Genomic DNA, 55840 nt, shown 5'->3' on the forward strand with positions numbered 1-55840 from the left:
GAAGGCGCCCGGCGACCGCGCGCGCAGCAGGGACGTCGCCCGCGCGGTGCTCGTGGTGGACGAGGCCGACAAGCCGCTCGGCGAGCGGTACATGAAGGTGCTGCGCGAGGGCCTGCCCCGCGCGGGCAGCAGCCGCAAGGTGCTGGTCGTGGGCGCGGGCCCGGCGGGGATGCTCGCCGCGTACCTGCTGAAGAAGGCCGGGCACCGCGTCACCGTGCTGGAGGCCAACGGCAACCGGGCGGGGGGACGCGTCAAGACGTTCCGCACCGGCGGGCACGAGGACGCCGCGCCGCCGTTCGCCGACTCCCGCCAGCGCGCCGAGGCGGGCGCGATGCGCATCCCGGGCAGTCATCCGCTGGTGATGGCGCTGATCGAGCAGCTCAAACTGAAGAAGGTCCCGTTCAAGCTCGTCGCCGAGGACGAGAAGGGCAACCGCACCAACGCCACCTGGCTCGTGGTCAACGGCGTCCGGATGCGCCGCGCCGCCTACGAGAAGGATCCCGCGCCGGTCAACCGCTCGTTCGGCGTGCCCGAGAAATATCACGACGTCCCGGCGGGCAAGATCCTGGAGGGCGTGCTGGACCCGATCCGGGACCGGTTCAGCGTCAAGCAGCCCGACGGCACCCGCAAGGACAAGCCGCTGCCCGAGGCGCTGGACGGATGGACCTCGGTCATCGAGGAGTTCGGCGACTACTCGATGTTCCGCTTCCTGACCGAGTACGCCAAGCTCGACGTGCGTACGGTCGACCTGATCGGCACCCTGGAGAACGTCACCTCGCGGCTGCCGCTCGCCTTCCTGCACAGCTTCATCGGGCACGCCCTGATCAGCCCGCACACCAAGTTCTGGGAACTGGACGGCGGCACCGCCGTGCTGGCCGACGCGATGCTCAAGAGGATCCGCGGCGAGGTCCGCTTCGACCGCCGGGTCACCCGCATCGAGTACCGGGACCCGGAACGTCCGGGCGGCGGCGACGTCACCCACGTCGGCGAGAAGGGCCCGGCGGTGTGGATGGACACCGTGTCCGAGGGACGCAAGGGCGAGGTCGTCCGCCAGCAGTTCACGGCCGACTACGCCATCGTGACCGTGCCCTTCTCCGGCCTGCGCCAGGTGCAGATCCGCCCCCAGCCCTCGTACCCCAAGCGGCGCGCGCTGATCGAGCTGCACTACGACGCGGCCACGAAGGTGCTGCTGGAGTTCAGCCGCCGCTGGTGGGAGTTCACCGAGAAGGACTGGAAGGAGCAGCTCACCGCGATCCGGCCCGGGCTCTACGAGGACTACCGGGACGGCAAGGTGCCCGACGACGGGAAGCTCCTCGGCGCCCACCCCTCCGTCCCCGGCAAGCACATCACCGAGGCCCAGCGCACGCACTACGCGGCCAACCGCTGGCTCACCCGGGACCAGCCCGAGGCCGTGCACGCGTACGGCGGCGGCTCGGTCTGCGACAACACCAACCGCTTCATGTTCAACCCCTCGCACCCCGTTCCGGGCAGCCAGGGCGGCGTCGTCCTGGCCTCCTATAGCTGGGCGGACGACGCCGTGCGCTGGGACGCCTTCGACGACGACGCCCGCTATCCGCACGCCCTGCGCGGCATGCAGCAGGTCTACGGGCAGCGCGTCGAGGTCTTCTACACCGGCAAGGGGAAGACCCAGAGCTGGCTGCGCGACCCGTACGCGTACGGGGAGGCGTCGGTGCTGCTGCCCGGCCAGCACACCGAGCTGTTCCCGGACATCGGCACGAAGGAAGGGCCGTTGCACTTCGCGGGCGACCACACCTCGCTGAAGCCCGCCTGGATCGAGGGCGCCCTCGAATCGGCCGTCCGTACCGCGCTGGAGGTGCACGCCGCCGCGAGGTGACGGGCGGACGGACGAACGGCCCGGCCTCCGGCCGTACGCCCCGCGGAACACGGCAGGGCCGCCGCCCGTCGCGCGATACGGGTGGCGGCCCTCGTGCGTGCGCGGTGCGGGGCCCCGCTCACAGCCGCCGGTTGGCGAGGACCGAGACCTTGCGGCGGACCGCCTCGACCTCGTCCACGTCGACGTCGGCGACGAGGAGGCCCGGCTCCGGGCCGAGCGCGTCGCGCACCGTGCCGTCGGGGCCGACCAGGGCGCTGTGGCCGACGCCGACCGGGGCCGTCGTCTCCGGCTCCGAGGGCGCGGGGGCCGCCTGGTCGGCGGCGGCGAGCCAGAGCGTGGCGTCCAGCGCCCGCGCCCGGAGCAGCAGTTGCCACTGCTCGACCTTGCCGGGCCCGGGGCCCCAGGACGCGGGCAGCAGGGAGAGGGCGGCGCCCGCGTCGGCGTGGGCCCGGAACAGCTCGGGGAAGCGGACGTCGTAGCAGGTGGCGAGGCCGATACGGACGCCGTCCACGTCGATCGTCACCACCTCGGAGCCGGGCGCGACGTGCTCGGACTCGGTGCAGCCGAAGGCGTCGTACAGGTGGATCTTGTCGTAGGAGGCGTCGAGGCCGGGGCCCGTGGCCAGCAGCGTGTTCGCGACGCGGCCACCCGGCGCGGGCGTGAACATGCCCACCACGACGACCGTCCCCGTCTCCTCCGCGATGCCGCGCACCGCGCCCGCCCACGGCCCGTCCAGCGGCTCGGCGACCTCGGCGAGCGGCGCGCCGAAGCGGGCCATCGTGGACTCGGGGAAGACGACGAGCCGGGCCCCGGCGTCGGCGGCACGGCGGGCCTGGTCGCGCACCGTGGCGAGGTTACGGTCCGGGTCGAGGCCGGTGGTGATCTGGGCGAGCGCGAGGCGCATGCGGGGTCTCCGTTCTCGGCGATCATCGGTGGGCGGTCACCCGTTCGGCTGTACGTTCCTCACAGCTCCGCGAGGAATCCCCGGACGGCGGCGGCGAAGGCCTCCGGCGCCGTCGCGTGCACGGTGTGGCCCGCCTCCAGCTCCACGAGCCGCGTCCCGGGGCGCCGCCGCGCCATCTGCCGCGCCTGCTCGGCGCCCAGCACCGGGCTGCGGGTGCCGCGGACGAGCAGTGCGGGGCAGGTGGTTGCCAGCCAGTCGTCCCAGTGGTCGCCGTTGAGCTGCCGCTGCGAGGCGACCATGTCCGCCGCGCGGAACGTGAGGCCCCAGCCGTCCGCGAACTCCCGTACGGAGTCGGTGACATACGGGGCCGACTCGCCCAGGCCCGCGAACAGGTCCGCGCGCGTCGGCATCCGCTCGGGCCACTCCAGGCAGAACCCGAGGTCGTCCTCGACCTCGGCGCCCACGTCCTCCACGACCAGGGCGCGGACCAGGCGCGGATGGCGGGCGGCGAGCTGGTAGGCGTTCACGCCGCCGAGCGAGTGGCCGAGGACGACGGCGCCCTCCAGGCCCAGGTGCCGCAGTAGGCCTACCGCGTCCGCCACGTACCCGCGCCGGGAGAAGTCCGGCGGCCGGTCCGAGAGCCCGTGGCCGCGCTGGTCGAGCGCCACCACCCGCCAGTCCGGGGCGAGTCCGGCCGCGAGCGGCGCGAAGGTGCGGGCCTCTCCGAAGTGTCCGTGCAGGGCGAGCAGGGGCCGTCCGGGGCCGCCGTGGTCGAGGTACGACAGGCGCAGACCGCCGACGTCCACCGCGCCCCGGTCGGGTTCGCTGGGGGGAGTCACACAGAGCAGCATGCCACCGCGCCCGCGTCCGCCGGACGTGCGGGACGGCGTGCCGTGGGGTGTACTGATCGGGTTCCCCCCTCCCCGCTCCGTGGGAGACGGCACGCACCGGCGCGTACGTACGCGTGTGTCCGCCGGGCGTTTCAGGACCAGGGAGAGCACCGATGGGCGAGAGCCAGGAGCGCAGTGTCGCCGTGGTGGGCGCCGGTCCGCGGGGCCTCTCCGTCGTCGAGCGGCTGGCGGCCAACGCCGCCGGGGCGCACGGGCGGCGGCTCACGGTCCACGTGATCGACCCGCACCTCGGCACTGGCGGCCGGGTGTGGCGCGGCACGCAGCGGCGGGAGCTGCTGATGAACACGGTGGCGTCGCAGGTCACGATGTTCACCGACCGCAGCGTGCGCTGCGCGGGGCCGATCCGCCCGGGCCCCAGCCTGTACGAGTGGGCGCGCGCGGTCGCGCTGACCGGCGGCGGCCCGTCCGGCGGGCCCGCGGCCGAACTGCCCGACTGGGTACGGGCCGAGGCCGCCCGGCTGGGGCCCGACACCTACCCCTCGCGGGCGTTCTACGGCCACTACCTCGTGTGGGTCCTCGACCATGTGCGGCGCGGCGCGCCCGCCGGGGTCGCCGTGCGCGGGCACCGGCGCGGCGCGGTGCGGCTGGCGGAGGCCGAGGACGCCACGCAGCTCGTCACCCTCGACGACGGCACGGAGCTGCGGGTCGACTGCGTGGTGCTCGCGCAGGGCCACCTCGACATGCTCCCCGCGTGCGGCACGGAGGAGACCGCGCTGGACGCGCACGCGCGGCGCGCCGGGCTCGGCTATCTGCCGCCCGCCAGCCCCGCCGAGGCGGACCTCGCGGGCGTGGCGCCGGGCGAGCCGGTCGCGCTGCGCGGACTGGGGCTGACCTTCTTCGACCACCTGGCGCTGCTGACGTCCGGCCGGGGCGGCGCGTTCCACCGCGAGGACGGGCGGCTGCGCTACCGGCCCTCGGGGCGGGAGCCGCGGCTGTACGCCGGTTCGCGGCGCGGCGTCCCGTACCACGCGCGCGGCGAGAACCAGAAGGGTCCCTTCGGGCGGCACCTGCCCGTGATCCTCACCCCCGAGCGGATCGCCGCGCTGCGCGACCGCCGACTGGCCGGGGAGCGCATCGAGTTCGCGCGGCACGTGTGGCCGCTCATCGACCGCGAGGTCGCGGGCGCCTATCTCTACGCGCTGCTCACCGAGCGCCGTCAGCGCGCCGCGGCCGAGGCGTTCCTGCGGGAGTACGCGCGGCTCCCGGTCGGCGCGCCCGTGGACGAGGACACGCTGAGCCGGTTCGGCATCGGGCGGCACGAACGCTGGGACTGGGAGCGGCTGTCGAGGCCGTACGGCGACCGCGCCTTCCGCGCGCCCGCCGAGTACCGGGGCTGGCTGCTGGGGTATCTGCGCGGGGACCTCGCGGAGGCGCGGCGCGGCAATGTGCGCGGGCCGCTGAAGGCCGCGCTCGATGTGCTGCGGGACCTGCGCAACGAGGTCCGGATGGTCGTCGACCACGCGGGCATCACCGGCGAGTCCTACCGGGGCGAACTCCAGTCCTGGTACACGCCGCTCAACGCCTTCCTGTCCATCGGCCCGCCGCCGGGGCGGATCGAGGAGCTGATCGCGCTGATCGAGGCCGGGACCGTCGAGGTGCTCGGGCCCGGGATGACGGTCGACCCCGTGCCGGGCGGCTTCGCCGTGGACTCCGCCGCCGTGCCCGGCTCCGGGCGCCGCGTCACCACGCTGATCGAGGCCCGGCTGCCCGAGATGGACGTGCGCCGTACAGCCGACCCCCTGGTCCGGGACCTGCTGGAGCGCGGCGCCTGCCGCCCGTACACCATCCCGACCGGCACCGACGGGCATGTGCAGACCGGCGGGCTGGCGGTGACCCCGCGCCCGTGCCGCCTGGTGGACGCGGCGGGCGCCCCGCACCCGTACCGCTTCGCCTTCGGGGTGCCCACCGAGTCGGTGCACTGGGCGACGGCCGCCGGGATACGGCCCGGGGTGGACTCGGTGATCCTCGGCGACGCCGACGCGATAGCCCGCGAGTGCCTGTCGATGACGGTCGGCAGACGCTTCCCGCCCACCGTGGTCACGACGGAGGAGAGGCCCGTCCATGTCTGACGCCCACTCAGTTCCCGCGCCGCACGCGGCGGTACGCCGTGGCGCGGGCACCGACTCCGGTCTGCTCGCGCCCGTATGGGCCGGGAGCGAGGCCGTTCCCGGGCTCTCCGACGAGGCGTGGGTCCGCGCGATGCTGGAGGCCGAGGAGGCGCTGGCCCGCGCGCAGGCGGCGCTGGGGGTGATCCCCGCCCGTTCCGCCGAGGCCGTCGCGAAGGCCGCGCGCTCGGTCCGCCTCGACACCGCGGTGCTCGCCGAGGAGTCCCGGGGCGCCGCCAACCCCGTCGTCGTCCTCGTCCGCCGGCTCACCGCCGCCGTCGCGGAGACGGACCCGGAGGCGGCGGACCATGTGCACCTGGGCTGCACCAGCCAGGACGTGCTGGACTCCGCCGCGATGCTGCTCGCCGCCCGCACGCTGGAGGGGGCCGAGCGCGACCTGTTCCGTACGGCCGACGCGCTCGCTCTCCTCGCGCGCGAGCACCGCACCACGCCCATGGCCGCGCGCACGCTGGCCCAGCACGCGGTGCCGACGACCTTCGGGCTGAAGGCCGCGGGCTGGCTCGACTCCGTGCTGGACGCCGCCGCCCGCGTGCGGGACACGGCGGCCGGGCTCCCCGCGCAGCTCGGCGGCGCCGCGGGCACCCTGGCCGCTTACGAGGAGTACGCGCGGGGGACCGCCGCCGGGAGGACGGGGCACGGGCCGGGGCACGGGCCGGGACACGGGCCGGGGCACGGGCCCGCGCTGGCGGCCCGGTTCGCCGCCGAGCTGGGGCTGCGCGCCCCTTCCGTGCCCTGGCACAGCCTGCGGATGCCGCTGTGCGACCTGGGCGGGACGCTGAGCGCCGTCACCGGGGCGCTGGGCAAGTTCGCGCTGGACGTGCAGGTGCTCTCCCGTACGGAGATCGCGGAGGTCGCCGAACCGGCGGCCGAGGGGCGCGGCGCGTCCTCCGCCATGCCGCAGAAGCGCAACCCCGTACTGGCCACGCTGATCGTCGCGGCGGCCCGTCAGGTGCCCGCGTACGCCTCGGTGCTGGCGCAGAGCATGCTCGCCGAGGACGAACGGGCGCCGGGCGCCTGGCACGCGGAGTGGCAGCCGCTGCGCGAGGCGCTGCGCCTCGCCGCCGGGGCCGCGCGCACTGCGGCGGAGCTGGCCGAGGGCCTGGAGGTCTTCCCGGACACCCTGCGCCGCAACCTGGACCTCACCGGCGGCGCCGTCGTCTCCGAACGGCTCAACGCCGCGCTCGCCGCGCCGCTCGGCAAGGCCCGCGCGAAGCGGCTGCTCGGCGAGTGCGCCCGGCGGGCGGCGGCGGGCGAGGGCACCTTCGGCGAACTCCTGGAGCGGCACGAGGAGTTGGCGGGCGTCCTGCCCGGCGGCACGGAGGTGCGCGCCCTGCTCGACCCCGAGGGCTATCTGGGCGCCGCCGACGAGCTGGTCGGCCGCGTGCTGGCGCGGCACGCGGAGTGCCGGGAGCGGATGTCCGGGCGGGTGTCCGGACCGGTGTCCGGGCGGGTGTCCGGGTGACGGCCTCGTGTCGCCCCCGTATCGCGCCCGAATTCATCCGGTCCTTTGTCACGATAAGCGCGTTATGACACATGACTCCGACGCCACCGTGCGCGCCGTCAGGCTGCTCGCCGGGTTCCAGTACGCGCAGGCCGCGTTCGCCGTCGCCCGGCTCGGCATCGCCGGGCACCTGATGGGCGGGCCGCTGCCCGTGCCCGAGCTGGCCCGGCGCTCCGGCACGGACCCGACGAGGCTCCGCCAGCTCCTCCGGGTGCTCGCCGGGGAGGACGTCTTCACGCTGCTGGGCGACGACCGGGTGGACCTGGGCCCGCTCGGTCCCGCGTTCGCGCCCGACACCGGGTCCTCGGCGTACGAACTGGCGCTGACCTGGGCGGACACCCTCTACGCCCCCTACGCCGAGCTGCACAGGACGCTGCGGGACGGCGTCCCGGCGCCGGAGCACCACTACGGCAAGCCGATGTTCGACTGGTTCGCCGACCACCCTGAGCACGCGGCCCGGTTCAGCGCCGCGATGCGCGAGGGGCTCCGCACCGTGCGCTACGGGGTGCCCGCCTCCCTCGACCTGTGCGGCATCCGCAGCGTGGTCGACGTGGGCGGCGCCGACGGCAGCCTGCTGGTGCGGCTGGCCGGGCTGCACCCGGAGCTGACCGGGGTCGTGTTCGACCTGCCCCATGTCGTCGCCGAGGCGGGCCCCGTGCTGGACGGCCACGGCCTGGGGGCGCGCTTCACCACCGTCGGGGGCGACTTCTTCGTCGCCGACGACCTCCCGTCCGGCGCCGACTGCTACGTGCTCAGCTATGTGCTGCACGACTGGCCCGACGCGGACGCCGAGCGCGTCCTGCGCGCCGTGCGCGCGGCCGGGGGCGACGGCGCCCGGCTGCGCCTCGTCGAACTGGTGCTGCCCGACTGGCCGGAGCATCCGCTCCCGCCGTTCGCCGCGACGATGGAGCTGACCATGCTCGGCATGCTCGCCGCCCGCGAGAGGACCGCGGCGGACTGGGAGCGGATACTCGCCGCGACCGGCTACCGGCTCGACCGGATCGCCCCCACGTCCACCCCCCTCTCCGTGATCGAGGCCACCGCGACGAACGAGGAGACCCGCTCATGATTCTGGTGATCGGCGGCGGCATCGCGGGCTCCGCGGCCGCCCTCGCCCTGCACAAGGCGGGGTTCGAGGTGACCGTCCACGAGGCGCACCCGGAGACGGGCGCGGACATCGGCGCGTTCCTCACCCTCGCGAGCAACGGCATGCACGCGCTCGCCCAGCTCGACGCGGCCGAGGCCGTCAACGCCGTCGGCTTCCCCGTGACCGGCATGCGCGCCCTGGACGCCGCCGGAGGCCGGGCCCCCGCCGTGCCGCTCGGGCACCCCGAACAGGCCCTGACCCGCTACCGCTGCGTGCGCCGCGCCGACCTCGGAGCCGCGCTCCAGCGCGAGGTGCGCCGCCGCGGCATCCCCGTACGGCACGCGGCGCGGCTCGCGACCGTCGCCGAGGACAAGGTCGGCGTGACCGCCGTCTTCGCCGACGGCAGCCGCGCGCGCGGCGACTACCTCGTCGGCGCCGACGGGCTGCGCTCCGCCACCCGCGCCACCCTCGCCCCGGACGTGCGCCCCGGCTACGCCGGGCAGTGCGTCTTCTACGGCTACACCGACCGCGCCGACCCGCCCGACGCCGAGCAGGAGACGCTCACCATGATCCGCGGCAGCCGCGCGGACTTCGGCTATCTCATCTCGCCGGGCGGGGAGACGTACTGGTTCGCGCGCGTCCGGGGGCCCGCCGCCTCCGCCGGGGAGATCGCGGGGAACGCGCCGGGGGACTGGCGGAAGCGGCTGCTGCCGCTGGTGGCTCGCGACCGTACGCCTGCCGCGGACATCGTCGCCGCCACGACGGGCGAGCTGAAGGTCACCAACGCGCTGCACCTGCCGCCCGCGATCCGCTGGCGCGGGCGGCGCACGGTGCTCATCGGCGACGCGGCGCACGCGGCGTCGCCCGCGACCGGGCAGGGCGCGTCGATGGCGCTGGAGGACGCGGTCGTCCTCGCCAAGGCGCTGCGCGACGCGGACTCCTCCGGCCGGGCGCTCGGCCACTACGAGCACCACCGCAGGCCCCGCGTCGAACGGAACATCGCGATGAGCCACATGCGCACCGCGAGCGGCCCCCCGGAACGCCTCACCGCCGGGGGCCCTGCCCTCCCGCAGAGCCCGCAGCGCCTGCTCTCCCAGCTCGACGACGACCTGCACCGCCTCCTCGACTGGCACACCCCGCTGCCGCACGCGGGCGACATCCCCTGAACCGCTACGCTGCCGCTGATCACGAGGGCTGATCACAAGGCTGGTCACAAGGGGGGGAGTCGAATGCCGAACGCGGAGTCCGACGCGCCGTCTGCGCCGCCCATCGACTGGGCGGCTGTCCGGGAGAGAAAGGCCCGGACACGCAGGCGGCGCCGGACAGTCGGGGGAGTCGCCGCGGGTGTGCTGATCGCGGCGGTGGCGGTGGTCGGCGTCCTGATCGGCACGGGGGACGAGGAGGAGCGGCCGAAGAGGTACACGGCCGAACTGCCGCGGGGGTTCGGCCCCTACCGCCTCGCGGGCGAGGGGGAGTCCCTGTGGGCGCGGTTCGGGAAGCGGGACAATCTCGACCCGTCGAAGGGGATCGCGCACGCGTCCTACCTCGGCCGGGAGGGCGGCAGGAAGTCCTTCGCGATCTCCCTGGACCTGCACCCCGTCGCCGACGACTCGGACCCCGTCGAGGACGAGGTCGTCTCCGAACTGCTCGGCACCCGCGTCGAGTCGGGCCGGGCGAAGCGCTACCGCCCGGGGCCCATCGGGGGCAAGCTGCGGTGCGTGGAGTACGAGGTCGCCCGAACGACCAGTTCCCGCTGCGTCTGGGGCGACGGCAGGGCCACCGTCACGGCCCAGCCGGTCGTCACCTCCGGCCCCCGGCCGACCCCGGGGAAGACGGCCGCCGAGGTGCGGGCCTTCCTGGCCGAACTGCGCATACGCGCGGTGAGATGAGCGGGCGGGCCGCGTGATGAGAACGGGGCCGTGTCAGGGCTCCTCGCCGTTCACCCGGCGTCTCGGGCGCCGTGGGTCCCCGGCGTGCCGTACCGCGCGAGCATGGTCCGCACCGCTTGGTCGACCGCGTCGGTGACGGCGGAGTCGTCCGGCTCCCAGTGCGCGAGCAGCATGCGGGGCCAGAACACGTAGTTGGAGATCATCCCGAGGAACTGGGTCGCCGCCGTCTCCGCGTCGTCAAGTCGTGCCGCACCGGCGGCGTTCTCCGCCGCCAGGTAGCGGCGGACCGATTCGAAGTAGGGCATCTTGCCGAGCCGGAACTGGGTCTCGCCCAGTTCCGGGAAGCGGGGCACCTCGGCGATGACGATGCGGAAGAGGGCGGCCATGCCGGGCTGGGTGAGCAGCGCCACGTACCGGCGCCCGATGGTCTCCAGCCCCGCGCGGAGGTTCCCCGGCTCGGGGAGGGGCTCCTCCTCGTCGTCGGTCTTCCAGTATTCGGTGACGATCGCCTCGAACAGGGCGGCCTTGGTGGCGAACTGCTTGAACAGGGTCGCCCTCGACACCCCGGCCGCCTCGGCGATGCGGGCCAGCGAGGTGCCGTCGTAGCCGGAGTCGAGGAACAGCTTCGTCGCCGCCTCGATGATGGACGTCCGCTTCTCCGCTGCCACGCGCCGGTGGTACTCCGATGGCTGTGCCGTCATGCCCCCAGTATGCCTTCCGCTGCAAGGTGAGTCACTTGACTCACCATTGGTCCGCTCTTACCTTGAGGGAAGAGGTGAGTCACTCGGCTCACCATTGGCGTCAGCCGGAAGGAAGCATCATGGGACGCTTTGAGGGCCGGACCGTCCTCGTCACGGGCGGCAGCGGCGGCATGGGCAGCAGCCACGTGCGGGGCTACCACGCCGAGGGGGCGAACGTCGTCATCGCCGGACGCGACGAGGACGCCGGGCGCGACCTCGCCGCTCAACTCGGCCCTCGGGCGCTGTCCGTCCGCCTGGACGTCGCCAGCGAGGACGACTGGGCGGCCGTGGTGAAGGACGTCGAAGGCCACTTCGGGCCCGTCGCCGTCCTGGTGAACAACGCGGGCGTCCAGAACCCGGCGGCCCCCATCGAGCACACCGAACTCCGCACCTGGGAGCAGGCCTTCAGCGTCAACGTCACCGGCCAGTTCCTCGGCATCAGGGCCGTGGCTCCGTCGATGCGCGGGGGTGGTGGCGGAACCATCGTCAACATCGCCTCGACCATGGCCCACGTCGGCACGGCCTACTACGCCCCCTACGCCGCCAGCAAGTGGGCCGTGCGCGGGCTGACCAAGACGGCCGCGCTGGAGCTGGGGCGCGACAACATCCGGGTCAACTCCCTCCACCCCGGCGTCGTCTCCACGCCGCTGGTCAACGAGCCCGCCGTCCCGGGCCAGCCTGCCATCGCCGACGTCTACTCGCCCGAGCCCTTCGCCATCCCCCGCCTCGCCGAACCCTCGGAGGTCACCCGCCTGTTGCTCTTCCTCACCTCCGAGGACGCCTCTTTCGCCACGGGCTCGGAATTCGTCCTCGACGGGGGCCTGCTGCTCGGCCCCGCACTCCGACCCGGAGCCGCCACCGCGGCGTGAGCCGGCCCGGCCCCTCGGGGCCATTACGGGACATCGCTCAGGCCCGTGGTGCCTCCGGGCGCATCAGGCGGGCCCAGGCCTCGATCTCGGCGGGGCCGATGTCGGCGAAGTTCGGGCAGAAGAAACTCTTGAAGCGCTGATTCTCGCGCTCCGCCGAGAAAAGGTCCTCGAAATCCTCCAACGGCCGTACGCAGCCCAGCAGATCCGCGATCCTCTCGTGTTCCTGGACGAGGAAGGACAGGGCCTCGCGGAAAGTGCTGTAGGCGACCGTCTCGAAGGTGATCTCTTTTCCGATCGCGGCCCCGAGGTCGATTTCCACGGGGCCCGTCGGGCGGCTGCGGAGCACGATACGGCCGCCGGGGCGCACGACCCGGATCAGTTCGCCGATCACCGCGGAACCCGGCGTGCTCTCCACCGCGAAATCGTAGGTGTCCGCCGGAATCTCGCTGAGCGACCCGGCGGAGTCGGCGGGTTTCTCCGTTCCGTGGACGTCGAGCGCGTGGAATCCGTACGCCCGCAGAATGTGCGCGGTGAGCCGCGCGAGGCGGTTGCCGCCGTGCACGAGGCCGCGGTCCGGGGGCTTGATGTCCGCCTGCGTCACGGCGAGCGAGGCGCACACGGGCCCGGCGTACGCGCCCTCGCGGAACGTGAGCGCGTCGGGGATGCGGTGCACCACGTGCGCGGGCACGGCCACGAACTCGCTGAACGCGCCGTGCCGCCGCACGCCCAGCAGTTCGGCGTGCGGGCAGCGCTCGGGGGCACCCCCGGCGCAGCGCCCGCACCGCAGACACGGCAGCATCGGCGTCACCGCCACCCGGTCGCCGACGGCGAATCCGCCGACGTCGTCGCCGAGTTCGGCGACGACGCCCGCGAACTCGTGGCCCAGGACCACGGGCTCGGCGCGCGCGGAGGGCCCCGGTGCGGCGTGGACGTCCGTCCGGCACAGGCCCGCGACCATCACCTGGACGAGGATCTCGCCCGGCGCCGGAGCGGGCACCGGCATCCGCCGGAGCCGGACCGAGGCCCCCTGCCTGACGATCGCTCGCATCTCCGCCACGTCCGCCTCCTCCTTCCGGGTCCTACAGGGCCCGCTGCCGCTCGGCGAGGATCCGTTCCAGCTCCCGCCGCTTGATCTTCATGGTGGCCGTCTTCGGGAGTTCCTCCGCGCGCCACTGCACCGGCTCGGCCATCGGCGGCAGGCAGCCCGCGGCCTCGCGCCACGCGGCCACGTCCAGCGGCACGTCGCCTCGGGTGCACACCACGGGCACGGGCGCGCCCGTCCCGTCGCGGACGATGATGACCTCGCAGAGCTGCTCCAGCCTGCCCAGCAGCCGGTCCTCGGCCTCCAGGGTGCTGCAGAAGTCGTCGATCACGTCGACCTCCCGGTCGAGGACGTGCAGACAGCCCCACCGGGTGCGGTAGCCGACGTCGCCCATCCGCCACCAGCCGCCGGGCGCCGCCATCTGCTCGTACCGCTCGTGCTCGCCGAGGTACGTGACGAAGTGGCCGTTCGTGCGGACCTCTATGTTCCCGGGGTCGTCGGCCGAGGGCGTGCGCCCGTTGCGGCTGACGACGCGCACGGCCGTCATGCCGGTGAACGGGAAGCCGACGCAGCGGCCGTCGGCGTGCGGCGAGCGCAGCCGGGTGAACACGCGGCCGACGGCGGGCCCGGACTCGGTCTGGCCGTACATCTGGCCGAAGAGCGGCGCGCGCCGGGACGAGGCGCCCAGCAGCCGCCGTACGGTGCGCGGGTGCAGCGCGTCGAAGGTGCTGCTGAAGAGCCGCACCCCGGCGAAGGGGCGGCGCGGGTGGTCCGCGAGGGCCTCCCAGTCCATGAACGAGTTGGGGTGCGCCTCGACGATGCCGGGCCGGAACCGCGCGAAGTGGTCGGCGACATGCTCGGGGTCCTCGCCGGAGAGCACCAGGACGGGGAAGCCGCGGCGCAGCGCGAGCGACAGCATGCTGATCGTCCGGGAGTGGACGAACGAGATGTGCAGGGCGATCGTCTCGCGTCCGGGCACCAGCGGGGCGAGGGCGCGGGCGTGCAGCAGATAGCGGGCCCGCAGCGTCGCGCCCGTCTGCACCGCGAGCTTGGGGACGCCCGTCGTGCCCGAGGTGTGGGTGATGAGCGCGGGCGCGTCGGGGTCCTCGGCGACGGGCGCGACCCGCTCGGCGCCCGCGAGGTCCGCGAGGCCCACCGCGCCGGGACGGCTCCCGGAGACGAGCAGCACCCGCTCGGCCTCCTCCAGCACGGCGGGCGGCAACTCCCCGTCGAGCTTGGCCCGGTCGGTGACCAGCGTGGGGTTCCCCGCGCGGCGCAGCAGGGCGAGCACCGTGGGCCCGTCGAGCGCGGCGGACAGCAGCACCGGTACGGCGCCGATCCGCGCGACGGCCAGGGCGAGGAGGGTGATGTCGAAGCCGTCGGACTTGTGGACGACCACGCGCTGTCCGGGGCGGACGCCTGCGGCCCACAGGCGGGACGCCAAGTCGGCGACCAGGTCGGCGACTTCGGACACCGTGGCGCGGCGCCCCAGCTCCGGGGCGACGTCGAGGTCGTGGTCGAGGATCAGGACGTTGGCGGGATGCCGGGCCGCTGCCTCGTCGAGCAGGGTCCCGAGCCGGCCGCCGCGGCTCGTGGGGCGCTGAAGCAGCATGGGGTCCACGCTCCTTTTCGCGTTCTCGCGGGCCGCGCACGGATTCGCGCTGGACGGGCGTCGCCGTACTCCGGCCGTGGAAGGGAGGAATGCGCGGAATTCCGGGGCGGAGAGGCTCCGCCTTTTCCCGCGGTTCCGGCGGGCCGGATCCTCTTTCCGGCCGGCCCGCACTCGTACTGTGCCCGCCCCGTCACCGCGTCGCAACCACCGCTCCTTTCCCGGAACTGCCCGGGGAATTCCCGGACGTACGGCGAGAGCGGGGCGCACGGATGAACCGCGGAAATGCGCCGATCGGGTGAGACATCACACGGCGTATTTCCCCTCGCTCACCGCCCGTATCGATCGGCGCGCGGGTGCCGGTGCATCGGTGTAGCTTGTGAAAGGGGTCAGTCAACTCACGCCACTTCCCGTGTTTCCGTGGAAATGAGAGGCGCATGACGATCACCGCCACCCGCAGCACCGAGCTGGACCAGCACCGCGAGCTGAACGCCGACGAGACCGCCGTCAAGAGCGTCCGTGCCCGCATCGCCGAGGCCGGTGTGGAGTACGTCTACTACCAGATCGTGACCCTCACCGGACGGGTCGTCGGCAAGGTCGTGCCCGCGCGGCACCTCCCGCGCAATATCGAGCACGGCATCCAGGCCCACCCGGGCGTCGTCGCGGACCTCCAGGTGGACGGCTCCGGCGCGATGCTGGCGGGCAGCCCCGAGCGCGGGGAGTGCGTCGTGCTGCCCGACCTCGACAGCTTCGGAGTGCTGCCCTGGGACACCAGGACCGGCTTCTTCTTCTGCCGGATGTACGAGCCGGACCACGCGCCCGGCGACGACGGCGGGCGGCCCGTGCCGATCGACGCGCGCGGCAATCTCCGCCGCGTCCACGCGGGGTTCACCGCCCGTACGGGCCTGGAGATGCGCAGCGGCATCGAGCCCGAGGTCACCTGGGAGGTCCCGGGCCTGTCCACGGAGCACGTGCCGGGCACCCCGCACACGATGTACCACCTGGAGCACATGGAGCGGCTGCGGCCGGTCTACCAGAAGGTCATCGAGTACGGCCGGGCCCTGGGCCTCGACATGATCGAGGGCAATTGCGAGGACCCCGGACAGCTCGAACTGAACTGGATGTTCGACCACGCCGACCGCACCGCCGACCGGCTGATCCTGCACCGGCAGATCTGCCGCCGCGTGGCGCGCGAGGCCGGGGCCACGGTGAGCTTCATGCCCAAGCCCGCCGACGACAGGTTCGGCAACGGCTGCCACCACAACATCAGCCTCTGGGACGGCGAGCGGAACGTCTTCGTCGACCCCGACGTGCCCGGCCTCCACCTCACCCAGACCGGCAAGGACGCGCTCGGCGGCATCCTGACCCACGCCGCCGCGTCCACCGCCGTGATGGGGCCGACGGTCAACTCGTACAAGAGGTATCTGCACACCGGGCAGTTCGCGCCCCTGGAGATCAACTGGGGCATGGACAACAAGACCTGCGCGGTGCGGATGCCCGCCAACGGGCGGCTGGAGATCAAGTCGCCCGACTCCATGGTCAATCCGTACCTCTCGCACGCCGTCCTCCTCGCGGCCGTCGAGGACGGGCTGACGCAGGGCATCGACCCGGGGCTGCCCCGCACCACCGGCACCGGCGTGCCCAGCCCCTTCGGCTCGCTGCCGCTGACGCTGAAGGACGCCCTCGACCTGTTCGCCGTGGACCAGGCCGTCGCGCGCGGGCTCGGCTCCGAGCTGGCCGACCTGTTCCTGCGGCTCAAGACGCGGGAGTGGGAGCGCTTCTGCGCCTCCGTCACGGACTGGGAGCGGCGGATGTACGGCGCGGAGGGCTGCTGAGGGACGCGCCGGAGGGCCCGTCGGGGGAGCGGGGCGCGAGCTGGGCGGGGGCCTCGGTGAGGATGTCCTCGAACACCCGCTGGTCGGCCGCGTAGAGCGTGCCGGGCAGCGGCCAGGGCAGCACCACCTCGCCGATCCCCGCCTCCGCGTACCGCCCGGCCAGGTCGACGAAGGCGTCCACCGAGGAGAGCCAGGGGTCCTGGGTGAAGCCGGTGAGGTACGTCCGCCCCAGCTCCCCCGGGTCCCTGCCCTCCTCGGCGCAGGCCCGCGCGAGCCGGCCGAGCTGCGCCCGTACGTCCGCGAGGACCGCGTCGCCGCTCTGCCCTGCGGCACGCCGCCGGTCGCCGAAGGTCGCCCACCCCTGGCCGTACCGGGCCGCGAGCCGCAGCCCGCGCGGCCCCGTGGCCGCCACGGTGAACGGCGGCCGGGGGCGCTGCACGCAGCCCGGACGGTTCGGCGCCTCGACGGCGGAGTAGTACGTGCCGCGGTGCGTCGTCGAGGACGCGGTCAGCAGTCGGTCCAGGAGGGGGAGGAACTCGGCGAACCGGTCGGCCCGTTCGGCGGGCGTCCACGGCTCCTCGCCCAGCACGGTCGTGTCGAACCCGGCGCCCCCGGCCCCGATGCCCACCGTCAGCCTGCCGCCGGACATGTCGTCGAGCGTCATCAGCTCCCGGGCGAGCGTGACCGGGTGGCGGAACGTCGGCGAGGCGACCATCGTGCCCAGCCGCAGGCGCGAGGTCGCCGTCGCCGCCGCGGCGAGCGTCGGCACGGTGCCGTACCAGGGCCCGTCGCGGAACTCGCGCCAGGCCAGATGGTCGAAGACGTACGCCGCGTGCGCCCCCAGCTCCTCGGCACGGCGCCACAGCGCCCGCGCCTCGCGCCAGGGGTGGACGGGCAGGATCGCGGTGCTGAGTCGCACGGGGTCCCCTCGGTGCCTCGGTGCCTCGGTGCTTCGGTGCCTCGGTGCCCCGGTGTCAGGAGCAGGCCAGCAGGGTGCTGCGGGGCGCCCGTTGGTAGGCGGCCCAGAACGCGGCGTCCCACCGCGCGCACGGCGGCGGCGTCCGCGCCGGCTGCTGCCGGACGCGGGTGAAGCCCGCCGCGTACGCCGCCCGTTCGTACTCCTCGGGCTCCCACTGGTAGTACGCGAACGGGACGGGCGGGTCGGTGAGGAACTCCATCCGCATCAGCGGCGCCTCCCCGCCCTCGACGCGCTCCACGAGGCGGGCGTCGACCGCGCCGTGGTCGGCGTCGAGGAACCGGCCCGCGTTGGGCACGAGCGCGAGCAGCACGCCGTCCTCGGCGAGGTTGGCGCGGACCCGCTCGAACATGACGCGCAGCGCGTCGCGCGTCGGCGCGTAGTTGAAGAGGTAGCTCGCGGTGGCCACGCCGAACCGGCCCAGCAGGGGCAGTTCGGCCGCGTCGCCGACGTGGTACTCGATGCCGAGCGGTTCCCGCTCCTCGTACTCGCGGGCGAGGCGGACCATCTCCGCCGAGATGTCGACGCCCACCACGGGGCTCGTGCCGCGCGCCGCCAGCAGCCGGGTGATGTCGCCGTGCCCGCAGGCCACGTCGAGCGCCCCGGCCTCCGGCCCGGCCCCGTGTGCCTCCACCGCGGAGAGCAGGGTGTACCTGTCGGCGGCGCAGAACGCCGAGGTCTCCTTCATCTCGGCGTAGAGCGTGCCGATCCGGTCGTACTGCTGCATGCCTTCACTCCTGTCCGTGCGCGGGCTCCGGTGCCGCTTCCGACCCGTCGGGCGGGAGGGCCTGGAGGGTGGCGGCGGCCTTGAGGACCATCTCGGCGAACTCGTCGCCGGGGTCCGAGTCGAGGAGGATCGCTCCGCCCGCGCCGACCGTGAGGACGCCGTCGTGGACGACGGCCGTACGGATGACGATGCTCAGGTCCGCGGCCCCGGAGGCGGAGAAGTAGCCGAGCGCGCCCGAGTAGACGCCGCGGGGGCGCTGTTCGAGCCCGTCCAGGATCTCCAGGGACCGCAGCTTGGGGGCGCCCGTCATGGAGCCGCCGGGGAAGCACGCCCGTACGCAGGCGACGGCGCCGACCTCCGGGCGCAGCCTGCCGCGGATCGTGGAGACGAGCTGGTGGACCGTCGCGTAGCTCTCGGTCGAGAGGAACGCGGGGACCTCCACCGAGCCGATCTCGCAGACCTGCCCGAGGTCGTTGCGGAGCAGGTCGGCGATCATCAGGTTCTCGGCGCGGGTCTTGGGGTCCGTGGTCAGCGCGCGGGCCAGCTCCGCGTCCCGCGCGGGATCGGCGTCGCGCGGCGCCGTGCCCTTGATGGGCTTGCTCTCGACCACGCGGTCGCGGTCCACCCGCACGAAGCACTCCGGGGACGAGCTGAGCACCCAGGTCGGGCCGAAGCGCAGCAGCGCCCCGTACGGCGCGGGGTTGAGGGCCCGCAGCCGCAGGAAGTACGCGAGCGGGTCGGCCGGGGCGGGGAGCGTCGCGGAATTCGTGAGGCACAGCTCGTAGCTCTCGCCCGCGTGCAGCTCGCGCTGACAGGCGGCGATGTCGGCGAGGTAGGTGGCCTCGGGGCGCGTCAGCGTCTCGGTCGCCATCCGCGCCGTGGCCCCGGCCTCCGGCCGGGTGGGCGCGACGCCGGGGGCCTGCCGCTCCTCCCGGCGCGGGAGTTCGCTGAGCGCCTTGACGGTGGTGGCCAGCCACGCGTCGGTCTCCTGCGGTTCGCCGGGCGCGTCCGTGCGGCACAGCGCGACGGCGTACGTACGGCCCCGCGCGTGGTCGATCGCCAGGAAGCGGTCGCAGAAGAGGAGCTGGGCGTCCGGGGTGGGCGAGCGGTGGCCGTGCGGGGAGCCGCAGTCGGCCCGCAGTTCGTACCCGAGGTAGCCGACGTAGCCGCCGGTGAAGTCGAACGGCAGCTCCGGGCCGGGCGGCGGGCACGGGGTCCGCTCACGCAGCCGCCGCTCCAGGACGTCGAAGACGGTGCCGGGGACGGTGGTGCGGGTGGTGTCGCCGTGCTGCACGGTCACCTGGCCGTCGCCGACGCGGTACTCCAGCAGCTCGCCGAGCGGCCCGGAGGTGTCGCCGAGGAACGAGAACCGGGACAGCCCCTCCTCGACGTGCGCGCTGTCCAGCCAGAACGCGGGGTCGCTGTGCTGGTGCAGCGCCGTGAAGGCGGCCTCGGCGTCGACCTCGTACGGCAGGACGGTGTGCCGCACCTCCAGCGGCGCGGCGGCTTCCACGTCGCGGGGTCCGGTGCGCGGGCCCGTGCGCGGCGGGGGACCGGTCCGGGTGGCGGCGCGTGCCCCGTGCCCGGTGGCGAGGGCGAGCGCGCGGAAGTTCCGTACGAGCGGGCCGCCGTGCTCGGAGGCCACGGACTCCGGGTGGAACTGGACGCCCCACCACGGGCGGGACCGGTGCGCGACGGCCATCACCACGCCGTCCTCGGCCCGCGCCGTCACCCGCAGCTCCTCGGGCAGCGGCTCCGGCAGGCACAGCGAGTGATAGCGCACGGCCGTGAACGACCGGGGGATGCCCTGGAAGAGCGGGTCGCCGTCGTGGGTGACGGTGGTCAGGTGGCCGTGCCGGGGCCTGGGCGCGCCGACGACGCGCCCGCCCGCCTCGGTGCCGAGCCCCTGATGGCCCAGGCACACGCCGAGCACGGGGATCCTCTCGTGCCGAAAGACGTCCCCCGAGCGCCCGAAGTCCCGCTCCTCGTCCGGGCGTCCGGGCCCGGGCGAGATCACGGCGGCCGCGTAGGCGTCGAGGTCGATCCGGCCCCACGCCGGGTCGTCGTGCGTGACGACCTCGGGCTCCTCGCCGTACTCGGCGGCGATGAGCTGGAAGAGGTTGTACGTGTACGAGTCGTAGTTGTCGACGAGGAGGACTCTCACAGCGGTCTCCGCCCTCGGAGCGGCCCAGCGGACGCCCTCATTCATTACGACCGGGGTGCATCGGTGAAACGTTCCTCGCTCGAACGAGTGACCGCAATCACGTCGAAGAGAGAGGTGGAAACGGCGTAAGGGATCGCGTTCTCGCGCCTCTCACCTCGCACAGGACCGCCATGCCGGATGGCGGCCGGGACTTGCGGGAGGACGCCCACCATGAACGGTCGGCTGGACCAGAGCACCGCGTTGCTGCTGCTCGCGGGCGGCGGCGCGACGTACGTCGCCTTCAGACACCCCACGTTCGGCACGGCGCTGCTCGTCGGCGTCGGCGTGGTGACGCTGCTGCACCTGCTGATGAGGGACCGGTGAGCCGCTACGGGACCACCGGGTTACGGCGTCGCCGCGAGGGTGCCCAGCAGGGTGAGGGCCTCGCTGCTGGGGGAGGCGGGTTCGGCGTGGTAGACCACCAGCTCCTGGCCGGGCGCCGAGCGGACGTCGAAGGTCTGCATGGTCAGGGTCAGCGGGCCGACGGCGCGGTGGTCGAAGCGCTTGTGGGCCAGGGACTTGCCACGCGCGTCCTGGCGCCGCCACAGCTCGGCGAACTCCGCGCTCCGGTCGAGGAGTTCGGTCAGCACCTGGCGTACGCGCGGATCGTCGGGCGCCTTGCCGTGGCCGAGGCGGAAACCGGCGACGGAGTTGCGCGCGACCTCGTGCCAGTCCGCGTAGAAGGTCCGCGCGGCCGGGTCGGTGAAGACGACGTGCATGAGGTTGCGCGAGTGCGCCCAGTCGTGGAAGAGCGCGTCGGCGAGGGCGTTCGAGGCGAGGACGTCGTAGGCGCGGTTGTACACGATGGCGGGGTTGCCGGGCCAGGCGTCCATGAGGGCCAAAAGGCTCGGGTCGACCCGGTCGGGCACGGCCGCGGAGCGGGCGCGAGGGCTCAGCCCGGCCAGCCGGAAGAGGTGCTCGCGGCCGTCCTCGTCCAGCCGCAGCGCGACGGCGAGCGCGTCGACGACCTGCGCCGAGGGCGTGCGCTCCCGGCCCTGTTCGAGCCGTACGTAGTAGTCGACGCTGACGCCCGCCAGCAGGGCGACCTCCTCGCGGCGCAGGCCCGGGACCCGCCGGGTCCCGTACGAGGGGAGGTCCACCTCGTCGGGGGTGACCTGGGCGCGGCGCGCGCTGAGATGGGCGCCGAGATCGGAACGTGCCATACGGCCCAGGCTAGACCCGGCCCCGGCGGCGAACGTGGGTGCGCTGCACCCAGGAAGAGTCCGCCCTCCCGCCGTGCCCCGGCCGCCCCCAGGCTCGGTCGCATGCCGACACAGACAGCGGATTCCGCCACTCGCAAGATCGTCCTCGTCACCGGCGCCAGCAGCGGCATCGGGGAGGCCGCCGCGGCGCGCCTCGTCCGGGACGGGCACCACGTGGTCGCCGGGGCCCGGCGCACCGGCCGGCTCACGGCGCTCGCCGAGCGCCTCGCGCCGGAGGCCGCCCGCAGCGGCGGCGGCCTGGACCCCGTACGGCTGGACGTGACCGACCCGGCCGACGTCCGCGCGTACGTCGAGGGCGCCCGCGAGCGGCACGGCCGCGTGGACGTCCTCGTCAGCAACGCCGGGGTGATGCCGCTGTCCCGGCTGGACTCGCTGCTCACCGAGGAGTGGGACCGCATGATCGACGTCAACGTGCGGGGGCTGCTGCACGGGATCGCCGCGGCCCTGCCCGTCTTCACGGCGCAGGGCGGGGGCCACTTCGTGACGGTCGCGAGCGTCGGCGCCCACGAGGTCGTGCCGACGGGTGCCGTGTACTGCGGGACGAAGTTCGCCGCCTGGGCGATCACCGAGGGGCTCCGCCAGGAGTGCGACCCCTCGGTCCGGGTCACGACCCTCTCGCCCGGCGTCGTCACCTCCGAGCTGGCCGACAGCATCACCGACCCCGGCGCCGCCGAGGCCATGCGGAGCTACCGGGCGCACGCGATCGGGCCCGGCGCGGTCGCCGACGCGCTCGCGTACGCCCTCGCGCAGCCGTCCGACGTCGACGTCAACGAGATCGTCGTCCGCCCGGCCCACGGCCGCTGATCCCCCCTACAGAGAGAAGGACCTCATGACTGCCCCGCAGAACCCCGCCCCGCCCGCCGCCTGGGACCTCACCGGACGCGTCGCCGTCGTCACGGGCGCCGCGCGCGGCATCGGCCGCGCCACCGCCGAACTGCTGCGCGCCCGCGGCGCCCGGCTGGTCGTCACCGACCGCTCGGAGGCCGTGGAGGAGTGGGTCTCCGGCGCCCCGGAGGACGTGGCCGCGCTCGTCGGGGACGTCGCCGACGAGGAGGTCGCGCGCGCGACCATGGCCCTGGCCACCGACCGCTTCGGCGGCCTGGACATCCTCGTCAACAACGCCGGGCGCACCCTCAACAAGCCCGTCACCGAGACCACCGCCGAGGAGTTCGACGGCATCCTCCGCGTCAACGCCCGCGGCAACTTCGTCCAGGCGCGCGAGGCGTTCCGCGTCATGGAGGCGGGCGGCGGGGGCGCGCTCGTCTCCGTCGCCTCGGTCTCGTCCGTCGTCGCCTTCGCCACGCAGACGGCCTACGCGGCGTCCAAGGGCGCCCTGGCCCAGCTCACCCGCGTGCTCGCGATCGAGGGCGGACCCCACGGCATCCGCTCGAACGCCGTGCTGCCCGGCGTGATCGACACGGACATCATGGAGGGCGTCGTCGAGAACGGGCGGGAGATGCTCGCCTCGTTCGGGCCCGCGCATCCGCTGGGCCGGATCGGCGGCCCGGAGGAGGTCGCCGAGGCCGTCGCGTTCCTCGCCTCCGACGCCGCGTCGTTCGTCACGGGCGCGCTGCTCGCCGTGGACGGGGGCTGGACGGCGCAGTGACGTCACCTGCGGGCATCAGGGCGCCAGGATGTCCAGCTCGCTCAGCGCGTCCTCGGTGATCGTGCGCATCGTGGACTCGGCCCGCGCGCCGTCCCCCTCGCGGATCGCCTCGGCCACCCGTACGTGCAGGGAGACGGCCTCCTGGCGGGGGTCGCTGAACATGACCTCGTGCTCCGTACGACCCGTCAGCACGGCGGCCACCACGTCGCCGAGGCGCGCGAACATCTCGTTCCCCGAGGCGCGCAGGACCGCGTGGTGGAAGCCGATGTCGTGCACGAGGTAGTTCTCCAACTGCTGGCCCCGCGAGGTGGCCACCATGCCGAGGGCGTGCTCGGTGATGCGCGCGCCGTCCCCGGCGTCCCCCCGCTCGGCCGCGAGGCGCGCGGCCACCGGCTCGACGGCGCCGCGCAGCACGGTCAGCGAGCGGAGCTGCCGGGGGCGGTCGGCCCCGGCGAGGCGCCAGGTGATCACCTGCGGGTCGTACACGTTCCACTCGGTGACCGGCAGCACCGTCACCCCGACCCGGCGCCGGACCTCGACCAGGCGCATCGACTCCAGGACGCGCACGGCCTCCCGGACGACGGTGCGCGAGACCTCGTACCGCTCGGCCAGCTCGTCGGCGCGCAGCACAGTGCCGGGCGGATGGACCCCGGAGGTGATGGCCGGGCCGAGCGCGGCGAGCAGGCGCGCGTGCAGACCGCTACCGGTCCCGTCGCTGGTCAATGGGTCTCCTGATGTCGTTCCCGCCCCTGCGGGCCCAGCCTACGTGGTGAGCGTCGCACTCTTTAAGTATGACTTTTTGATGTCCCTCTCTTGAATACGTGTGACCTATCGGGTTGAGTGTGCTCGGCGCCGAGGTCGATGAGGACAGCGAGGTTGTAGATGAGTGCCAGTGCCGCCAGTGCCGCCACGCGCGTCGTGGTCGTGATGGGGGTGGCCGGGACGGGCAAGTCCACCGTGGGTGAACTGCTCGCCGACGCCCTGGACGTGCCGTACGCCGAGGCCGACGCGTTCCACTCGCCCGCGAACATCGCCAAGATGTCCGCCGGGACCCCGCTGGACGACACCGACCGCCGGCCCTGGCTCGACGCCATCGGCGCCTGGGCGCACTCCCGGGAGGGGCTCGGCGGAGTGGTGAGCTGCTCCGCGCTCAAGCGGGCCTACCGCGACCGGCTGCGCGCCGCCGCGCCCGGCCTCTTCTTCCTCCACCTCACCGGCGACCGCGCCCTGATCGCGGAGCGGATGGCCGCGCGGGAGGGCCACTTCATGCCGACCGCGCTGCAGGACTCGCAGTTCGCCACGCTGGAGCCGCTCCAGGTGGACGAGGACGGCGCCGCCGTCTCCGTCGCGGGCGAACCCGCGGCCGTCGTGGACCACGCCCTCGCCGCGCTGGGCGCCCCCGCCCGCCGCACCCCCGTCCCCCGTACCGCCCCCGTCCCCACCCTCACCACCCCGTAAGAGCCGCACAGTAGGGAACAGCCGTGCTTCATCTCAGTGCCGAGATGCTGGCCGCAGGATCGGACAAGGTCGAGCCGATCACGTCGGCGGGCAGCGCCCAGCTCGGGATCGCCGTCCTCGTAGGGATCGCGGTCCTCGTCCTCCTCATCACCAAGTTCAAGCTGCACGCCTTCCTGGCGCTGACGCTCGGCTCCCTCGTGCTGGGCGCCGTGGCCGCGGCACCGCTCGACAAGGTGATCGAGAGCTTCTCCGCCGGGCTCGGCGACACGGTCTCCGGCGTCGGCGTCCTCATCGCCCTCGGCGCGATCCTCGGCAAGCTGCTCGCCGACTCGGGCGGCGCCGACCAGATCGTCGACACGATCATGGCCCGGGCCACCCACCGCTCCATGCCCTGGGCGATGGCGCTGATCGCGGGCATCATCGGGCTGCCGCTCTTCTTCGAGGTCGGCATCGTGCTGCTGATCCCCGTGGTGCTGCTGGTCGCCAAGCGCGGCAACTTCTCCCTGATGCGCATCGGCATCCCCGCCCTCGCGGGCCTCTCCGTCATGCACGGCCTCGTGCCCCCGCACCCCGGGCCGCTCGCCGCGATCGACTCGATCGACGCCAACCTCGGCGTCACCCTCGCCTTCGGCGTCCTCGTCGGAATCCCCACGCTGATCGTCGCCGGACCGCTCTTCGGCCGGATCGCCGGGCGCTGGGTGGACACCGTGCCGCCCGAGGGCCTCATCCCGCAGCGCCCCTCCGAGGAACTGGACAGGCGGCCGAGCTTCGGCGCGACGCTGGCCACGGTGCTGCTGCCGGTCGTGCTGATGCTGGCCAAGGCCCTCACCGACATCGTCGTCGACGACCCGGACAACCATGTGCAGCGCGTCATGGACGTCGTCGGGGCGCCGATGATCGCGCTGCTCGCGGCCGTCCTCGTCGGGATGTTCACCCTCGGCCGCGCCGCCGGATTCGGCCGGGAGCGCGTGACCAAGACGGTCGAGAAGTCGCTGATGCCGATCGCGGGCATCCTCCTGATCGTCGGCGCGGGCGGCGGCTTCAAGCAGACGCTGATCGACATCGGCGTCGGCCAGATGATCCTCGACTTCTCCGAGGACTGGTCGATCCCGACGCTGCTGCTCGCCTGGCTGATCGCGGTCGCGATCCGGCTCGCGACCGGCTCCGCGACGGTGGCCACCATCTCCGCCGCGGGCCTGGTCGCCCCGCTCGCCGCCGACATGAACACCAGCGAGGCGGCCCTGCTGGTCCTCGCCGTCGGCGCCGGTTCCCTCTTCTTCAGCCACGTCAACGACGCGGGATTCTGGCTGGTGAAGGAGTACTTCGGGATGAACGTCGGGCAGACCGTGAAGACCTGGTCGGTCATGGAGACGATCATCTCCGTGGTCGCCCTGCTCTTCCTGCTGCTGCTCTCGCTGGTCGTCTAGGGGGTGCCAGACACCGCGACGCCGCGGGCATTTGTCAGACACCCCTAGCCCGTCGTCCGGCCGGCCGGCTTCCTCGCCGCCGAGGGCCGGGGTCCGGGGTTCCCCGCCCCGGAGCCCGGCCCTCCGCCGCGCAGCGGGACCTCCCGCACGCGGAGGGCGGCGACGAAGGCGACCGCGCACACCGCGGCGGCCAGCGCGAAGATCTGCTGGACGCCGGAGGCGACCCCGCTCGCGCCCGGTCCGCCGGAGCCGTGCGTGGCGTGGGTGAACAGGGCCCCGAACGCCGCGACGCCGATCGAGCCGCCGACCGTACGGAACAGGGTGACGCTCGCCGAGGCCACGCCCATGTCGCGCATCTCGACGCTGTTCTGCGCGAGAGTCGTGGTCATCTGCATCAGGAACCCGAGCCCGACCCCCACCAGTGCCATGGCCGCGCCGGAGAACGCCCGCGAGGTGCCCGTGTCCACGGTGGCGAGCAGCGCGGACCCGGCGGTCATGAACGCGGCGCCCAGGACGGGAAAGACCTTGTACCGGCCCGTACGCGACATGATCTTGCCCGCGATGTTCGAGACGAGCGCGATCGGCACCATCATCGGCAGGAGCAGCAGCCCCGAGTCGGCCGCCGAGGCGCCCTGGACGCCCTGCTGGAACAGCGGCAGGTACAGCGTCGCGCCGAACATCACCGCGCCCGCCGCGCACACCATCACGCATGCCAGCCGGAAGTTCCCGTCCGAGAAGATCCGCAACGGAAGCACCGGCTCGGGCGCCCGCCGCTGCGAGACGAGGAACAGCGCCAGCCCCACGACCGCGGCACCGGCCAGCCCGAGGATCTGCCAGGACCCCCAGGCGTACTCCGTGCCCGCCCAGGTCGTGCCCAGCACGGTCGCGCTGATCGTGACGGTCATCAGGGCGATGCCGGGCCAGTCGATCCGCACCCGGCCCTCGCGGGCGGCGGGCGCCCTGAGCATGACCGCGCACCAGACGAGGGCGAGCAGCCCGAGCGGAATGTTGAGGTAGAAGGCCCAGCGCCAGCCGAGGTGCCCGGAGACCACGCCCCCGAGCAGCGGCCCGCCGACCGTGCCGAGGGCCATGACGGTGGCGGTCATCCCCTGGTAGCGGCCCCGCTCGCGCGGCGTGACGAGCGTCGCTATCAGGGCGAACGCGAGGGACGCGATGCCGCCCGCGCCCACGCCCTGGAGCGCGCGGAAGCCGATGAGCTGCTCCATCGACCGCGCGGCCCCGGAGAGCACCGAGCCGGCGAGGAAGACGCCGATCGAGACGAGATAGACCCGCTTGCGGCCGAGGAGGTCGCCGAACTTCCCCCAGACCGGGGTCGAGACGGCGGTGGCCAGGGTGTACGCGGTGACCACCCAGGACAGATGGTCGAGGCCGCCCAGGTCGCCGACGATCGTCGGCATCGAGGTCCCGACGATCGCGTTGTCGAGCATGGCCAACAGCATCGCCAGCATGATCCCGAGCATCGTGAACCGGATGCGGCGGGTGGTGGACACCGCGGGCGGCGGCGCCGGGGGCGTGGATGCGGACATGACTGATCACTCCGTTCGCGGAGGAGGGAAGGAGGATCCCCAGAGAAGCACAAGCCGCTGAAAAAGTGCAACCGCTAGCCTAAGCAATCTGCTCGTCTAATCGATCCGCTCGCCTAGGTGAGCCGCTAGCTGACACCGGTACGATGCGGGCATGAGCGAGGAGACGATGGGGCGCCGCGAGCGCAAGAAGGCCCAGACCCGTCAGGCCCTGGCGGACGCGGCGCTGCGGCTCTTCCTGGAGCGCGGATACGAGAACGTGGGCGTCAGGGACGTCGCCGAGGCCGCGGACGTCGCGGTGACGACGCTGTTCAAGCACTTCCCGAGCAAGGAGGCGCTCGTCTTCGACGAGGACGAGGGCCAGGAGGAGGCGCTCGTCTCCTCCGTGCGCGACCGCGCCCCGGGACAGTCCGTGCTGGGCGCCCTCCGGGACCACATCGTCAGCACCCGGGGCACGTTCCCGCACGAGGAGCCCGGCTTCGTCGCGATGCTCGACCTCGTCCGCTCGACCCCGGCCCTGCGGGACTACATGCACCGCATGTGGATGCGCCACGAGGAGGCCCTCGCGGCCGCCCTCACGGAGGCGTTCGGCGTCCCCGAGGGCGACGTCCGGGTGGCCGCGCTGGCCCACTACGTCATGGAGATCCCCCGCCTCGCCCACGACCGCGAGGACCCCCCGGAGGCCATGAACGCCGTCTTCGACATGCTGGAGCGGGGGTGGGGCGGGCTGGAGCCGTGAGCCCGTGCCGTCGGGCCCGGTGTCGGCCCGGTCGTCAGGCCCGGCCGTCGGTCCGGCCCTCGGCCCGGCCGTCGGTCCCTTCGGGGTCCTCCTCCAGTGCCGCCGCCCAGTGCTCCGCCCAGTCGGCCAGCGGGAGGAGCGCCTCGCAGGCCCGCAGGCCGAGCGGGGTCAGCGCGTAACGGGAGCCGGGCTCCTGGGCGACGAGGGCCGCGTCGAGGAGTTCGAGCAGGCGCTGGCGGAGCACGCTGGACGACGCGTTGTCGCAGTGCTCCTGGAGCGCGCGGAAGCCGAGCGGCCCGGCGCGCAGCTCCCACAGGATCCGCAGGCTCCAGCGGCGGCCGAACAGGTCGAGCGCCGCCATCATGGGGCGGCCGGTGGCCGAGCCGCGCACCGGCGTGCCCGGCCGGGGTGTCCGCGCCGTCATGCCCTCGCCCTCCTGCCCTCGCCCGGTCCGGATCGCCGCTTCGGATTCCGGAGAACCTAGCATCCGGCGGGGAAAGGGGAGGGGCATGGACGATCTTGAGGAGGCCCGGCGGCGGGCGGGGGCCGTGACCGCGCTCGCGCGGGAGCTGGTCCGGCGGCCGAGCCGCGGCGGAGTGGACGACTACGGGCCGGTGCTCGCCGTGCTGGAGGAGTGGCTCGCGGGGGAGGGGCTGCCGCACCGCCGCCTGTACGAGGGTGCCGCCCTCGCCGGTCTCGTCGTCGAGATCCCCGGCGGGCGGCCCGGCCCCTGGTGGGTGCTGGACGCGTGCGTGGACACCGCCGGGTTCGGCGACGAGGACGCCTGGAGCTTCCCGCCCACCGCCGGGGACGTGGTCGACGGCTGGCTGCGCGGGCGGGGCAGCGCGGACTCGAAGCTGGCGGCGGCCCTCTTCTGCCAACTCGCCGCGGACGTACGGCCGTTCGCCGGTGAGCTGTGCGGGGGTCTCGCGGTGCTGCTGGACGCCGACGAGCACACCGGCGCCTTCGGCGGCGCCCGCGCCTTTCTCGCCGCCCCCCGCACGGCCCGCCCGGCGGGGGTGATGATCGGATACCCCGGTCCGGACGACGTCGTGGTCGGCGGCCGGGGGCTGTGGCGCGCGCGCCTCGTGGTGCACGCCACCGCCGGGCACTCGGGCGCGCGCCGCCCCGCGCTCGGCGCGGTCTCGCGCGCCGCCCGGCTCGTCCAACTCCTGGACGCCGCGCCGCTGCCGGGGCCCCTGCCGGAGTCGCCGTCGGGGTGGGGGGATGGTTTCCCGCTGCCGCCCCGGCTGACGGTCACCGCCGTCCGGGGCGGCGAGGGCTTCTCCATGACGCCCGACCGGTGCGAGCTGAACGTCGATGTCCGCACCACTCCCGCCTTCGGCGGCGACGACGCCGAGGTGCTCGTACGGCGCGCCGCCGCGGACCTCGACGCCGAGCTGCCCGGCCCCCGGCCGACCGGCGTCCACGCCGTGGCGTGCTGGCCCCCCTACCGGCTCGGCGAGGGCGAGGAGCCCGCCGCCGCGCTGCTCGCCGCCGCCGAGGAGGCCGGGTTCGCGCCCCGCCGCAAGACGGCGGGCCCCTCCAACATCGGCAACCTGCTGGCGGGCGAGGGCATCCCCGCCACCGCCGGGTTCGGCGTGCGCCACGAGGGCGTGCACGGCACCGACGAGCGCGCCTGCCTCGCCGACCTGCCGGGCGTGTACGCCGCGTATCGCCGGGCCGTTCTGCGGCTGATGTCCTGCGCCTGATCGGGGAGGGTCGAGGCGGCGCCGTCGCGGGGAGGGCCGTCGCCGGGGAACGGTTGACGAGTGGGCATGTGCCCACCATAGTGGGCGCATGCCCACTTTCTCCGGCGGCGGTCGCGAACGGACCGGCAAGCCACATGAACAGCGCGCCATGGCCGAGTCGTTCGGCATCGACGCCGCGCGTTACGACAGGACCCGGCCGCGCTACCCCGAGGCGCTCGTCGCACGGATCGCCGCCGAGGCGCCCGGCCCCGACGTGCTCGACGTCGGCACCGGCACCGGCATCGCCGCGCGGCAGCTCCGCGGCGCCGGATGCCGGGTGCTCGGCGTCGAGCCCGACCCGCGGATGGCCGAGGCGGCCCGGCGCTCCGGGATCGAGGCCGAAGTCGCCGTGTTCGAGGAGTGGGACCCCGAGGACCGCGTCTTCGACGCGGTGGTGGCCGGGCAGGCGTGGCACTGGATCGACCCCGTCGCGGGCGCGCGCAAGGCCGCGCGGGCGCTGCGCCCCGGCGGCCTGCTGGCCCCGTTCTGGAATGTCTTCGCCTTCCCGGACGGGCTGGGCGAGGACATCGCCGACATCTGTCAACGGGCCCTGCCCGACGCCCCGTTCGACTTCCGCGGCGTCGTGGCGACGGGCCTGGACACCGACCCGCCGTTCCTCACCACGGTGGCCGACGGGATCCGCGAGGCGGGCGGCTTCGGCGCGACGGAGACCTGGCGGTACGACTGGGAGTGGACGTACAGCCGCGACGCCTGGCTCGACCAGATGCCCACCCAGGGCGCCTTCACCCGCCTCCCGCCGGAGAAGCTGGCCGGGATCCTGCGCGACGTCGGCACCGCCATCGACGCCGGGGGCGGCGACTTCACCATGCGCTACGCCACCCTGGCGGTCACCGCGCGCCGGGACGGCACGGCCTGACCCGGCCTGACCGGCCTGACCCGCTGTGCTCGCGGCGCGCGGTGGGGTGGACTGGGGGCATGGACCTGAGCGAAGACCTGCCGACGTTGACCGACGGGGACGCCCTGCAAGCGGCGTGCCCGCCCGAGGCCGCGATCGGGGCGCTGCGCGGGGCGTTGCGCTCGGGGCTCGACCCCTCGGCGGGGCCGCCGCGCACGCACGTTCCGACGAGCGCCGGGCAGCTCCTGCTGATGCCCGCCGAGCACGGGGCCTACGCGGGGGTGAAGGTCGCCGGGGTCGCCCCCGGCAATCCGGCCCGCGGGCTGCCCCGTATCACCGGGCTCTATCTTCTCCTCGACGCGGCGACACTGCGCCCGCTCGCCCTGCTCGACGGGCCTCGGCTCACCCTCGTCCGTACGTCCGCCGTCTCCGCGCTCGCCGTCGACCACCTCGCGCCGCCGGACGCCGGGCGGATGCTCGTGTTCGGGACCGGTCCGCAGGCCGTGGCGCATGCCGCCGCCGTGCACGCCGTACGGCCGTTGCGGCGGCTCGACGTGGCGGGGAGGCGGCCCGAGGCCGTCGCGGCGTGCGTCCGTTCCTGTGCCGGACTCGGCCTGCCCGCGCGGGCCGCCGCGTCCGCGTCCCCGCGCGGCGCCGACCTCGTCGTGTGCTGTACGTCCGCCACCGAGCCGCTCTTCGACGGCGCGGAGCTGGAGGAGCACGCCACCGTCGTCGCGATGGGCTCGCACACCACGGACGCGCGGGAGACGGACGACGCCACGGTGCGGCGTGCCGCCGTCGTCGTCGAGGACGTGGGCGCGGCGCTGCGCGAGGCCGGGGACGTCGTGATCCCGCACCGTGCGGGGCTGCTGCCCCGCGAGCGGCTCCACACGCTCGCCGACCTCGTCACGGGGCGCCTCGACGTGCCCGCCGGGCCACGGTTCTTCAAGTCGGTCGGCATGGCGTGGCAGGACCTGGCCGTCGCCGCCCGCGTCCACGAACGGACGCGGGCGTAACGGTCATTCGGCCTTCGGGGTCCAGTCGCCGAGCCAGTGCGCCGTGTCCTGCGCGGCGGCCTGCTCGTCCGTCAGATGGGGGCGGTCCTCCGAGGCGGGCCCGGCGCCTTCACCGGTGTTGCCGTACTCGGCGAAGCGGTCGTCCTTCCAGGAGAAGCCGCCCATGTCCGTCCACGGCGCGGACTTCACCGCGCCGCCCAGCGCCGTGTCACGGACCGTGGTCTGCGGGTCGAGGGAGGCGTCGCCGCCCGCGTGCCAGGGGCGGCCGAGGTGGAAGCCGCCGTCGGCGACGTCCCCGGCGATCCGCGAGCGGGTGATCAGGAACCCCGGGCGGCCCGCCGGGGTGCCGGGCGCGGTCACGTACCCCGTCGAGCCGCCGTCCCAGCGCTTCTTGAGGGTGAGCACGGACCTGTCGAGGACGGCGGTGGCGCGGCCGAAGACGAAGTCGACGTTGCCGGTGACGTGGGAGTTCCGCACATAGACCCGGCTCCGCGCCTTCGCGGAGCCGGAGGCCGAGGCCGCGTCCAGCATCAGGGTGTCCTGGTCCCCGGTGACCACGAGGCCGTCCAGGAACACCCGGTCGCCGCCCGTGCGCAGGGCCACGGCCTGCTGGCCCTCCAGGTCCTGGTGGGCCTTCTCGTCGAAGTCGTTGGCGACGGTGAGGTGGCGCATCTGCGTGTCGTCGGCGAGGAGGGCGACGGTCGCGCTGTACGTGCCGTTCTGCCCGCGCGCGTCCATCGAGGCGAAGCCGTCGGCGGTGTCGTCGGCCCAGGACGCGGCGGGGGCCGCCGCCGCCCGGTCGGCCGTGCCCTCGCCGAAGGCGCCGAAGCCGGTGCCGTACGCCAGGGCCGTCGCGGCGACCACGGTCACCGCGAGCGGGACCCCGGCCACGAGGGCGGTCCGGCGACGGCGGTGCCGTGCCCCGCTGTTCGCTGTGCTCCTGGGCGGTCTGCTGTGGGGGGTGTTCATCGGTTTCTTCCACTCCGTACGGGGCCTCGGGCTCCCGCCGGATCGGGGGAGCCGCAAGGCAGTTGCCGCGGAGGGCGAAGAGGTTGCCGGTCGCCGGTCGGCCCCTCAGGCGGTCGGCCCCTCAGGCGGTCGGTGGCGCCAGCTCCGTCAGCAGCCGGGTGAGGACGGGGACCGGGACGCCGTGCCGGTCCGCCGCGCGGCGTACGGCGCCGCCGATGGCGTCCAGCTCCAGTGGGCGGCCCGCCGCCGCGTCGCGCTGCATGGACGACATGGTGGCGGGCGGGAACGCGTCGTAACGGGCCAGGACGTCGGCGGCGTCGGCCGGGGCGCCGCAGGCGCGGCTGACCGCGGCGACCTCCTCGACCAGCGGCGCCAGCACCTCGCGCCGCGCGTCCCGCGCCTCGCCGAGCGGCAGTCCGTAGCGGGTGGTGACCAGCGCGAGCGGGGCGAGGAAGACCAGCTTGGCCCAGAGGACCTCGCTCTCCTCGCCCGCCACCCGCGTCTCGGCCCCGGCGTCCGTGAGCATCGCGGCCAGCGGGCCGAACCCCTCCGGCGGCGCGGACGGGCCCGGTGCCGCGAGGGCGATCCGCGCGAACGGGCTGCCGTGCTCGACGACTCCGGGCGCCGTACGCGTCGACTCGACGGTGATGGTGGCGGGGACGACGCGCCGCGCGCCGTAGCGGGCCCGCAGGGCGTCCGGGTGCTCGACGCCGTTGAGCAGGGGCAGCACGAGGCCGTCGCCGAGCACCTCGGGCGGCACGCGCTCCAGCGCGGCGTCGAGCGCGGTCTGTTTGACGGTGACCAGGACGAGGTCGGCGGGCTCCCGCAGCGCGGTGTCCGCCTCGACGGGGGCGTGGAAGTCGCCGAACACGCCGCTGCGCACCCGGATCCCCTCCTCGCGCAGCACCCGCGCGGTCTTCTCGCCCGCGACGCAGACCACCCGGTGCCCGGCGCGGGAGAGCAGCGCGGCGAGGAGGCCGCCCACGCCTCCGGGGCCGAGCACGGCGACGGTCCAGGGGCGGGGCGCGGAGACGGGCTGGGACACGGCGGACGTCCTTCCGATCAGGGGAGTCCGATCGTCAGCGATCGGCGGAGCCCGGTCAATCCTCGGGTTCGCTCCCCCTGGGCCAAGCCGGGGCTTGGGGCCGAGGACGGGGCCGGTCCCGCGCTCGTCTCCGCGGCTCGGTCCCGTGCTCGTCTCCGCGGCTCGGTCCCGTGCTCGGTTCTGTGGCTCAGTTACGCGGTCCCGTGCCGCCGCGTGCCCGGCCCAGCGCGCGGGCGCACCAGCCGATGACCAGCGCGTTCACCAGCGCTCCGAGGCCCACGGCCACGAAGAACATCGACGCGTGGTCCGGAAGGACGAGCAGCACCAGGCTGACCGGGGCGGTGGCGAAGAGCGGGACCACGCCCGCCATGGACGCGTCGGGGTTGTCGAGGGAGGTGACCACCATCGCCCACACCAGCAGCCCCGCGCAGAGCGCGAGGTACGCGAGAGCGAACACGCTGGTCAGCGCGTGGCGCACGACGTGCGGCAGGGGACGGTCGGTCTCGTTCACGGTCATGTGCTCCCAGAAGTCGGGGGAAGGGCGGGCGGTTCAGAAGCGGGCGTCGGGCGGGTTCACCCGGGCGAGCCCCAGGTCGTACGCGAGGATCGTGGCCTGCACCCGGTCGCGCAGCCCGAGCTTGCGCAGCAGCGCGTTGACATGGGACTTGACGGTGCCGACGGTGATGTCCAGCTCCTCGGCGATCTCCGCGTTGTTCAGCCCCGAGGCGATCAGGGTGAGGACGAAGCGCTCCCGCGCGGTGAGCTGGTCCAGGGCCTGCGCCCCGCCTCCCTCCCCGGTCCCGCCGTGCGGCCCGGCGTGCGGTCCCGAGGCGTAGTGGCCGATGAGGCGGCGGGTCGCGGAGGGCGCGAGGACGCCCTCGCCGGCGGCCACGGTCCGGATGCCGTCCAGCAGTTCGGAGGTCTGGACGTCCTTGAGGAGGAACCCGGACGCCCCCGCGCGCAGCGCGTTGAAGACGTAGGCGTCGAGGTCGAAGGTCGTCAGCACCAGGACGCGCGGCGGGTTCTCGCGCCCCGTGAGGATCCTGGTGGCCGCGATGCCGTCCAGCTCGGGCATCCGTACGTCCATGAGCACCACGTCGGGCTCCAGCCGTTCGGCCAGGCTCACCGCGGCGGCGCCGTCACCTGCCTCGCCGACCACGGTCATGTCCGGCTCGCCGTCGATGATGGCGGCGAAAGCGGAGCGGACGACGCTCTGGTCGTCGACGACCAGCACGGAGAGAGTCACCGGCTCTCCTCCTCGGGGGGCTCGGGCGGCACGGGCGGCCCGGGGGCGGTCAGGGGCAGGCGCAGCAGGACGGAGTCCGGCCGCTCGGCGGTCAGCGTGCCGCCCAGCGCGGCGGCCCGCGCCTCAAGCCTCTCGCGTGCGGAACGGTGCGCCGCACCGGGGACCCCCGTGGCGGTGAGGACCAGCTCGCCGTCCTCGGCGTCGAGGACGAGCGTGACGGGCCCGTCGTGCCCGGCCTCCAGGACCAGCTCGACGGCGCGGTACGCGGCGAGGTCCACCTCCGCCGACAGCCGCTCCGGCACCCGCTCGCCGACCCGTACCTCGATCTCGCGGCCGGTCGCCCGCCACTGGTGGACGAGCAGGTCGAGGGCCTGCAGCGTCGGCTGCGGGCGGAGTTCGGCCCGCTGCTCCCCGTCGCGGACCGTGTCGAGCAGCTCCCGCATCGCGGCCAGCGCCTCGCGGGCCCGCTCCGCCGTCCTGGCCAGCTCCCCGGCCTCGGCGGCCGTGACGACCTCCGCGGTGCGCGCGAGCACGGTGGTCTCCAGGCCCGTGGTGATCCGGCGCCGCTCGGCCCAGGCGTCGCGCACGGCCTCCTCCGTCCACGCCGCGAGCCGCCCCTCGTGCGCGTCGCGCGAGGCCCGCCGCCGGGCTCCGTACCGCGCCCCGAGCCCCCAGGCCGCCCCGGCGGCCACGGTGGCCGCCAGGACGGAGAACCCGCCGACGGCCCACACGGAGCCGGGGCCGTCGGCCGCGGCGAGCACGGAGACGGTCGCGGCCACGGCGTGGACGAGCGCCGCCGCGACGGGCACGGCGAGCGACGGCAGCCCGCGCAGCCCGCTCCGTCCGCCCCGCGCACCACGGCCGCCCGACGCGGGGCCCGTGCGAGCGTGGCCCGTACCCGCGCGGTCCGTACGAGCGCGGCCTGTACCCGCGCGGCCCGTGCCCGCGCGGCCCCCGTGCGCGTGCCCCGCGCCGCCGCCCTCCAGCTCCGCGTCGCGGGCCGCGCGGGCCGCGAGGGCGACACAGGTGGCCAGGGCGCTCAGCGCCGGGGGCAGGGCGGCGGGGCCCGCGTAGTGGCCCGCGGCGACGGCCGCGGGCCAGAGGGCCGCGAGGGCGAGCTGGACGCCGAGCGTGGCGCGCGGGGCCCGGCGGAGCCACAGCAGCGCGACGGCCTGCGCCCCGGCCAGCAGCGTGAAGAGGACACCGGAGGACACGCCGGACCCGGCGGAGACCGGCTCGTCCCGGAGCACGAGCACCGGCAGCAGCGGCTGGAAGCAGAGCCCGGCCGCCGTCACGGCCTGCGCGAGGCGGTACGAGCGCGGCACGGACGCCGCCGGTGCCGCGGCCGTACGCCCCGGGAGCAGCGCCCGGACCTCCCAGCCGCCCTCCGGCGTCGGCCCGGTGGTGAGCGTGCCGCCCGCCTCGCGGGCCCGGCCGCGCAGCAGGTGCTGGCCGCGTCCGCCGCCCAGGCCGGTGCCCGGGGCCCCGGCCTCGGCGGGCCCGTTGCGCACCACGACCTCGGTGTGCGCGTCCCCGTAGGCGCAGCGCACGGTGGTGGTGGCGCCCGAGGCGTACCGCACGACGTTGGTGAGCGCCTCGCGCACGATGCCGTACGCGGCGTCCGCCACCGCCCCGTCCGGCAGCGCGTCGATGTCGCAGGTGACCCGCTGGCCCAGGGAACGGAACCCGGAGACCAGCTCCCGCAGCCGCTCCTCCGGCGCCGGGAGGTCCTCGGCGGAGGGCGCCGGGGCCTTGACCGCGCTCAGCGCGCGGGTCACCTCGCGGCCCGCCGAGGCGGCGAACTCCAGCGCCTGGCCGGCCATCTCGGGCCGCCGGTCGCGCAGCCCGACCGCCGCCTCCACGGTGACGACGACGGCCGTCAGATGGTGGGCGCTGACGTCGTGCAGCTCCCGCTCCATGCGGCGGCGCTCGGCGGCCGGGAGCCGGTGGCGCTCGGCCTCGGCCCGGTGCAGCCGCCGCTCGGCGGCCCGCCGCGCGTCCCTCCGGCGCCGCAGCCAGAGCCCGCCGCCGGTGGCCGCCCCGTACAGCAGCGCGGTCAGTGCCGGGTTGAGGCCCGCGCCGTCGCCGAGCCCGTTCAGGGTCAGGCCGTGCAGGGCCTGCCAGAGGGCGAGCGTGCCCGCGCACAGCAGCGTGGTCGCGGTGTCGCGTTCCAGGGCGACCGTGACCAGGGCCAGGGCGACGCCCGCCGTGCCGAGCACCGCCAGGGCGCCCGGGGGCAGTGGCGCCGCGCCGAGCGCGCACGCGGCGGCGGCCAGCGCGAGGACCGGCACGGGCCGCGTACGGCGGTGGGCGAGCGCGACCGTCACCAGGCCGTAGACCAGGACGCCCGCGAGCAGCTCGGCGGCCGTGGGGGTGTCGCCGCGCAGCAACGCGGCGCCGGGCCACACCACGGCCTGGGCAGCGAGCAGCAGGACCGGGAGGAACCGGTCGTCAGTTCGTTCCATGAGGTGATTCAGGTTAGGCCGCCGCCCGGGGCCCGGTCCTCCCGCCACAGGGCGATCACCGTCTCCAACCAGGGATAGAGACGGGACCGCCCGGCGACAGCGACGGGACCGCCCGGGACAGCGGCGGGACCGCTCTCTCCGCTACCCGCGGCGCGGTGTCACGCGCAGGGGGATGTCGTGCGCGGCCCAGAGCACGAACCGTTCGACCGGGACGACCTCGTGCCCGGGGACGGGCCGGAAGCCGAAACGCTTGAGGAGAACGGCCAGGACCAGCTCCGCCTCGACCATGGCCAGGCTCGCCCCCTCGCAGCTCCGGGGCCCGAGCCCGAACGGGACGTACGCCAGCCGGTGCCGCCCGGCCGCCTCCTCCGGCGTGAACCGCTCGGGCCGGAACCGCTCGGGCTCGGGCCAGTGCGCGGGGTTCATGTGGACCGCCCAGAAGGGGTAGAAGACCGTGGCCCCCGCCGGGATCTCGTAGTCGCCCACCATCAGCGGCTCGGCCGTCTCCCGCGCGCCGTACGGGCCGGGCGGGTAGAGCCGCATCGCCTCCTTGAGGACCATCTCCAGATACGTGAGCCGCCGCAGCTCCGCGTATGTGGGCGCCGCGCGGTCGCCCAGCTCCCGGTCCAGCTCCTCGGCCACGCGCGCGGCGGCCTCGGGGTGGCGGCTGAGCAGGTGCAGCGTCCAGGAGACGGCGACGCCGGTGGTGTGGTGCGCGGCCAGCAGCGTCACCATCACCGTGTCGCGGATCCGCACGGGGCTCTCGCCCGCCGCGACGAGCGCGCCGATCAGATCGCTCCTGTCCGTGCGCCCGCCGGACCGGTGCGCGGCGAGCACGCGGTCGACCGTCGCGCGCAGGTAGGCGAGCGCGCGGTCCGAGCGCTCGGCGCGCTCCTCCGGGGTGCCGGGCAGGGGCACCTGGTAGAGCCGTCCCAGGTACTCGGTGAGGACGTCCTCGAAGGCGGCGATCACCCGCTCCGGGTCCGTGGCGTCGCCGCCGAGCGCGTACTGGCAGATCATCCGCAGCGTGAGCGCCGTCAGGTCCTTCTGCGAGGCGACGGGCCCCTTGTCGGCCTCCGCCGCCCAGCGGTCCGCGAGTTCGGCCGCCAGCTCGGTGAAGCGCGGGAAGTGCCGCTCGTGGGACGGGCGTCCGGCGAGTACGGAGAGCAGCGTGCGGCGCCAGGGGGTGTGCTGCTCGGGGGCGAGCGTCTGGAGGTTCTCGGCCTCGCACAGCGGGGCGAGGAACGCGAACAGTTCGTCGGGCCGCTCGTCCAGGTGCGCCGTCGCCTCCAGCAGCACGGGGTCGGCGACGGACACCGCCGTGTCGGCGCCGGGCAGTTGGAACCGTACGACGGGGCCGTACTCCTCGTGCAGCCGCAACTGGTACGTGTGCAGCCCGCCCGCGGCGGTGACGGCGCCCACGCCGCCGTCCGCGCGGGGTTCGGGACCGGGGATGTGCATGACCACGCCTCCTCGTCGGGGGTGCGGGGGCCGGAAGGCGCCCCGCCCACACCTTGCGCCCGCCGGAGCCGAACGCGCAGCCGTGCGGGACCGGCCGGGGGTTCGAGTGGTCGTTGCGGGGTGTGATTCCCGTGGCAGGGGCGCCACTTGGCGCGGGTTGGGGCGTTGGGGTACCCGAGGTGCGGCGGCAGTGACGGTTCTGCACCGGGGCCGCGGTCCCGGGACGCGGGCGTGGCACCGGGCGTCGTGCCGGACGAGGACGGTGTCACGAGCACGGTATGGAGAGTGGCGAGAGTGTGGACACGCATCGGCGATCCCGAGGCCCCGCCCGCCTCGCAGGGGTGGGAACCTGGCTGGGAGCCCGGCCTGGTCGGCCGCGAGCGGGAGACGGCGGAGCTGCGCGAACTGCTGGCCGGGCGCCGGGTGGTGACCGTGACCGGCGCGGCGGGAGTGGGCAAGAGCCGCCTGGCGGCGACGGTGGTGGCCGCCGCGGGTGACGGGCCCTGGCGGCATCTCGTCCCGGTCCGCTGGCACGGCAGCGGAGCCGGGGGCCACGGCAGCCTGGCCGGAGCGGTCGCCGCGGCCCTGGACGGCACGCGGCACGGCAGGGAACCGGCCGACGCGGAGACCGTGGCCGCCGAACTGCCCTCGGGCGCCCTGCTCTTCCTGGACGACGTGGACCCCGTGCACGGTGAGTGCGTGGGCCTCGTGCAGCGGCTGCTGATGACGGTGCCCGACGTCCGGGTGCTGGTCACCTCGCGGCGGGCCCTGGGCCTGGGCGACGAGCACGTGCTGCGGCTCGCGCCGCTGGCCACCGAGTCCCCGCGCGCGGACGGCCGTACGGCCCCCGCCGTGGAGCTGTTCGTGGAACGGGCGCGGGCCGTGGCGCCCGGCACGTGCGCCGACGAGGCGGAGCTGGCCGCTGCGGCACGCGTCTGCGGCCTGCTGGAGGGCGTGCCGCTGGCCGTCGAGCTGGCCGCGGCGCAGACGGTGTGCCGCCCCGTCGGCGAGCTGGCCGCGCTGCTGGAACGCGACCAGGGCTGGCTCAACAGCCCGCGCCCCGTGCTGCGCCGGCACCGCTCGCTGCGCGAGGCGGTCGGCGCGAGCTACGTCCTGTGCGACCGCGAGGAGCGCATCGTGTGGGCCCGCGCCAGCATCCTGCCCGGCGCCTTCGCCGAGGGCACCGGCGGCTTCGTGTGCGGCGGCAACGGCGTCGCGCCCCGCGAGGTGCCCGCCTGCCTCGCCCAGCTCGCCGCCTGCGGCGTGCTGGAGCCCCTCGGCGACCCCGGCGGGGTGCACGAGCCCCGCTACCGGATGACGCGCGCCGCACGGGACTTCGGTCTCGAACGGCTGCGGGAGGCGGGCGAGTTCCCCGTCGCCGCCGAGCGCCGCAAGAGCCACTGCCGCCGCATGGCCGCCGTCATCGAGAACCTGTGGCACACCGGCAACCAGGACCAGGCCGTCCGCTTCCTCCTCGGCGAGCACGACAACCTCACCGCCACCGTGCGGCACGCCGCCGAGGAACCCGAACACGTCGAGGCGGCGCTGGAGATCGTCGTCGGCCTCTGGTTCTGGTGGGCCGTGCACGACCGCGCCGAGGAGGGCCGCGAGCTGCTGCTCCGGCTGCTGCCGCTGTGCCCGGAGGGCAGCAGGCCCACCGCCCGCGCCCTGTGGCTGACGGCCTGGCTCAGCGCCGCGAGCGACCCCGCCGCCGCCCGCGCGCTGCTCGGCCGCGCCTGGCCCGCTGCCGTCCTGGCCGGGGACGACGCGGCCGTGGGCCGTATCGCCTACGTGGAGGGCGTCCTGGCGCTCCACCGGGACGACCCCCGGGCCGCCGCCGGGCACTTCCAGGAGGCCGCCGCCACCATCCCCGACCACGCGCTGGGCGGCCCCTCGCCCGCCGTCGGCGAGGCCGCGGCGGCCCTCGCCCAGGCCGACTTCGCCCCCGCCGCCGCCCGTGCCAGCGCCCGCCGCGCCCTGGCACGCGCCGGCGTGCGCGACGACGCCTGGACCACGCTCGTCGCCCGGTACGCCCGCGCCGAGGCCGACCGCCGGCTCGGCCGCACGGCCCGCGCCTGGCGCCGCGCCCGCCGGGCCCTGGACTCCCTCGACCCCGTGCTCCCGGTCCCGCGCGGCCACGGCGCGCTCCGCCGCCTCCTCGCCGACCTGGAGACCGGCGCCCCCGTCCGCCCCGCCGCCGCCCGCCACGCCCTCGCCGACCCGCGGCCCCCGGACGGCCGGGAGCCGCACACGGTGCCCCGCAAGAACGAACCGGCCCTGGAAGAGCTGCTCGACGGTCCCGCGGAACGGCTCTAGCACTCGCCCTCAGCGCCGTACGGCGGGCGCTTCAGGACGAGGTCGGCGGCGAGGGTGCGCACCTCCTCGCGGGTGCGGCCCCCGTGCTCGACGGCGAGGAACTGCTCGCCGATCCGCAGGCAGAAGGCGAGCAGGCTGCGGGCCTCGACCTCGTCGGGGTCCGAGCAGAACGTGCCGATCTTCTCCCGCAGCAGGTCCATCCGGCGGCCGTCGACGCGGCGCAGCCGCGCGGCGACCGCCTCGTCGCGGCGTGCCCAGTCGCGCACGGCGAGGTCGATCGGGAGCAGTTCGGGGGAGAGGGTGAGCGCTCCGGCCCGCACGATCTGCGTACGGGCGTCACCGCCCTCGTACGCGACGCGGTCGAGCACCGCGTCGACGCTGTCGCGCTCCCAGGTGTCGAGCATGGCCTCCAGGAGCGCGTCGCGGTCGGCGAAGTAGCCGTAGAAGCCGCCCTTCGTCACGCCCAGCGCCTTGGCGAGTGCCTCGATCCGCACCGCGTCGGGGCCGCCCTCGGCCAGCGCCCGCAGCCCCTCGTCGATCCACTTGCCCCTCGGCGTGCGCGTCGCGCCCAACGGTGTGCCTCCTGTCACGAACCCCCGATGTATACGCTGCCGTATAAACCGGGGTAGCCTGCTGATGTACGCCACCGTATGCCAGGCGGGGAGGCGGCCGCACGGCACGCGTTCCCGCCGCTCGCGCAGGGGAGTCCGCACGTGACGCACGAACCCGAGCACGTATCCGGAGCAGTCGGCGCATCCGGCGCATCCGGCCCGTCCGAGGATTCCGGAGGCACCGTCGTCCAGCGGCACGAGATCCCCGAGCGGATCCTGGCACTCAGCCCCCTCACCGCTCCCGACTACGTCGACGTCTTCACCCTCACCACGCCCGAGCCGACGGACATCCCGCCGGAGCGCTGGGCCCGCGCCGCGTTCGAGGACGTCGCCGGGCTCGGCGGCCAGTTCATCTGGCGGGTGCTCCTCGGCCTCCGGCTCGCACGCCGACGGCGCTCCAGCCCCACGCACATCGCCGGATGGCGCATCGCCGGGCGCGGCGACGACTGGATCCGTGTCGAGGCCCGCTCCTGGATGCTCACCGGCCACCTCGTCGTCCACGTCGCGGCCGCGACGTCTCGCTCGCCACCTTCCTCCGCTACGACCGCCCGATGGCGGCCCGCGTCTGGACCCCGCTGTCGGCCCGGCACCGGAGCCTGGCCCCGGGCCTGCTGCGCGACACGCGCGCGGCGCTGACGTAGCGGCCGTGGGCAGGGCCGCCGCGCTGACGGCGCGGCACCCCGAGAGCACGGCCCCGGGCCGGAGTCGGGCCCGGTCACCTCATCGCGTACGGACCGCGTGGCCGAGCGGCGGCCGGGCCGCGGCGAGGCCGACGCGTACAACGACATCGACGTCCGGCCCGTGGCGCTCGCCGACGCGCCGCCCGGCTTCGCCGCGGACCGGCCCACGCTGTGCGACCGCGTCACCCCGGCCGTGCTGTCCGGACGGATCGGGATCGGCACGACACCCGTGTTCAACGCCCCCCGCGTCCGGCACCGGGCTGCTGCGGCAGACGCTCGTCCGGCTCATGCGGGAGGGCATCGCCGCGCCCATCTGCGCCGCACGCGCGGCCAGGAGCCGGACGAGGAGGGGGGCGCCCCCCCCGGTACGGCCTACGTGCGGGCGATCTCCTCCCGTAGGCGTCGGGTGAAGCGGCGCAGGTGGGCCAGCGTCTCGTGGTGCTCGGCTCTGAGGTCGGCCCGGTCCTCGCTCGGGCGGGACTTCCACACCCGGCGTACGAGCGCGTCGGCGAGGTCCACGGTGTCCTCGGCGCACAGCAGGAAGATCGCCGAACGGGCCTCCTGCATCCGGCCCGCCAACTCGTTCCGCCCGGGGCCGTCCTCGTCGATCCGGGTCTCCCGGAGATGATCGATCAGCTCGACCACGGCGGTGTTGAACGCGACCCCGGCCCTGAGCTTCTGCTCGCGCAGCCACATGCGGTCCTGGCGGCGCGCGGTGAACCAGGAGCCGAACACGACGCCCAGCAGCCCGATCACCGCGCCGACCGCCACGGGTATCAGATTCTCCACGGCCGCCTCAGTCGCACGTCAGGACGACCTTTCCGCGCTTGCCGGGGCCCGCGAGGCGGGCGTACGCCTCGGTGTGGCGGTCGAGGGGGAAGGCCGAGTCCACCGGGACCCGCAGCCTGCCCTCGGCGAGCAGGGGGACGACCGCGGTGCGGACGAGCCCGGCGAGCAGCACCTTCTCCGGGTGGGAGCGGCCCCGGATCGTCGTCCCGGTCAACTGGCCGCGCACCAGCATGAGGTCGAACATCCGCAGCGGGACCGTGGCGCCCGCCTGGACGCCGACGATCAGGATCCTGCCGCGGCTGCGCAGCAGGGAGACCCGGCGCAGGCAGTCCTCCCCGCCGACCAGCTCCACGATCACGTCGTACGGGCCGTGCCGCTCCTCGTCGCCGGGGACGACGACGTCGAGGCGCGCGCCGTCGGGGGCCGACTTCCGTACGTGGTCGTGGAGTTCGGGGCGGCGCACGCTCGCCACGGTGTGGGCTCCGGACACGGCGGCGACCTGCGTCATCGCCGTCCCGACGCCGCCCGCGGCGCCGGTGACCAGGACGCGGGCGCCCGCGTGGACCCCGGCCTGGTCGACCAGGGCGTCCCAGGCGGTGCTGAACGCCTCCGGGAATCCGGCCGCCTCCTCCCAGGACAGCGCGTCCGGCACCGGGAGGAGCAGCGCCGCGGGAACGGCGATGCGTTCCGCGTGGCCGCCGCCCCCGACCAGCGCCATGACCCGGTCCCCGGCGCGGACGTCCGCCACGGCGCTCCCCACGCGTTCGACCTCGCCCGCGACCTCGAGGCCCGGTATGTCGGCGGGCCACCCGGGCGGGGCCGGGTACGCGCCGCGCGCCTGTTGCAGATCGGCCGCGTTGAGGCCCGCGGCGCGCACCCGGACCACCACGTCCTCCGGCCCCGGCTCCGGATCGGGCCGCCGCTCCAGCCGGAACCCTCCCCCGGCGTCGATCACCACAGCACGCATGACGGCACTGTAGGGCCGGGCCCCGCCGCCCCCGCGCCGGGGGCGTGGGCAACCGCCGTGACCTGGAGGCCTTTGCGAGGATGGGGGGTTGTCCCAGCCCCCGTACGACAGGAGTGATCCCTTGGCTTCCCACAGCGTCGCGGACGGACGGGCACCCGGCGGGCCGCTGTACGACCTGATGTACGGCCATATCCACGCCTCGGCCCTGCGCGCCGTCGCGGAGCACGGGATCGCGGACCTGCTCGCCGACGGGCCCCGGAGCGCCGGGGAGCTGGCCGAGCGCTCCGGGACGCGGGCGGAGCCGCTGCGCCGGGTGCTGCGGCTGCTCGCCTCCCGGGGGCTCTTCCGGGAGGAGCGGGGGGAGTTCGTGCTGACGGAGGAGGGCGCGGCGCTGCGCACGGACGTGCCGGGGTCGCAGCGGGCGCCGGTCCTGATGTTCACCGACGAGATGTTCCGCCGGGCCGCCGCCGGGATCCCGGAGACGCTGTGCACGGGCGAGCCGGGCTTCGACGCCGCGTACGGCAGCCCGTTCTTCGCGTATCTGGAGGAGACGCCGGAGAAGAGCCGCCTGTTCGACTCCGCGATGACCTCGCGGGCCGGGACGGTGAACGCGCACGTCACCGAGGTCTGCGCGCTCCCCGCCGGCGGCACGGTCGTCGACGTCGGCGGCGGGCGGGGCGGGCTGCTGCGGCAGGTCCTCACCGAGGCGCCGGGTCTGACCGGCGTCCTCTACGACCGTCCGGAGACGATCGCCGAGAACCTGCTGGACGGTGAGGCGGCGCTCGCGGGCCGCTGGCGGGCCGAGGGCGGCGACTTCTTCGCCTCGGTGCCTGAGGGCGGCGACCTGTATCTGCTCAAGAACATCCTGCACGACTGGCCCGACGAGGACTGCCTGCGCATCCTGCGCGCCGTCCGCCGCGCGACGGTGCCCGGCACCCGGCTCCTGGTCGTCGACGCGGTCCTCCCGGACGACGGCACCGCGCATCCCGCCGTCGCGCTGGACATCGTGATGCTCATGGTGCTGCGCGGACGCGAGCGTACGGCCGACGAGTTCGCCGCCCTGCTCGCGGACGCCGGATTCCGCCTGGTCCGCGTCCTGCCGACTCGTTCGATGTCCTCGGTCGTGGAGGCCGAGGCGGTCTGACCGGGCCCCGGGAGGCCGGGGAACCTCAGTGCGGGCCGGGGGCGGCGGCCGGGGCGATCTCGGCGATGAGCGTCTCGACGCGGGCCTTGATCTCGTCGCGGATGGGGCGCACGGCCGCCACGCCCTGTCCGGCCGGGTCCTCCAGCGTCCAGTCGAGGTAGCGCTTGCCGGGGAAGACGGGGCAGGCGTCGCCGCAGCCCATGGTCACGCACACATCGGACGCCTGGACCGCGTCCACGGTCAGCACCTTGGGCGTCTCGGCGGCGATGTCGACACCCACCTCGCGCATGGCCTCGACCACGGCCGGGTTCACCGCGTCGGCGGGGGCCGAGCCCGCCGAGCGGACCTCGATCCGGTCCCCGGCGAGGCGGGTGAGCCAGGCGGCGGCCATCTGGGAGCGGCCCGCGTTGTGGACGCAGACGAAGAGGACGGAGGGCTTCTTCTGGGGCACGGCGTTCGCCTCTCTCGGATCAGCCCTGGCTGGTGTCAGCCTCGGGTGATGTGACAGTATCAGCGCATGATGATGTCAGCCAAGACTGAGGTGACCCCGGTCCCCCCGGACGGCGCGGAGCTGATCCGGGTGCTCGCGGACCCGTTGCGGTTCGAGGTCGTGACGCTGCTGGCCCGCGAGACGCTGTGCACCACGCACCTCGTCGAGGAGACGGGCGCCCGGCAGACGAACCTGTCCAACCATCTGCGGGTGCTGCGCGAGGCGGGCGTCGTCGACACCGAGCCCTGCGGCCGGTTCACGTACTACAGGCTGCGGCCCGAGGTGCTGACCTCGCTCGCCGGGGCCTTCGCGGAGCTGGCCGAGACCGCCCGCGAGACCGCCGCCACCGACCGGAAGAGGCCCTGCCCGTGAGCGACTCCACCACGGACCAGGCGACCGGCTCCGCGGCCGGTCCGGCGACCGCCCCCGCGGCCGACGGCATCGCCCGGCAGCTCTCCACCCTCGACCGCTATCTCGCCGTGTGGATCCTCGCCGCCATGGCCGTCGGGCTCGGGCTGGGCCGGGCGATCCCGGGGCTGAACGACGTGCTGTCCGAGGTCGAGATCGGCGGCGTCTCGCTGCCCATCGCGCTCGGCCTGCTGATCATGATGTACCCGGTGCTGGCCAAGGTCCGCTACAACAAGCTCGACACGGTCACCGGCGACCGGAAGCTCATGGCGTCCTCGCTGGCCGTCAACTGGCTCATCGGCCCGGCCGTGATGTTCGCGCTGGCCTGGATCTTCCTGCCCGACCTGCCCGAGTACCGCACGGGCCTGATCATCGTCGGGCTCGCCCGCTGCATCGCCATGGTCATCATCTGGAACGACCTCGCGTGCGGCGACCGCGAGGCCGCCGCCGTCCTCGTCGCCCTCAACTCGGTCTTCCAGGTCGTCGCGTTCGGCCTGCTCGGCTGGTTCTACCTGGACCTGCTGCCGGGCTGGATGGGCCTGGGGGAGGGGCAGCACCTGGACATCTCCATGGGGAAGATCGCGCTCAACGTCGTCGTCTTCCTGGGCATCCCGCTCGTCGCCGGGTTCCTCACCCGCCGTATCGGCGAGAAGAGGATGGGCACGGAGGCGTACGAGAACCGCTTCCTGCCCCGCATCGGCCCCTTCGCGCTCTACGGGCTGCTGTTCACGATCGTCGTCCTCTTCGCCCTCCAGGGGAAGACGATCACCTCGCAGCCGCTGGACGTCGCCCGTATCGCGCTGCCGCTGCTGGTCTACTTCGCGCTGATGTGGTTCGGCACCTTCGCCCTCGGCAAGGCGATCGGGCTGGCGTACGACCGTACGGCCACGCTCGCGTTCACCGCCGCGGGCAACAACTTCGAGCTGGCCATCGCGGTGGCCATCGCCACGTTCGGCGTGACCAGCGGCCAGGCGCTCTCCGGCGTCGTCGGCCCGCTGATCGAGGTCCCGGTCCTCATCGCGCTGGTGTACGTCTCGCTGGCCTGGCGACGCCGGTTCGGCGCGGCGCGGGAGCCGGATACCGCTGTACGCGCAGGGTGAGGACGGCGAGCAGGGCGACCTCGCAGCCGAGGAGCAGGCGTTCGGCGAGGCCGATCAGCGCGCGGTCGCCGGGACCGGCCGAGCACGCCATCAGCACGGCCCCGGCCAGCGCGGCGTACGACAGGAAGCGCAGCCGCCGCGCGGTCGTACGGTCGGCGGCCGGGCCCGTGCCGAACCGGCGGGCGAGCAGCAGCCCGGCGGCGGGGAGCGCGGCGAACGCCGCGACGGAGGCGTACCGGTGGACCTGGGCCGCGCCGCTCAGTTCCGTGGCCAGCGGGTCGGTCGGCACCACGGCGGCGAGGACGAGACCCAGGCCCCAGACCGCCAGCAGGACGGTCGGCAGTCCGCGTACCGGCACCCGCCGCAGCCGCGCCCCCGCCGGCAGCGCCAGCGAGGCCAGGCCCAGCAGCGCCATGGTGGTCTCGATCGGGCCGCCCCGGTCCAGGGCCGCGAAGTCGCTGACGGTCAGGGCGAACGGGCTCAGCCCGGGGTCGGTGTCCAGCGGGGACCACAGGGCCGCGTTCACGGCCAGGGTGAGCGAGACGAGGACCGCCGGGGCGAGATAGCGGAGGAGCGGACGGGGTACCGGAGGGGGCATGGCGTGCATGGCGTCATCCTGGGCTCCGCGACGGCGCGGCAGTACCGGGGGTGACCCGGACACGGCCCTGATTCCGCCCCCGGGGACGGCCCTGATCCCGGGCTTGATCGCGGGGCCTGGTTCCGGTGCGCGCATGAGTCCGGCGATTCCGGTGATTCCGGCCCCGAGAGCAGAGCGAGGACCACAGATGCGACACCTCACGCCCGCCTTCGCCCTCGGCGCCCTGCGGCGCGGCCGGCAGGTCGAGCAGTTCCTCGGCGTGATCGAGGGCGACGCCGACCGGTACGGCTGTCAGGGGCTCCGCTGGATCGCGCTGAGCCCCGGCCGTACGGGCATCGCCGTCACCGTGTGCGACGTGGAGGACGTGGGCAGCGGGGCGTTCCTGGACATCACCGAGTTCCCGCCGCTGGACCCGGACGAGGACGAGCCGTGGGGGCGGCGGTTCGCCCTCGTGGACACCCCGGAGGAGGCCCTGCGCGTGGCGGAGCGCGACCTCGCCGCCGACCCGGGGCGCTGGGTCAACCAGGGCGTGGTCTGCGACGAGTACCGCGACTTCCGGGCCGCGTTCAGCGCGTGATCGCGCCCATGCGGGCCAGCACGCCGGGGGCCACGCGGTAATAGACCCACGTCCCCCGCCGCTCGGAGAGGACGAGGCCCGCGTCGCGGAGCTTCTTCAGGTGGTGGGAGACGGTGGGCTGGCCGACCCCGAGGTCGCCCAGGTCGCACACGCAGACCTCGCCGTCCGGGTGCGCGGCGACCCGGTTGAAGAGCAGCACCCGGATCGGTTCGCCGAGGGCCTTGAACATCGTGGCCATCGTCCGCGCGTCCTCGGCCGGCAGGTCCGGCGCCGTCAGCGGGGGGCAGCAGGGAGCCACGGCTGCCTCGCGCTCGTCCTCGCCCGTGCTCGTTGCCTTCACCATGAGTCGATATTGACATCTGTCGATGCAGAGTGCCAAGCTCGGAACCACTGAATCGACGAACGTCGAAACAAGACGGAGGGTCTCCCATGTCGTCCACGCCCGAGCAGCAGCGCTCCGCGCTTCCCGTCGCCGTGATCGGAGCCGGGCCCGTCGGCCTGGCCGCCGCCGCGTCCCTGCGGGAACGCGGCATCGAACCGCTGGTCCTGGAGGCCGGTCCGGGCGCGGGCACGGCCGTGCGGGAATGGGGGCACGTGCGGCTCTTCTCCACCTGGGACGAGGTGATCGCCCCCGCCGCCGAGAAGCTCCTCGCCCCGACCGGCTGGCAGCGGCCCGAGGGGCGGACGTACCCCACCGGCGCCGACTGGGCCGACCGGTACCTCCAGCCGCTCGCCGACGCCCTCGGCGGCGAGCGGGTGCGCTACGGCGTCCGTGTCACCGGCGTCGCCCGCGCCGGGCGCGACCGGATCGTGGACGCCGGGCGCGAGGAGCAGCCCTTCGTCCTCCACCTGGCCACCGCCGAGGGCACGGAGGAGCGTGTCCTCGCCCGCGCCGTCCTGGACGCCTCCGGCACCTGGTCCACCCCGGGCCCGCTGGGCGGCGACGGCCTCCCGGCCCCGGGCGAGCGGACGGCGGCCGACCGGATCTCCTACCGCGTCCCGGACCTGAACGACCCGGCTGTACGGGCCCGTTACGCGGGTCGGCGCACCGCCGTCGTCGGCTCCGGCGCCTCCGCCTTCACCGTGCTGGCGGCGCTCGCCGACCTCGCCCGGGACGAACCCGGCACGCACGCCGCGTGGGTGCTGCGGCGCGGCATCGGCAGCGACACCTTCGGCGGCGGCGAGGCCGACCAGTTGCCCGCGCGCGGCGCGCTCGGGCTGCGCGCCAAGGCCGCCGTCGAGGCCGGGCACGCCACCGCCACCACCGGCTTCCGCACCGAGGCCGTCGAGCGCGACGGCGACCGGCTCGTCCTGGTCGCCGAGGACGGCCGCCGCCTCGGACCCGTGGACGAGATCATCGCGCTCACCGGCCTCCGCCCCGACCTGTCCTTCCTGGACGAGCTGCGCCTCGGCCTCGACGCGCGCCTCCAGGCCCCGGTCGCCGTCGCCCCGCTCATCGACCCCAACGTCCACTCCTGCGGCACCGTCTACCCGCACGGTGCGAAGGAGCTGGCCCACCCCGAGCCGGACGTCTATCTGCTCGGCATGAAGAGCTACGGCCGCGCGCCCACGTTCCTCGCCGCGACCGGGTACGAGCAGGCCCGGTCCGTCGCCGCCGCCCTCGACGGGGACCACGAGGCCGCCGCCCGCGTCGAGCTGATCCTCGCCGAGACCGGGGTGTGCGGCGGCTCCGGCCTCTACGACGAGCCCGAGGCCGGGCCGGGCGGCGAAGCCGGCGGCGGGGGCTGCTGCGGGGCGCCGGGGCCGCAGGCCATTAGTCTCACCGGGCATGAGCGCTGACGAGACCTCAGGAGTGGACGTCCGCCCCGCGGGCGAGGAGGACCTCGCGGGGTTCCTCACGCTGGCGGGGCAGGTCGAGCACTGGTTCGGCCCGATGGTGGACGAGCCCGGCTTCCACGAGGCCGTACGGGCGCACATCCGCCGGTCCACCGCGCTCGTCGCGCACGGCCGCCCCGCGGACGGGCGGCAACCGCTGGGCGGACTGCTCTTCGACGCCGGGCCTCCCACGTACCACGTGGACTGGCTCGTCGTCGCGGAGACCGGACGCGGGCGGGGCGTCGGCCGGGCGCTGCTGGGCGAGGCGGTCCGGCGGTTCGTACGGCAGCCCGGCAGCATCGAGGTCGTCACCTTCGGGGCCGACCACCCGGGCGCCGTCGCCAGCGGCGCGCGCCGCTTCTACGAGCGCCTCGGCTTCGCCCCGGCCGAGCCCGCCGCCCCCGGCCCGGAGGGCGGTTCGCGCCAGGTCTACCGCCGGGCCGTCGATGCCGCCGTACCCGTGAGCGAGGCCTGGCGCTACGGTCGTGCCCCGTGACAGACGACCTGACTCGCACCTCCGAGACCCCGACCGCCCTCCGCGCGACGGCCGACGCCTACGACGCCGTCGCCACCCTCTACGCCGACCTCGCCCGCGACGCGCTCGACGGGCTCCCCCTGGACCGCGCCGTGCTCGCCGCGTTCGCGGACTCCGTACGTGACGCCGGGGGCGGGCCCGTGGCGGAGCTGGGGTGCGGGCCCGGGCAGACGACCGCGCATCTGCGGGGCCTGGGCCTGGACGCGTTCGGCGTCGATCTGTCCCCGGTGATGATCGGGCTGGCCCGCGAGGCGTACCCCGAACTGCGCTTCGAGGTCGGCTCGATGGACGCGCTGGACCTGCCCGACGGCACGCTGAGCGGCGTCCTGTCCTGGTACTCGGTCATCCACGCGGCGCCCGAGGACATTCCGGGGTACGTGGCGGAGTTCCGCCGCGTCCTGGCCCCGGGCGGCCATCTGCTGCTCGCCTTCTTCGAGTCGGAGGGCGGCCCGGTGACCCCGTTCGACCACAAGGTGACGACGGCGTACCGCTGGCCCGTGGACGAGATGGCCGGAATCGCGCGCGAGGCCGGGTTCGTGGAGATCGGCCGCATGCTGCGCGAGCCCGGCGAGGACGAGCGGTTCCGGCGCGGCCACCTGCTCCTGCGGCTGGCTCCGCAGGGGTAACCCGGGGGCGTTACGGGCGCCTCCGGATCCGGTTCTCCAGGGTGTCGGCCGCGCCGCGTCCGCTCCCTAGCGTGAGTGCCCCGGGCCACGGCGGGCCGACCGCCGTGGCCGGAGCGCGAGCGCGAGGAGACGCCGATGAGGAGAAGAAGCAGGGGCAGGGGCAGAGGCGGGGGCAGGGGGAGGGCGTGGGCCGTGACGGCCGCCGCGCTCGCGATGGCGGGGAGCCTGTGCGTCCCTTCCGCGCGGGCCGGAGCCGACGAGGGCGAGCGGCCCGGACCGGCCCCCGCCCGGCTCGCCGAGCCCGGCGGGCCGCACGCGGTGGGCCGGTCCACGCTGCACCTGGTGGACCGGGACCGCGCCGATCCCTGGGTGCCGGACGAGCGCCGGGAGCTGATGGTCTCGGTCTGGTACCCGGCGCGGAAGCCGTCCGGGAGGCCCGCCGGAAAGCCCGCGCCGTACATGACGGCCGCGGAGTCCCGGATGTACCTCCAGGCGAACGAGGTCCCGCTGCCGCCGGAGACGCTGAGCCGCGTCCGTACCCACGCGACCGTGGACCCGCCCCCGAAGGGCAGCCGCGCGGGGCGTCCCGTGGTGCTGCTCTCCCCGGGGTACGGCATGCCGCGCGCTACGCTCACCGGGCTCGCGGAGGAACTGGCCAGCCGCGGATACGTCGTCGCCGGGGTCGGGCACAACCATGAGGCCGAGGGCATCACCTTCCCCGACGGGCACACCACCGGCTGCGCGATGTGCGACGACCCCGACCCGTACGCGAAGACCGGGGACACGCGCGCCGCCGACATGTCCCTCGTCCTGGACGCGCTCGCCGACGGCGCCCCCGGGTGGCGCCACCCCGGCCTGGCCGACACCGACCGCGTGGCGATGGCCGGCCACTCGGCCGGGGGCTTCAGCACGATTCCGGCCATGCTGGCGGACCCCCGGATCAAGGCCGGGGTCAACATGGACGGCAACTTCCGCTATCCCAACGACGTACCGCTGAACCGCCCGATGCTGATGCTGGGGCAGACCGGCCATGTGCCCGGCGACCCCGGCGACCCGTCCTGGGACGAGACCTGGGGCGAACTGACCGGCTGGAAGCGGTGGCTGAGCGTCGACGGCACGGAGCACGGCTCCTTCACCGACAACGCGCCGCTGGGCGAGCAGGTCGGGCTTCCGATGCAGGACCTCGACGGCGACCGCTGCGACGCGCTCACCCGCGCCTACGTGACGGCCTTCGCCGACCGCCACCTGCGCGACCGGAACCCGCCCCTCCTGAACGGCCCTTCACCCCACTACCCGGAGGTGCGGTTCCACCGGCCGTAGCCGGACGGATGACGGCGCTTCACCGGGCCGACCAGGCATCTTCTACACTCCTGTAGGTTTTCGCCGTCGGCCCGTCCGTCCCTCGCGCCAGGAAGCACGATGCCCGAACCCGCCGCCCCCGTACCGCCGTTACGCGCGCCGCGCCGCCGCCCCTCACCGCTCGCCGAGCGCTGCCGGGGAATCACCGAGTCGGGCTGGTTCGGCGTGCTCGCGTTCGGGCTCATCCTGGGCAACGCGCTGCTGCTCGGCGTCGAGACCTACGCGGAGGCACGGGGCCGCTGGCACGGCGAGCTGAAGGCCGTCGAGCACCTGTTCCTGGCGGCCTTCACCGCCGAGATCGCGCTGCGCCTCGCGGCCTGCGCGGACCGGCCCAGGGAGTTCTTCCGCGACCCGTGGAACGTCTTCGACCTCGGTGTGGTCCTCGTCGCCTACCTGCCGTTCGCCCGCGAGAACGCCACCGTGCTGCGCCTGTTGCGGCTCGCGCGGGTGCTGCGCGCGGCCCGGTTCCTGCCGCAGTTGCGCATCGTGCTCGTCGCCGTCGGCAAGAGCCTGCCCGGGACGCTGAGCTTCCTGCTCGTCGGCGCGCTGCTGCTGTACGTCTACGCGATGGTGGGCTGGGTCTTCTTCGCCGAGGAGGACCCCGGGCACTTCGGCTCGCTGGGGCGCGCCGGGCTCACGCTCTTCCTGCTGATGACGCTGGACGGGCTCGGCGACGCGGTCCGAACGGGCCTGGAGATCTCCCGCTGGAGCATCGTCTACTTCGCCTCGTACGTCCTGCTCAGCTCCTTCGTCCTGGTCAACCTGCTCATCGGCGTCGTCATCAACTCCCTCGACGAGGCACGGGAGGCCGACCGGGGCGACCGGGGCGACCGGGCCGAGAACCGGGGCGACCGTGACGGCCGGGGCGATCGTGACGAGGTTCCGGGCGCGGATGTCCGGGCCCGGATCGACGCCGCGCGCCGCGCCCTGGACGCGCTGGAGGACGATCTCGCGGCGGCCTCCGCCTCCGCCGCCGTCAGTCCTCGTCCTCCAGCCTCCGCAGACGCTCCGTGTCGCACGTGCGGGGGCAGGTGACGCACGCCTCGGCGGCGGCGAGCGTGTAGTACATGCAGCAGCCGAGGCGGGTGCGGGTGAGGTGGGCGCGGTCGCGCGTGCCCGGGAGGTCGCGGAAGGCGGCGCCGCCGGGGAACGGCGGTACGGGGGAGGGGAGGACGCGCGTCGCCTCCTCCGCGGCGTGCCGCTCCCGGCCGAGGACGCGGCCGACGTGCCAGATCGCGGAGACCAGGTCGTCGGAGGCCATGCCCCACAGGGCGCGCGAGCGCCGCCGTACACGCGGGGCGACGGCTGTGAGCAGGGGGCGCACATGGTCGGCGACGGCGGAACGCAGCTCCGCGCGCAGCGCCTCCTCGTGGGCCACGACGCGGGCGCCGGGCGCGGCGGCCGCCGGGTCGTCGGGGAGGCAGGCGAAGTCCGTGCCGGGGGCGATCTCGAAGACGTCCGCCGCGGGGTCGAGGTCGAGGGCGACCTCGTGCGGGGCGAGGCGCGGGACGCGCCGTTCCAGGTACCAGGGGCCGGCGATCAGCAGGCCGACGGACCAGAGGTAGGTGTGCAGGGTGCGGGAGGCCGCGACGTCGAGGCGGGGCTCGTGCCCGTGGCGGTTCCGGATGCGGGCGGCCTCGGCCTCGATCCAGGCGTCCAGGGCGTCCTCGTCGCGGGCCAGGGCCGCGCCGTCCGGGCGTCCTTCGGGGTGCGCGGGGACGAGCCGCGCGTCGAGCGCCTCGCAGGTGGCGATGATCCGCCCGTACGTGCGGGGGAGGGGTGTGGCGAGGGCGGGTGCGGGGGCCGTGGTCATCGGCGGTCTTCCCCGTGGCGCGCGCGGGGCGCTGAGGCGCGTGGCACTGCGACTCCAAAGGATCAAGTCGGTAAGGTGAGGCTTACCTTAACCCCCTGGGGTGGATGCTCGCGCACGCGGGTATGTCGGCGTGTTCCGGGGCGAGTTGAGGAGTTAGGTTTACCTAACTTAAGCTGCCGCCGCTGCCGTGACCAGGGTGATCGCTCCGGGCCCGGGAGGTCACCCCTGTCGCCGCCGCGCCCTCACCCCTCGACCCGGAAGGGGCCGCCGCCCATGCGGTTGTACCTGCTCGCCCTCAAGCCCACCGACTCGGTGACCGAGGGCTTCCTGCCCGCCGCCGCGCGCCTCGGCCTCGCCGTCACCCTGCTCACCGACCGGCCCGGGGACCACCGCCACGCCGCCCGGCAGGCCGAGGTCCTGGAGTGCGACGTCCGCGACTTCCGCGCCGTCATCAGCCGTATCGCCACGCACCGCGCGCCCGACGCCGTCTTCACCAACAGCGACCACCTCCAGACCCAGGCCGCCCTCGCCGCCGACTACTTCGGGCTCCCCGGCAAGCCCTGGCAGGCCGCGCTGCGCGCCAAGGACAAGGCGCAGATGCGCCGCCACCTCGCCGCGACCGGCGCCGACACCGTCACGGCCGCCGAGCTGACCCCCGGCCAGGACCCCGCCGCGCTCGCCCGCTCCGGCGTCCCGTACCCGTGCGTCGTCAAGCCCCGCGAGGGCGTGGCCAGCGAGGACGTGGTGCTGGCCGAGGGGCCGGAGGAACTGGTGGCGCGCTGCGCGGAGATCCGGGCCCGGCGGCCCGGCGAGGCGCTGGTGGCCGAGGAGTATCTGCCCGGAGAGCTGCGCACCCTGGAGACCCTCGGCGACGGCCGGATCCGCCACGTCCTGGGCGGCTTCCGCACCGA

Annotated in this window: 53 protein-coding genes and 1 pseudogene (1 of these 54 running past the window's edge); 29 read left to right on the forward strand and 25 right to left on the reverse strand. The window is 74.8% G+C overall.

Annotation, left to right across the window (positions count from 1 at the left end):
* Window positions 1-1855 (forward strand): flavin monoamine oxidase family protein (locus tag ABD343_RS33395; RefSeq protein WP_344533666.1); only part of this gene is annotated, 1855 nt, incomplete at its 5' end.
* A 118-nt stretch (window positions 1856-1973) separates the two neighbouring features.
* Here the strand turns inward: ABD343_RS33395 and ABD343_RS33400 are convergent.
* The gene (locus ABD343_RS33400) at window positions 1974-2759 is read right to left on the reverse strand and encodes a carbon-nitrogen hydrolase family protein (RefSeq protein WP_344533668.1); all 786 of its coding nucleotides are present in this window, start codon (window positions 2757-2759) and stop codon (window positions 1974-1976) included.
* A 59-nt stretch (window positions 2760-2818) separates the two neighbouring features.
* The gene (locus tag ABD343_RS33405; RefSeq protein WP_425578334.1) at window positions 2819-3610 is read right to left on the reverse strand and encodes an alpha/beta fold hydrolase; all 792 of its coding nucleotides are present in this window, start codon (window positions 3608-3610) and stop codon (window positions 2819-2821) included.
* A gap of 152 nt (window positions 3611-3762) precedes the next feature.
* On the opposite strand from ABD343_RS33405, the gene ABD343_RS33410 reads away from it, so the two are divergent.
* From ABD343_RS33410 to ABD343_RS33430, 5 genes are all read left to right on the forward strand, one after another.
* Window positions 3763-5739: an FAD/NAD(P)-binding protein gene (locus ABD343_RS33410; RefSeq protein ID WP_344533671.1), complete on the forward strand. Its 1977-nt coding sequence runs from the start codon at window positions 3763-3765 to the stop codon at window positions 5737-5739.
* Window positions 5732-7258: a class-II fumarase/aspartase family protein gene (locus tag ABD343_RS33415; RefSeq protein ID WP_344533673.1), complete on the forward strand. Its 1527-nt coding sequence runs from the start codon at window positions 5732-5734 to the stop codon at window positions 7256-7258. The genes ABD343_RS33410 and ABD343_RS33415 overlap by 8 nt, the downstream gene beginning before the upstream one ends.
* A 64-nt stretch (window positions 7259-7322) precedes the next feature.
* A complete protein-coding gene (locus ABD343_RS33420) occupies window positions 7323-8366 on the forward strand; it encodes a methyltransferase (RefSeq protein WP_344533675.1) in 1044 nt (347 codons plus the stop codon).
* Window positions 8363-9550: an FAD-dependent oxidoreductase gene (locus ABD343_RS33425; protein ID WP_344533677.1), complete on the forward strand. Its 1188-nt coding sequence runs from the start codon at window positions 8363-8365 to the stop codon at window positions 9548-9550. The genes ABD343_RS33420 and ABD343_RS33425 overlap by 4 nt, the downstream gene beginning before the upstream one ends.
* Window positions 9551-9730: 180 nt before the next feature.
* Complete coding sequence (locus tag ABD343_RS33430; protein ID WP_344533679.1) at window positions 9731-10273, forward strand: hypothetical protein; 543 nt, start codon at window positions 9731-9733, stop codon at window positions 10271-10273.
* Window positions 10274-10323: 50 nt separating this feature from the next.
* On the opposite strand, the gene ABD343_RS33435 is transcribed toward ABD343_RS33430, so the two are convergent.
* Window positions 10324-10974, reverse strand: coding sequence for a TetR/AcrR family transcriptional regulator (locus ABD343_RS33435; protein WP_344533681.1), 651 nt, complete (start codon window positions 10972-10974; stop codon window positions 10324-10326).
* A 119-nt stretch (window positions 10975-11093) separates the two neighbouring features.
* Between ABD343_RS33435 and ABD343_RS33440 the strand changes: the two genes are divergently transcribed.
* Window positions 11094-11882, forward strand: coding sequence for an SDR family oxidoreductase (locus tag ABD343_RS33440; protein WP_344533683.1), 789 nt, complete (start codon window positions 11094-11096; stop codon window positions 11880-11882).
* Between the two features lie 37 nt (window positions 11883-11919).
* On the opposite strand, the gene ABD343_RS33445 is transcribed toward ABD343_RS33440, so the two are convergent.
* Window positions 11920-12930 carry a zinc-dependent alcohol dehydrogenase gene (locus ABD343_RS33445; protein WP_344533887.1) on the reverse strand — a complete coding sequence of 337 codons (1011 nt, stop codon included), beginning with the start codon at window positions 12928-12930 and terminating at the stop codon, window positions 11920-11922.
* Between the two features lie 31 nt (window positions 12931-12961).
* A complete protein-coding gene (locus ABD343_RS33450) occupies window positions 12962-14536 on the reverse strand; it encodes a class I adenylate-forming enzyme family protein (protein WP_344533685.1) in 1575 nt (524 codons plus the stop codon).
* A 434-nt stretch (window positions 14537-14970) separates the two neighbouring features.
* Here ABD343_RS33450 and ABD343_RS33455 point away from each other — a divergent pair, with 434 nt between their 5' ends.
* Window positions 14971-16368 (forward strand): glutamine synthetase family protein, encoded by a 1398-nt coding sequence (locus ABD343_RS33455; RefSeq protein ID WP_344533686.1) that lies wholly within the window; start codon window positions 14971-14973, stop codon window positions 16366-16368.
* Here ABD343_RS33455 and ABD343_RS33460 read toward each other — a convergent pair.
* The 3 genes from ABD343_RS33460 to pabB are packed head-to-tail and all read right to left on the reverse strand — an operon-like array spanning window position 16325 to window position 20235.
* Window positions 16325-17287 (reverse strand): LLM class flavin-dependent oxidoreductase, encoded by a 963-nt coding sequence (locus ABD343_RS33460; protein WP_344533687.1) that lies wholly within the window; start codon window positions 17285-17287, stop codon window positions 16325-16327. The two genes, ABD343_RS33455 and ABD343_RS33460, sit on opposite strands and share 44 nt — an antisense overlap.
* A 55-nt stretch (window positions 17288-17342) precedes the next feature.
* Entirely contained in the window at window positions 17343-18071 is a 729-nt protein-coding gene (locus ABD343_RS33465) for a class I SAM-dependent methyltransferase (protein WP_344533689.1), read from the reverse strand.
* A gap of 4 nt (window positions 18072-18075) precedes the next feature.
* Window positions 18076-20235, reverse strand: coding sequence for an aminodeoxychorismate synthase component I (gene pabB, locus ABD343_RS33470; RefSeq protein ID WP_344533691.1), 2160 nt, complete (start codon window positions 20233-20235; stop codon window positions 18076-18078).
* 210 nt (window positions 20236-20445) lie between these two features.
* On the opposite strand from pabB, the gene ABD343_RS33475 reads away from it, so the two are divergent.
* Window positions 20446-20598, forward strand: a complete 153-nt coding sequence (locus ABD343_RS33475) for a hypothetical protein (RefSeq protein WP_344533693.1) — start codon at window positions 20446-20448, stop codon at window positions 20596-20598.
* A gap of 20 nt (window positions 20599-20618) precedes the next feature.
* Here the strand turns inward: ABD343_RS33475 and ABD343_RS33480 are convergent, their stop codons facing one another.
* On the reverse strand, window positions 20619-21446 hold the full coding sequence (locus ABD343_RS33480) for a helix-turn-helix domain-containing protein (RefSeq protein WP_344533889.1): 828 nt from the start codon (window positions 21444-21446) through the stop codon (window positions 20619-20621).
* 93 nt (window positions 21447-21539) lie between these two features.
* Here ABD343_RS33480 and ABD343_RS33485 point away from each other — a divergent pair, with 93 nt between their 5' ends.
* Together ABD343_RS33485 and ABD343_RS33490 are read left to right on the forward strand one after the other, a co-directional pair.
* Window positions 21540-22301, forward strand: a complete 762-nt coding sequence (locus ABD343_RS33485) for an SDR family oxidoreductase (protein WP_344533695.1) — start codon at window positions 21540-21542, stop codon at window positions 22299-22301.
* Window positions 22302-22326: 25 nt separating this feature from the next.
* Window positions 22327-23103 (forward strand): SDR family NAD(P)-dependent oxidoreductase, encoded by a 777-nt coding sequence (locus ABD343_RS33490; protein ID WP_344533697.1) that lies wholly within the window; start codon window positions 22327-22329, stop codon window positions 23101-23103.
* 15 nt (window positions 23104-23118) lie between these two features.
* On the opposite strand, the gene ABD343_RS33495 is transcribed toward ABD343_RS33490, so the two are convergent.
* Window positions 23119-23826 (reverse strand): FadR/GntR family transcriptional regulator, encoded by a 708-nt coding sequence (locus tag ABD343_RS33495; protein WP_344533699.1) that lies wholly within the window; start codon window positions 23824-23826, stop codon window positions 23119-23121.
* Between the two features lie 159 nt (window positions 23827-23985).
* Here ABD343_RS33495 and ABD343_RS33500 point away from each other — a divergent pair, with 159 nt between their 5' ends.
* Together ABD343_RS33500 and ABD343_RS33505 are read left to right on the forward strand one after the other, a co-directional pair.
* Entirely contained in the window at window positions 23986-24561 is a 576-nt protein-coding gene (locus ABD343_RS33500; protein WP_344533700.1) for a gluconokinase, read from the forward strand.
* A 23-nt stretch (window positions 24562-24584) separates the two neighbouring features.
* Window positions 24585-25988, forward strand: a complete 1404-nt coding sequence (locus ABD343_RS33505; protein WP_344533701.1) for a GntP family permease — start codon at window positions 24585-24587, stop codon at window positions 25986-25988.
* Window positions 25989-26032: 44 nt separating this feature from the next.
* Here ABD343_RS33505 and ABD343_RS33510 read toward each other — a convergent pair whose 3' ends face one another.
* A complete protein-coding gene (locus tag ABD343_RS33510) occupies window positions 26033-27535 on the reverse strand; it encodes an MDR family MFS transporter (protein ID WP_344533702.1) in 1503 nt (500 codons plus the stop codon).
* Between the two features lie 151 nt (window positions 27536-27686).
* Here ABD343_RS33510 and ABD343_RS33515 point away from each other — a divergent pair, with 151 nt between their 5' ends.
* Window positions 27687-28271: a TetR/AcrR family transcriptional regulator gene (locus ABD343_RS33515; protein WP_344533704.1), complete on the forward strand. Its 585-nt coding sequence runs from the start codon at window positions 27687-27689 to the stop codon at window positions 28269-28271.
* A 34-nt stretch (window positions 28272-28305) separates the two neighbouring features.
* Here the strand turns inward: ABD343_RS33515 and ABD343_RS33520 are convergent, their stop codons facing one another.
* On the reverse strand, window positions 28306-28695 hold the full coding sequence (locus ABD343_RS33520; protein ID WP_344533705.1) for a winged helix-turn-helix transcriptional regulator: 390 nt from the start codon (window positions 28693-28695) through the stop codon (window positions 28306-28308).
* An 85-nt stretch (window positions 28696-28780) separates the two neighbouring features.
* On the opposite strand from ABD343_RS33520, the gene ABD343_RS33525 reads away from it, so the two are divergent.
* From ABD343_RS33525 to ABD343_RS33535, 3 genes are all read left to right on the forward strand, one after another.
* Window positions 28781-29983, forward strand: coding sequence for a M20 family metallopeptidase (locus ABD343_RS33525; RefSeq protein WP_344533706.1), 1203 nt, complete (start codon window positions 28781-28783; stop codon window positions 29981-29983).
* An 88-nt stretch (window positions 29984-30071) separates the two neighbouring features.
* The gene (locus ABD343_RS33530; protein ID WP_344533708.1) at window positions 30072-30899 is read left to right on the forward strand and encodes a class I SAM-dependent methyltransferase; all 828 of its coding nucleotides are present in this window, start codon (window positions 30072-30074) and stop codon (window positions 30897-30899) included.
* Window positions 30900-30958: 59 nt separating this feature from the next.
* Window positions 30959-31894 (forward strand): ornithine cyclodeaminase family protein, encoded by a 936-nt coding sequence (locus tag ABD343_RS33535; protein ID WP_344533710.1) that lies wholly within the window; start codon window positions 30959-30961, stop codon window positions 31892-31894.
* A 3-nt stretch (window positions 31895-31897) separates the two neighbouring features.
* Here ABD343_RS33535 and ABD343_RS33540 read toward each other — a convergent pair.
* The 6 genes and pseudogenes from ABD343_RS33540 to ABD343_RS33565 form a co-directional block, all read right to left on the reverse strand.
* Window positions 31898-32620 (reverse strand): annotated as a pseudogene (locus tag ABD343_RS33540) (pectinesterase family protein); the annotation flags it as partial.
* 364 nt (window positions 32621-32984) lie between these two features.
* On the reverse strand, window positions 32985-33908 hold the full coding sequence (locus ABD343_RS33545) for a ketopantoate reductase family protein (protein ID WP_344533712.1): 924 nt from the start codon (window positions 33906-33908) through the stop codon (window positions 32985-32987).
* A 187-nt stretch (window positions 33909-34095) separates the two neighbouring features.
* Window positions 34096-34425, reverse strand: coding sequence for an SCO4225 family membrane protein (locus ABD343_RS33550; protein WP_344533714.1), 330 nt, complete (start codon window positions 34423-34425; stop codon window positions 34096-34098).
* Between the two features lie 33 nt (window positions 34426-34458).
* The gene (locus ABD343_RS33555) at window positions 34459-35154 is read right to left on the reverse strand and encodes a response regulator (protein WP_344533716.1); all 696 of its coding nucleotides are present in this window, start codon (window positions 35152-35154) and stop codon (window positions 34459-34461) included.
* Window positions 35151-37619 carry a histidine kinase gene (locus ABD343_RS33560; RefSeq protein ID WP_344533718.1) on the reverse strand — a complete coding sequence of 823 codons (2469 nt, stop codon included), beginning with the start codon at window positions 37617-37619 and terminating at the stop codon, window positions 35151-35153. The genes ABD343_RS33555 and ABD343_RS33560 overlap by 4 nt, the downstream gene beginning before the upstream one ends.
* 141 nt (window positions 37620-37760) lie before the next feature.
* Window positions 37761-39080, reverse strand: a complete 1320-nt coding sequence (locus ABD343_RS33565; RefSeq protein ID WP_344533720.1) for a cytochrome P450 — start codon at window positions 39078-39080, stop codon at window positions 37761-37763.
* A 294-nt stretch (window positions 39081-39374) separates the two neighbouring features.
* On the opposite strand from ABD343_RS33565, the gene ABD343_RS33570 reads away from it, so the two are divergent.
* The gene (locus ABD343_RS33570) at window positions 39375-41396 is read left to right on the forward strand and encodes an ATP-binding protein (protein WP_344533722.1); all 2022 of its coding nucleotides are present in this window, start codon (window positions 39375-39377) and stop codon (window positions 41394-41396) included.
* Here the strand turns inward: ABD343_RS33570 and ABD343_RS33575 are convergent.
* Complete coding sequence (locus ABD343_RS33575) at window positions 41393-41968, reverse strand: TetR/AcrR family transcriptional regulator (protein WP_344533723.1); 576 nt, start codon at window positions 41966-41968, stop codon at window positions 41393-41395. The two genes, ABD343_RS33570 and ABD343_RS33575, sit on opposite strands and share 4 nt — an antisense overlap.
* A 141-nt stretch (window positions 41969-42109) precedes the next feature.
* Here ABD343_RS33575 and ABD343_RS33580 point away from each other — a divergent pair, with 141 nt between their 5' ends.
* Window positions 42110-42643, forward strand: coding sequence for a hypothetical protein (locus ABD343_RS33580; RefSeq protein ID WP_344533725.1), 534 nt, complete (start codon window positions 42110-42112; stop codon window positions 42641-42643).
* Window positions 42644-43059: 416 nt separating this feature from the next.
* Here ABD343_RS33580 and ABD343_RS33585 read toward each other — a convergent pair whose 3' ends face one another.
* Window positions 43060-43476, reverse strand: coding sequence for a hypothetical protein (locus ABD343_RS33585; RefSeq protein WP_344533727.1), 417 nt, complete (start codon window positions 43474-43476; stop codon window positions 43060-43062).
* A gap of 7 nt (window positions 43477-43483) precedes the next feature.
* On the reverse strand, window positions 43484-44443 hold the full coding sequence (locus tag ABD343_RS33590; RefSeq protein WP_344533728.1) for an alcohol dehydrogenase catalytic domain-containing protein: 960 nt from the start codon (window positions 44441-44443) through the stop codon (window positions 43484-43486).
* 121 nt (window positions 44444-44564) lie between these two features.
* Between ABD343_RS33590 and ABD343_RS33595 the strand changes: the two genes are divergently transcribed.
* Window positions 44565-45587 carry a methyltransferase gene (locus tag ABD343_RS33595; protein WP_344533729.1) on the forward strand — a complete coding sequence of 341 codons (1023 nt, stop codon included), beginning with the start codon at window positions 44565-44567 and terminating at the stop codon, window positions 45585-45587.
* Between the two features lie 25 nt (window positions 45588-45612).
* Here ABD343_RS33595 and ABD343_RS33600 read toward each other — a convergent pair whose 3' ends face one another.
* Window positions 45613-46038 carry an arsenate reductase ArsC gene (locus tag ABD343_RS33600; protein ID WP_344533731.1) on the reverse strand — a complete coding sequence of 142 codons (426 nt, stop codon included), beginning with the start codon at window positions 46036-46038 and terminating at the stop codon, window positions 45613-45615.
* 69 nt (window positions 46039-46107) lie between these two features.
* Between ABD343_RS33600 and ABD343_RS33605 the strand changes: the two genes are divergently transcribed.
* Window positions 46108-46449: an ArsR/SmtB family transcription factor gene (locus ABD343_RS33605; RefSeq protein ID WP_425578344.1), complete on the forward strand. Its 342-nt coding sequence runs from the start codon at window positions 46108-46110 to the stop codon at window positions 46447-46449.
* Between the two features lie 68 nt (window positions 46450-46517).
* Complete coding sequence (gene arsB, locus ABD343_RS33610; RefSeq protein ID WP_344533892.1) at window positions 46518-47585, forward strand: ACR3 family arsenite efflux transporter; 1068 nt, start codon at window positions 46518-46520, stop codon at window positions 47583-47585.
* Here the strand turns inward: arsB and ABD343_RS33615 are convergent.
* Entirely contained in the window at window positions 47500-48192 is a 693-nt protein-coding gene (locus tag ABD343_RS33615) for a DUF998 domain-containing protein (RefSeq protein WP_344533733.1), read from the reverse strand. The genes arsB and ABD343_RS33615 overlap by 86 nt on opposite strands.
* A gap of 178 nt (window positions 48193-48370) precedes the next feature.
* On the opposite strand from ABD343_RS33615, the gene ABD343_RS33620 reads away from it, so the two are divergent.
* Window positions 48371-48760, forward strand: coding sequence for a hypothetical protein (locus tag ABD343_RS33620; protein ID WP_344533734.1), 390 nt, complete (start codon window positions 48371-48373; stop codon window positions 48758-48760).
* Here ABD343_RS33620 and ABD343_RS33625 read toward each other — a convergent pair.
* Window positions 48750-49103 (reverse strand): ArsR/SmtB family transcription factor, encoded by a 354-nt coding sequence (locus ABD343_RS33625; RefSeq protein ID WP_344533736.1) that lies wholly within the window; start codon window positions 49101-49103, stop codon window positions 48750-48752. The two genes, ABD343_RS33620 and ABD343_RS33625, sit on opposite strands and share 11 nt — an antisense overlap.
* Before the next feature lie 86 nt (window positions 49104-49189).
* Between ABD343_RS33625 and ABD343_RS33630 the strand changes: the two genes are divergently transcribed.
* The 5 genes from ABD343_RS33630 to ABD343_RS33650 all read left to right on the forward strand — a co-directional run bounded on the left by ABD343_RS33630 (window position 49190) and on the right by ABD343_RS33650 (window position 54151).
* Complete coding sequence (locus tag ABD343_RS33630) at window positions 49190-50560, forward strand: FAD-dependent oxidoreductase (protein WP_344533738.1); 1371 nt, start codon at window positions 49190-49192, stop codon at window positions 50558-50560.
* Window positions 50550-51092, forward strand: a complete 543-nt coding sequence (locus ABD343_RS33635) for a GNAT family N-acetyltransferase (protein ID WP_425578335.1) — start codon at window positions 50550-50552, stop codon at window positions 51090-51092. The genes ABD343_RS33630 and ABD343_RS33635 overlap by 11 nt, the downstream gene beginning before the upstream one ends.
* The gene (locus tag ABD343_RS33640; protein WP_344533739.1) at window positions 51089-51757 is read left to right on the forward strand and encodes a class I SAM-dependent methyltransferase; all 669 of its coding nucleotides are present in this window, start codon (window positions 51089-51091) and stop codon (window positions 51755-51757) included. Before ABD343_RS33635 ends, ABD343_RS33640 begins: the two co-directional genes overlap by 4 nt.
* Before the next feature lie 192 nt (window positions 51758-51949).
* Window positions 51950-53077, forward strand: a complete 1128-nt coding sequence (locus tag ABD343_RS33645; RefSeq protein ID WP_344533740.1) for an alpha/beta hydrolase family protein — start codon at window positions 51950-51952, stop codon at window positions 53075-53077.
* A 99-nt stretch (window positions 53078-53176) separates the two neighbouring features.
* Entirely contained in the window at window positions 53177-54151 is a 975-nt protein-coding gene (locus tag ABD343_RS33650; protein ID WP_344533742.1) for an ion transporter, read from the forward strand.
* Here the strand turns inward: ABD343_RS33650 and ABD343_RS33655 are convergent.
* Window positions 54093-54929, reverse strand: a complete 837-nt coding sequence (locus ABD343_RS33655; RefSeq protein WP_344533743.1) for a (2Fe-2S)-binding protein — start codon at window positions 54927-54929, stop codon at window positions 54093-54095. The two genes, ABD343_RS33650 and ABD343_RS33655, sit on opposite strands and share 59 nt — an antisense overlap.
* A gap of 273 nt (window positions 54930-55202) precedes the next feature.
* On the opposite strand from ABD343_RS33655, the gene ABD343_RS33660 reads away from it, so the two are divergent.
* Window positions 55203-55840 carry the 5' portion of an ATP-grasp domain-containing protein gene (locus ABD343_RS33660; protein WP_344533744.1) on the forward strand. Its footprint extends 556 nt past the window's final position, so only the first 638 of its 1194 coding nucleotides appear in the window; it begins with the start codon at window positions 55203-55205; its stop codon lies beyond the right edge, outside the window.

This window comes from Streptomyces albiaxialis, from assembly GCF_039530985.1.
Lineage (GTDB): Bacteria > Actinomycetota > Actinomycetes > Streptomycetales > Streptomycetaceae > Streptomyces > Streptomyces albiaxialis.

Excerpts from the sequence above, each read along its gene's own strand:
- ABD343_RS33400 (WP_344533668.1), bottom strand. The coding sequence starts at position 2,759 with ATGCGCCTCGCGCTCGCCCAGATCACCACCGGCCTCGACCCGGACCGT.
- ABD343_RS33405 (WP_425578334.1), bottom strand. The coding sequence starts at position 3,610 with ATGCTGCTCTGTGTGACTCCCCCCAGCGAACCCGACCGGGGCGCGGTG.
- ABD343_RS33410 (WP_344533671.1), top strand. The coding sequence starts at position 3,763 with ATGGGCGAGAGCCAGGAGCGCAGTGTCGCCGTGGTGGGCGCCGGTCCG.
- ABD343_RS33415 (WP_344533673.1), top strand. The coding sequence starts at position 5,732 with ATGTCTGACGCCCACTCAGTTCCCGCGCCGCACGCGGCGGTACGCCGT.
- ABD343_RS33420 (WP_344533675.1), top strand. The coding sequence starts at position 7,323 with ATGACACATGACTCCGACGCCACCGTGCGCGCCGTCAGGCTGCTCGCC.
- ABD343_RS33425 (WP_344533677.1), top strand. The coding sequence starts at position 8,363 with ATGATTCTGGTGATCGGCGGCGGCATCGCGGGCTCCGCGGCCGCCCTC.
- ABD343_RS33435 (WP_344533681.1), bottom strand. The coding sequence starts at position 10,974 with ATGACGGCACAGCCATCGGAGTACCACCGGCGCGTGGCAGCGGAGAAG.
- ABD343_RS33440 (WP_344533683.1), top strand. The coding sequence starts at position 11,094 with ATGGGACGCTTTGAGGGCCGGACCGTCCTCGTCACGGGCGGCAGCGGC.
- ABD343_RS33445 (WP_344533887.1), bottom strand. The coding sequence starts at position 12,930 with ATGCGAGCGATCGTCAGGCAGGGGGCCTCGGTCCGGCTCCGGCGGATG.
- ABD343_RS33450 (WP_344533685.1), bottom strand. The coding sequence starts at position 14,536 with ATGCTGCTTCAGCGCCCCACGAGCCGCGGCGGCCGGCTCGGGACCCTG.
- ABD343_RS33455 (WP_344533686.1), top strand. The coding sequence starts at position 14,971 with ATGACGATCACCGCCACCCGCAGCACCGAGCTGGACCAGCACCGCGAG.
- ABD343_RS33465 (WP_344533689.1), bottom strand. The coding sequence starts at position 18,071 with ATGCAGCAGTACGACCGGATCGGCACGCTCTACGCCGAGATGAAGGAG.
- ABD343_RS33475 (WP_344533693.1), top strand. The coding sequence starts at position 20,446 with ATGAACGGTCGGCTGGACCAGAGCACCGCGTTGCTGCTGCTCGCGGGC.
- ABD343_RS33485 (WP_344533695.1), top strand. The coding sequence starts at position 21,540 with ATGCCGACACAGACAGCGGATTCCGCCACTCGCAAGATCGTCCTCGTC.
- ABD343_RS33490 (WP_344533697.1), top strand. The coding sequence starts at position 22,327 with ATGACTGCCCCGCAGAACCCCGCCCCGCCCGCCGCCTGGGACCTCACC.
- ABD343_RS33500 (WP_344533700.1), top strand. The coding sequence starts at position 23,986 with ATGAGTGCCAGTGCCGCCAGTGCCGCCACGCGCGTCGTGGTCGTGATG.
- ABD343_RS33510 (WP_344533702.1), bottom strand. The coding sequence starts at position 27,535 with ATGTCCGCATCCACGCCCCCGGCGCCGCCGCCCGCGGTGTCCACCACC.
- ABD343_RS33515 (WP_344533704.1), top strand. The coding sequence starts at position 27,687 with ATGAGCGAGGAGACGATGGGGCGCCGCGAGCGCAAGAAGGCCCAGACC.
- ABD343_RS33520 (WP_344533705.1), bottom strand. The coding sequence starts at position 28,695 with ATGACGGCGCGGACACCCCGGCCGGGCACGCCGGTGCGCGGCTCGGCC.
- ABD343_RS33525 (WP_344533706.1), top strand. The coding sequence starts at position 28,781 with ATGGACGATCTTGAGGAGGCCCGGCGGCGGGCGGGGGCCGTGACCGCG.
- ABD343_RS33530 (WP_344533708.1), top strand. The coding sequence starts at position 30,072 with ATGCCCACTTTCTCCGGCGGCGGTCGCGAACGGACCGGCAAGCCACAT.
- ABD343_RS33535 (WP_344533710.1), top strand. The coding sequence starts at position 30,959 with ATGGACCTGAGCGAAGACCTGCCGACGTTGACCGACGGGGACGCCCTG.
- ABD343_RS33550 (WP_344533714.1), bottom strand. The coding sequence starts at position 34,425 with ATGACCGTGAACGAGACCGACCGTCCCCTGCCGCACGTCGTGCGCCAC.
- ABD343_RS33560 (WP_344533718.1), bottom strand. The coding sequence starts at position 37,619 with ATGGAACGAACTGACGACCGGTTCCTCCCGGTCCTGCTGCTCGCTGCC.
- ABD343_RS33565 (WP_344533720.1), bottom strand. The coding sequence starts at position 39,080 with ATGCACATCCCCGGTCCCGAACCCCGCGCGGACGGCGGCGTGGGCGCC.
- ABD343_RS33590 (WP_344533728.1), bottom strand. The coding sequence starts at position 44,443 with ATGCGTGCTGTGGTGATCGACGCCGGGGGAGGGTTCCGGCTGGAGCGG.
- ABD343_RS33605 (WP_425578344.1), top strand. The coding sequence starts at position 46,108 with ATGATGTCAGCCAAGACTGAGGTGACCCCGGTCCCCCCGGACGGCGCG.
- ABD343_RS33615 (WP_344533733.1), bottom strand. The coding sequence starts at position 48,192 with ATGCACGCCATGCCCCCTCCGGTACCCCGTCCGCTCCTCCGCTATCTC.
- ABD343_RS33620 (WP_344533734.1), top strand. The coding sequence starts at position 48,371 with ATGCGACACCTCACGCCCGCCTTCGCCCTCGGCGCCCTGCGGCGCGGC.
- ABD343_RS33625 (WP_344533736.1), bottom strand. The coding sequence starts at position 49,103 with ATGGTGAAGGCAACGAGCACGGGCGAGGACGAGCGCGAGGCAGCCGTG.
- ABD343_RS33630 (WP_344533738.1), top strand. The coding sequence starts at position 49,190 with ATGTCGTCCACGCCCGAGCAGCAGCGCTCCGCGCTTCCCGTCGCCGTG.
- ABD343_RS33635 (WP_425578335.1), top strand. The coding sequence starts at position 50,550 with ATGAGCGCTGACGAGACCTCAGGAGTGGACGTCCGCCCCGCGGGCGAG.
- ABD343_RS33650 (WP_344533742.1), top strand. The coding sequence starts at position 53,177 with ATGCCCGAACCCGCCGCCCCCGTACCGCCGTTACGCGCGCCGCGCCGC.
- ABD343_RS33655 (WP_344533743.1), bottom strand. The coding sequence starts at position 54,929 with ATGACCACGGCCCCCGCACCCGCCCTCGCCACACCCCTCCCCCGCACG.